Here is a 56099-nt window from a genome sequence, read left to right on the forward strand (position 1 = left end):
TGTGCAGTCATGCGTAAATACCTGACTGGCGTCTGGGCTTGCCTGAAGCTCGGTGTGCCTTTCGATTCATCCGAGCTATTCAGCAATGAACACCTGAAAAACGCTTGACCACTAACAGAGTATCTACAGGCGCCTGATTCCGAACGGGCTCCTGCAGGCCAGGGATCAAGACGGTATCCACGGGAGTCCGACGGTTCATGATTGACACGACACTAGTGTCGCGTCAACGATCAAATGTCGCTGATGACGATCTATTTTGTGTACAGATCGGCGATCATTGGCAGATGGACAAATACACGATCACCCTGACCTCTGAAGAACGAAAGCAACTGGAAGCGATGCTGCGCAAGGGCACTCACGCTTCGCACAAGTTGCTCAATGCCCTGATCCTGCTCAACTGCGACCAAGGCACTGGTGCTGATGGGCAGCGGCGCAGCAGCCAGCAGATCGCCGATGTCCTGCACATCAGTGCGCGCAAGATCGATCGCATCAAACGTCGCTTCGTCGAGGACGGTTTCGAACTTACACTGGGTGGTGGCCGCTACCGGAGCAACTACGAACGTGTGGTCGATGGCAATGTCGAGGCGCACCTGGTGGCCTTGAGCTGCAGCGAACCGCCCACTGGGCACGCGCGCTGGACACTCAAGTTATTGGCCGACAAGGCTGTGGAGCTGAACTACGTGCAGGCCATCTCGCGTGAGACAGTCAGGCGTACACTCAAAAAAACGAACTCAAGCCATGGAAGAAGGTCGGCTGGGTGATTCCCCCGAACGCCAATGCCGAGTTCGTAGCGGCCATGGAAAATGTGCTCGACGTCTACCACCGTCCCTACGACCCGCAGCGCCCGGTGGTTTGCATGGACGAGACGCCGCGCCAACTCATTGGGCAGGTTCGTCCAACCCAGCCAGCCCGGCCGGGGCAACCCGAGCGCGAGGACTATGAATACCAGCGCTTGGGCGTGTGCAACGTCTTCATGGCCTGCGAGCCGCTGGCAGGACGGCGCATGACCAAGGTGACCGAACGCAAGACCAAGGTGGACTGGGCGCACTTCCTACAGGATATTGCCGCGGCCTACAGCGAGGCCGAACGCATCACTCTGGTGATGGACAACCTCAACACCCACACGGCCGCGTCACTGTACGAGGCCTTCGCCCCCTGCGAGGCCAAGGCGCTGTGGGATCGCTTCGAGTTCGTCTACACACCCAAGCATGGCAGTTGGCTGAACATGGCCGAGATCGAGCTCAATGTGATGATTGGCCAATGCTTGGATCGTCGGCTGGACTGCATCGACAAGGTGCGCGAGGAGGTTGCCGCCTGGCAGCAGCAGCGCGATCAGCTCAAAGCCAAGGTCAATTGGCAGTTCACCTGTGCCGATGCGCGCATCAAGCTGAAACGGCTATATCCGACATTTGATGTGTGACGAGACACTAGTTGGCCTCGTCGTGGTCTTCCCAGTCGCGGGTACGGCCGACGGCTTTCTTCCAACCGGCGTACAGCTGTTCTTTTTCCGTTTCCGCCAGTTGCGGTTCGAATTCGCGCTCGATCACCGCCTTGCCGCGCAGCTCGTCCAGGCTGCTCCAGAAACCGCAGGCCAGGCCCGCCAGGTAGGCGGCGCCGAGGGCCGTGGTTTCACGCATCTGCGGGCGCTCCACCTGGGTGCCGAGGATGTCGGCCTGGAACTGCATGAGGAAGTTGTTGGCCACGGCGCCGCCATCTACCCGCAGGGCTTTCAGGCGCTCGCCGGAATCCTGTTGCATGGCGTCGAGCACATCGCGGGTCTGGTAGGCGATGGATTCCAGGGCGGCGCGGATGATGTGGTCGATGCGTACACCACGGCTGAGGCCGAACAGCGCGCCACGGGCATAGGGATCCCAGTAGGGCGCGCCCAGGCCGGTGAAGGCCGGCACCAGGTACACGCCATTGCTGTCCTTGACCTTGCCGGCGAAGTATTCCGTGTCGTAGGCGTCGTTGACGACTTTCAGTTCATCGCGCAGCCACTGGATGGTGGAGCCGCCGTTGAAGATCGCGCCCTCCAGGGCGTAGGTCACTTCGCCGCGAGGGCCGCAGGCGATGGTGGTGAGCATGCCGTGCCGGGATTTCACCGCCTTGTCGCCGGTGTTCATCAGCAGGAAGCAGCCGGTACCGTAGGTGTTCTTTGCCTGCCCCGGTTCGACGCACATCTGGCCGAACAGCGCCGACTGCTGGTCGCCGGCGATACCGGCGATGGCGATGCCGCTCTTGGTGTGGCCGTAGATTTCCGAGGAGGACTTCACCTGCGGGAGCATTTCCCGCGGGATGTCCAGCACCTCCAGCATCTTCGCATCCCACTCCAGGGTGTGGATGTTGAAGAGCAGGGTGCGCGCGGCGTTTGTGTAGTCGGTGACGTGGGTCTTGCCGCCGGTGAATTTCCAGATCAGCCAACTGTCGATGGTGCCGAACAGCAGCTCGCCGTTACGGGCCCGTTCGCGGCTGCCTTCGACATGGTCGAGGATCCACTTGAGCTTGGTGCCGGAGAAGTAGGGATCGGTGACCAGGCCGGTGGTGTCGCGGATGTAGTCTTCCAGGCCGTCACGCTTGAGCTGCTGGCAGATCTCGGTGCTGCGGCGGCACTGCCAGACGACGGCGTTGTAGATCGGCCGGCCGCTGTTCTTGTCCCACACCACCGTGGTTTCACGCTGGTTGGTGATGCCGATGGCGGCCACCTGGTCGTGATGCAGGCCGGCCTGTGCGAGGGCCTCGACCATCACCGCGCTCTGGGTGGCGAAGATTTCCATCGGGTCGTGTTCGACCCAGCCGGCTTGCGGGTAATGCTGGGCGAACTCGCGTTGAGCGATGCACACCACGTTGGCGTCGCGGTCGAAAATGATCGCGCGCGAGCTGGTCGTACCCTGATCGAGGGCAATGATGTAGTTCTTGTTCTGAATGTCGGTCATGTCGATTGCCTTGGACGAAGAGAAGGGCGGGGGGCGCGGCGCGGGATCTGTCGGGCAGGATCACGCACCGCGGGATTCAGGACACTTTGACTTTGCCATCGGCGGCCCGTTCGGCCTCGGTGGCGACGATGGCACTGGGCAGGTGCCGGGCGATCATCGTGCGGTAGCTCGCCGCACCGAGGCAGGCACCCAGGATAGGGGCGAAGATCGGCACCAGGAAGTACGGAATATCACGGCCGCCCGTGAGCGAAATCTCCCCCCAGCCAGTAAGGAACGTCATCAGCCTGGGGCCGAAGTCCCGGGCCGGGTTCATCGCGAAACCGGTCAGCGGGCCCATCGAGCTGCCGATCACGGCAATCAGCAGGCCGATCAGCAGCGGTGCCATCGGACCCCGGGGCAGGCCGTTGTTGTCATCGGTCAGGGACATGATCACCCCCATCAGGATCGCGGTGATCACCACTTCCACCAGGAACGCCTGGCCGGTGGACAGCGCCGGATTGGGGAAGGTGGAGAACACCGCGGCCAGTTCCAGGCTGGCCTGGGAGCCACGGAGCATCTGCTGGGTTTTTTCGAACTCGAAGAACAGACTGCTGTATAGCGTATAAACCAACAGGGCGGCGCAGAAGGCGCCGGCGATCTGGGCGAGGATGTAGAACGGCAGTTTGCGCTTTTCGAAATCGGCGAACAGGCACAGGGCGATGCTCACCGCCGGGTTCAGGTGCGCGCCGGAGACCCCGGCGGTCAGGTAGATCGCCATGCTGACGCCGATCCCCCAGATGATGCTGATTTCCCACAGGCCGAAGCTGGCGCCCGCGACCTTGAGCGCGGCGACACAGCCGGTGCCGAAGAAGATCAGCAGTGCCGTGCCCAGGAACTCGGCCATGCATTGGCCCGATAGCGACGGTTGTTGCAGAGCGGTTGTCATGAAGAACCTCGATTCTTGTTGTTGTATGGCGCGGTTGCAAAGGGCCCGGACCGCGACGCCCGGGAATGCTGGCGTCGCCATTCCTGCCTTGTCCTGCTACAGGATGCAACCCTGTATCAGTCGCGAAATGTTCATAAACGAAAAAATATATACAAGAAACGCCCGTTGTCAAAGGTTGAAATCGAACGGTCGGTCATTTTCTAGCGGTCGATCAGGTGAATGCTGTCCCTGGCAATCCCGGGGCTGCCAGGGACAGTCGAAGGTGCGAGGCTCAGGGGCCGGTGTCCTGGGCAATCGCGCTACGGCGTCAGGGCATCGTCCGCACTCGATGAAAAGCGCTGGAGGCTGGAAAGCTGGACGAGAAACCGCTGTTTCGCGTCGTGCTCGAGCCGCTTTTCGTTCAGCCTCCAGCTGTCCAGCGCTGTTTTCGGCTCGGGCTCCTGCTTCGCTCTACCTCCTGCATCCATGCAGTCGCCGGCTCTTCGAGCGCATAGCGCGACTGCCCTGGCCGGTGTCCTGGAATAGAGCCTTTTACCAATGAATGGCCTAAAATTCGCGCGCGTCGTTTTGCCTTTTCATTCCGCGCCTGGAGCTGCCATGACCCCTGCACTGGATCTGCTGAAAAAAGTTCGTGCCGAACATCGCATCCACAGTTACGAACACGATCCCAAGGCGGCGTCTTACGGCCTGGAGGCGGCGGAGAAGCTCAACCTCGCCCCGGCGCAGGTCTTCAAGACGCTGCTGGCCAGCAGCGAAAAGGGCGAGCTGCTGGTGGCCGTGGTGCCGGTAACCGGCTCGCTCGACCTCAAGGCGCTGGCCCAGGCCGCCGGGGTCAAGAAGGCCGACATGGCCGCCGTGGAGGTGGCGCAGCGGGCCACCGGCTACCTGGTCGGCGGCATCAGCCCGCTGGGGCAGAAGAAGCGTTTGCGCACCTTCATCGATCGCAGCGCGCTGGATTTTCCCAGCATCCATGTCAGTGCCGGGCGCCGTGGGCTGGAGGTCGAGCTGAGTGCCGAGACCCTGGCCCAGCATACCCAGGCGCAGTTCGCCGCCATCGGCCGAGGCGCTTGAGCATGACCTCATGCCGCCTGGCCAGCGACCAGGGCGCCAGTATGTTCGAGGCTCCGGCGCGGCAGCGTCCTGCGTGTCGATAATGCTATGGTGAAGAGCAATGGAGTGCTGCCGTTTCCGGCCGACTGCCCCGGTGGCGCGTGCCGAGGTGATCGAAACCACGGCGCTGTCGCCTATCCGGCCGGTTTACGATTCGGCTCCATACTGCTGAGGGAGCCGGCGACTGGCATGACCGAGCCCGCTTGTTTGCAGGCACTTTCTTACAGAAGAGGCAGGAGGCTTGTCTGTGTTGGAACCCTGTCGTTGGTGGGCGTGCGGCCTGTTGCTGGTCGCGGCGCTGGGCAATACCCCCGCCAGGGCCGAGACCCTGGTCATGGAGGCGGATCTCTGGTGCCCGATCAATTGTGCCGAGGACGCCGAGCGGCCCGGTATCTTCGTCGAGCTGGCCAGGCAGATCTTCGCCGACGCCGGGATCGAGGTGGAGTACCGCGTGACCAACTGGGCGCGTGCGCTGCAGGACGTGCGACATGGCCGGGTCAACGCCCTGGTCGGCGCCGGCATTCGCGATGCGCCCGACTTCATCTTCGGTAAAGTCCCCGCGGGCATCTCGCGCACCTGTTTCTACGCGCGTCCCGACAGCACCTGGCGCTACACCGGCCTGGCCTCGCTGGAAACCATCCGCCTGGGCGCGATCAATGGCTACAGCTATGGTGAAGAACTCGACAACTACATCCGCCGGTACCAGAAGGATCTCGACCGGCTGCAACTGGCCGCCGGCGAACAGGCGCTGGCGCTGAACGTGCGCAAGGTGGAGCTGGGGCGGGTCGACGCCACCCTGGAAAACACCTGGGTCATGGCCATGTACCTGGATCGCCATGACGCCAGCGGAGCGTTGCAGAAGGTGGGCTGTCGCGTGCCGGACGTGCCTATCTACATCGCCTTCTCCCCCGTGCTCGCCTCCAGCGCCCGCTACCGCGACATCTTCGACGCCGGCGTGCAACGCTACCGCCGGGATGGACGCCTGGCCGCGCTGCTGCAGCGCTACGGCATTCGTCGCGAGCGCTGATTGCGAAATGACGCCGTTGCACTGGTCTCGACCAGCGCTTGCGTTCGCCCTGACCGCTGTCCCTCGAGCGTAGAGAACGGCCAGAAGCGAACGTTTAGACTAGGAAAAATCCCCTTTGGCCAACGAAAGCCAAGACTGAATACAATAGGCGTCCGATTACCCAAGGCCCTGAATATGGCCGCATCGAACAAGGAGCTCTCCTCCATGGCCTCCCCAGATAAACAGAAAAAACGCGCCCAGCGAGCCAAAGCCAAGGCCAGGCAGAACCGCTTGGGCAAGTCCAAAACCAATTTCGTACATCCGGTACTGGCCAATCCGCTGATTGACGAGCCGTTCGATGATGTCGAAATCGACCTGAGCACCTTCGACTTCAAAGACATCGAAGAGAACGGTTTCGACCCGGCGGACTTCGCCGATCTGTTCCAGGCGATGAAAGTTGGCGAAAGCATCAGCCTGCTCGCGATGTGCCTGGTGTTCCTGCAATACCCGGTGTTGCAGCTGGTGGTTGTTGAGGAAGAGGAAGAACCGGCCACCGACTTCATGATGGGCCTGCTGATCACCTATCGCGGGATCTTCCACGATGAAGACGAAGACACGGCAGTGGAGTGGCTTGGCAGCGACGCCTTCCAGAAGGCCTACAACGAAGCGTCGCTGGTCCTGCAGAAGAAGAACGCTCGCGGTACCACCGGCGGCGGTGTCTAGCCGTACGCAGAGCCGCGACTGTTGGCAAGTCCATTCGACCGGTATCCGGATCTGACGGAAGCGGTTATCGCGCTGAATCCGCCCGATGATTGCTCGTGGCCGCTTCGGGGCATTCGCAAGAGGCCGCCATGAGGTGGCTGTTTCCGTTAGTTGATAGCTATTGCTCGTTTTAAACCTGACTACTCCTGCGGCGAACCCTCTTCTCTGCACAGGCCAGGATTCTCGCTGAACACCATACGCCGAACATGTCCACTGTCGAAGAACGGCACCTCGGGACAGTAGCGTTGGCCTGCTGGGGTCTGCGTTGGTTTCCAGGCTATCTCTTCAGTTCGCAATAGGGTCGGTTTCTGTCCGCGCGGATCGGGCTTCCAGATGTCGATATACATACGCTCCAGGAGTGCCCCGTCATCGATGTCGCAGGTTTTCGGATCGATCTGACGCAATCTCAACCGCCCATCTGCGGTCTGTTCGACCCGGCTGGCGAACTCGATGAAACCGTCGCCGTAACTGGGTGCGATGTAGCAAAGGCGTCGTGTGGCGCCATCCAGCAGTGGCAGGAAGTAACTGCTCCGGGTCTCGACTTCTTCGACCTCGCTCCCCTTCCAGCGATAGGTTGATACGCCGTGCTCGCAGCAACTGGCTCGCCAGTAGGAATAGACGGTCCGGTGAACCGGGTCGAACTCGGCCGAGCTAATGGCCTGCAAAGATGCTGGTGCATCGGCGAAGCGACCCGTGGTTGCGTCGTACAGCCAGGTCTGCTGGGGAATGTTGGGGCCGGCGGGGAGGAACAGGGCGAGGCTCAGGTCCGGCCAGCCGTCGAAGTTCGCGTCGACCAGGGCGGGCGTGAAAATGCTACAGGTTCCCTCGGACTCCGTTTCCAGGGTCTGGAACAGTGTGCCGTCCTTGTACAGGCGGATAGCCGACACCAGCGGCGGCGTGTTGCAATCATCGTCCTCTTCCCCGGGTAGTGAGTCCGCGAGCAGGCGTATCTCATAGGGGAAGCGCGCCGTCAGATCGTCCTGGGTGTGGATCTGGCGCAAGGCCAGTGGAAGCGTCCGCTTGCCGTTGGGCGAAGTCCAGGTGCCAGTGATGCCGTCCTGCAGGGACTCTATATGCCAGATGCCCGTCGTGTCGGCTCCATGGCCGCTGTCTCGCTCGGTCAGCTCAGCCCCCTCGCCCCGCATCCGCCCCGTCAACACAAGCTGGCTGCGCGTTTGGGCCTTGCAGGGCTGATAGCAGTAGCTGCCCGACAGACCATCAGCAATGCGGTTCAGCATGATTTTCACCTGCCTGCTCCCCAAGGTTCCGTCCCAGGAGCGACTCCAGACGGGAAACTCCACGGAACTGGCAGGCACTTGCGCTGCGTTGACCGGCATCGCCGGCAGCCAGACCAAGGCCAGGATGAACGGAAAGCAGGAAAGAAAACCACGGGTTGCGCGCATGCAACCTCCTTGTTCCTGGGCGAGCCGAACGACGCCCAGTATGATCTCATCCTTACGAAACGGGCGGTTTTCCGACTCAGAGCTGTCTGTGGGAAATGGCCGGAGTCGGCCTGACGCTCAGCGCAGCCCGCAGGTCTGGCGCGAGCGCTCGGCGTGAGTCACTGCTCCAGCATCGAGGCCAGGACGGGGTCAGTGGGAGAAGCATACCGATGGCATCTGCCGAAAACCCCAGGCCCCCGTAGCAAGTGCTTCGCTTCTTGCGATCCTTTTGGATGACTAAAGCAATCGCTGCCCGATGAGCTTCCTTCTGCCCATTGAAAAGCGGGAGTCGTAACTCCCACCCTTTCGCTCGGCACCCAGCCTGGTTCTGCAATCGTTAGAAATCGACCGACGCGCTGACCGAGAGCGTACGCGGGGCGCCGAGCACGAGGTAGTTGGAGCCCGGATAGCCACCGGTGGATGCCCAGTAGTCACGACCGGTGACGTTATCCAGACGCGCCCGCAAGGTCACCTCGTGCTCGTCTACTTTGAAGCCATAGCGGGCACCGAGATCCAGACGAGTCCATGAAGGAATCTCAAGGTTGTTGGCGTTATTGGCGTACTGACTGCTTGTGTAGATGACACGGCTGGTGAGTGTCAGGCCATTGAGCCCCGGTACATCCCATTCACCGCCAATGTTGGCCTGAGTCTTGGGCACGCCGATCGGCTCGTTGCCATCGTTTTCACCATACTGGGTCTTGGTCAACTCCGCATCCAGCAGCGTCAAACCACCCAACAGACGAACGCCCTGTGCGGGCTCACCGAAGACCGAGAGTTCGATACCGCGGTTGCGCTGCTCGCCACCGTCCTTGAATACCTGGTTTTCGACGATACCGACGGGCTTTTCAGTCTGGAATACCGCAAGGCTTCCGCCCACGAAGCCGCCATCGTATTTCAGGCCGATCTCGGTCTGTTTGGCGACATAAGGCGCCAGCGACTCGCCGGCGTTGAGAATCGGCGCAGTTGAACCATCGGGGAGTGTGGTAGTGGCTCCTGCGGTATCACCTGCGGTCAAGCCCTCGATGTAGTTCCCGTAAACCGATAGCTGCTCGTTCAACTGGTACACGATGCCTGCGACGGGTGTGGTCTCGTACTGCTTGTAGTTCGAGGTGCGGTTGCCGGTGTTGTAGTCGTATCCAGTCACGTCCAATCCCTGGCGACGAGCCCCCAGGGTGACCAGCAACCGATCCTCGAAGAAACCGAGTGTGTCAGCGATTGCCAGGCTTTGCGTATGTGTGCGTGCCGTGATGTGGGGATCTGACATCGAGCCGCTGAAGGAATTGTTCTCCGGCTGTACACCGTCATAGGGGTTGTAAAGATTACCGGCAATGGGATTGCTGAAGTTGCCCTGCCATGCGTTTCGATCCTTGGTGTCGTACATGGCCCCAGAAACGACCCATTCATGGGATACCGGCCCGGTCTGCAGGTTGAAACGCAAACCTACCTCGCCGGTCGTGACGGTTTCTTCCCGGTAATTGTCGAAGCGACTAGCAGAGGTCACACCAGAAGCGTCTGACGAGGGGTTGGCCAGTACATTCTTTTCTTCGCCCTTGCGCATGCCGGCGGCGGCCCACGTGGTGATGGCGTCAGACAGGTCGTATTCCGCGCGAAACGTCCCGAAGGTCTGCTTCTCTTTCGAGTATGTCCAAGACTGTGCGTAGTTGTCTTTCGCATCCGGCGCACTGGGAATACCCCCGACAGGGGTGACGCTGGGCTGCGGGTTATCGATGAAGTGATACTGATGACCCACATCGGCGGACAGACGCAGACGATCGCCCTGGTAATCGAGCCCCAGGGCGAACATTTCCAGGGTGCGATCCTGGTCTTCCACTGAGGTTTCACCATCACGCTTGGCGACGTTCAGACGAACACCGAAGCGGTCTTGCTCACCAAAGCGGCGCGCCACGTCGGCAGCGACGGTACCAAAGCCGTTGTTTTCCGCGCCCACGGTGAGCCGGGTGAGGGATTCGTTCGGCGCACGCTTGGGCAGGATATTGATGGCGCCGCCGATCCCTGTTCCGCCCGGTGCCGCGCCATTGAGGAATGCGTTGGCGCCTCGAAACACCTCCACGCGCTCGATGAACTCGGATGCCACGTACTGCCGCGGCAACAGTCCATAAAGTCCGTTGTAGGCGATGTCATCGGAATAAAGCGGGAATCCCCGCATCATGTAGAGCTCCTGGAAGTTGCCAAATCCACGAGCGATCCGAACGGAAGGATCGTTCTGCAAGATGTCCGCTACGCTATGCGCCTGCTGATCCTGAATGAGCTGATTGGTGTAGGACGTGGAAGTGAACGGCGTTTCCATGTAGTCCTTGTTCCCGAGAATGCCGACCCGGCCGCCACGAGCCACTTGCCCGCCCTCGAACTCGGGCACCAAGCCTTCTCGCGAAGCGTCGGCACTTGCGGAGATCGCGGTTTCTCCCAACTCCAGTGCGGCACCCCGACTTTCGTCTTTTTCAGCCGGCTGCGTCTCTTGCGCCGGAAACTCCAGCGTTGTTTGTGCATGGACGGCTGCCGAGGAAAAGCTGGCCATGAGGCAGATCGGCAACCATACGGAGTTCACTGCTGCCTTGCGTGGGAAAAAAGGAATGGGCATGAGTAATCCTGCTGACCGAGAAGGGGGTAAGTGCTTGAGCGAAAGGGAACGAGCCAAATAATAGCATTCTAGCGAATGGGAATCTTTTCCATTAATGAATTTCAACAACGAACCGTCGGAAAGGTCGTGTTCGAAAAGGGGGGGATTGATTTGCCGATATAAAACGCCCGCTCCTGGCAGACTTCTGTCAGTCACATCGCTGCCGTCCGCCGGCCAAGCCGGACGCAATCGGTGATCGGCACCGATGCAACTGGCTGGTCAGGTGGGCGCGATTGCGCGTGCTGATCGCGCAGGCCTCCAGCAGTACCTGAGGGCGATGGCCGGTCACGCTGTTTTCCGACCTGCCGCGTTGCCTGCAGGTGGACTGTTACGCTGCAATAACCCGGCGCTGTACCGCAGCGGACGCAGCCACTGCGGGCATGCTGGGTGACGTTCAGGTCACGTTCAGGAGTTGCCCGTCATGTCTCTCGAGTTTCACCAGGTCGATGCCTTCAGCGACCGGCCTTTCGCCGGTAATCCGGCCATGGTCTATCGCCTGCGGCAATGGCTCGACGATGCGCTGATGCAGCGGATCGCCGCCGAGCACAACCTGGCCGAAACCGCGTTCGTGGTGAAGGAGGGCGATGCCTGGCGCATACGCTGGTTCACGCCCAGGGCCGAGGTGCCGCTGTGCGGACACGCGACCCTGGCCAGCGCCCATGTGTTGTTCACCTGTTATGACGAGCCGGGCGAGCGTATCGATTTCCTCTATGGCGGCGGAGCCTTGGCGGTGACCCGTGAACAGGACCGGCTGGTACTGGACTTTCCCGTGCAGCGCCCGCAGCCCATCGACACGCCGGCCGAGCTGGCGCAGATCCTCGGGCAGACGCCGGTGGCCGTGCTCGATGCGCCGCAGTTGCTGGTGCTGCTGGAGTCCGAGGCGGCGGTGCGTGACTGCGCGCCGGATCTCAAGGCGCTGGCCCGCCTGCCGTGGAACGCGGTAGTCGTCACCGCGGCGAGCCAGCAGTTCGATTTCGTCTCGCGCAACTTCGCGCCGGCCATCGGCATCGACGAAGACCCGGTGACCGGTTCGGCCCATTGCATTCTCATTCCCTATTGGGCGCAGAGGCTCGGCCGCAGCGAACTCCAGGCCTACCAGGGCGGTGCGCGTGGCGGGCGCCTGTGGTGCCGCCTGGAGGGGGAGCGGGTGAAGATCGCCGGTCATGCCCATTTGCTGAGCAGTGGCAGGTTGCACCTGGACGCCTGAGAACAACGACGACGTATCGCGAATGTAGGCGCGCCGACCCCGGCGCGATGCGAGAGTGGCCATACCGCAGAAATCGTGGTACGGCCACGATTCGCCGCGAGGTCGCGGCTCCTACAGTATGTCCCGTCCAGCTACGGGCCATGCAACCAGACGTTGACCGGCTGACGCGATCTAGCGGGTGCCGCTGTAACGGCGCACGCCGCTGAGCGTCGCCTGGGCCGCGACGCTGCCGGGGGCGGCGAAGGCCACCAGGTGATCGGCCGCGACGCGAATGCCCACCTGCTCGCCGGGCTGATGGTCGGCATGGCTGGGGAACAGGGCTTCGAGCTGGCTGCCGGTGGGCAGTTGCAGGCGATACAGGGTGGCCGCGCCGAGGAAGGTCTTGCCGACGATCAGCGCCTGGCGCGGGCTGTCCGGGTCGTGGACGATATCGTCCGGGCGTAGCAGCACGTCCACGGCGCTGCCGGTCGGCCAGGTGTAGGCACGGTTGCCGCGGATCGGCCCCAGTTCGGTCTGTACCTCATCGGCGGCCGACAACTGCCCGCGGATGAAGTAGCCCTGGCCGATGAAGCTGGCGACGAAGGGCGTCTGCGGTTCGTGGTAGAGGTTGAATGGCGTATCCCACTGTTCCAGGTGGCCGGCCTTGAACACGCCGACATGATCGCTCACGGCGAAGGCTTCTTCCTGGTCATGGGTCACCAGGATGGCACTGGTGCCACGGCTCTTGAGGATGTCGCGCACCTCGTGACTGAGGCGCCGGCGCAGCTCGCCATCGAGGTTGGAAAACGGTTCGTCGAGCAGCAGCAGGCGGGGCTCGGTGGCCAGTGCGCGGGCCAGCGCCACCCGCTGTTGCTGGCCGCCGGACAGTTCGTGCGGGTAGCGTTGGCCCAGTTGATCGAGCTTGACCAGTTCCAGCAGTTCGTCGGTGACGCGTGCGCAGTCGGCCTGCTTGCGGATACCGAAGGCGACGTTCTGCGCCACGCTCAGGTGCGGAAACAGGGCGTAGTCCTGAAACACCATGCCGATGCGCCGCTTCTCCGGCGCCAGGGTGAAGCCGGGGCTGGAAATCACCTCGCCGGCGAGACGGATTTCCCCTTCCAGCACCGGTTCGAACCCGGCGATGGCGCGCAGCGTGGTGGTCTTGCCGCAGCCGGAGGGGCCGAGCAGGCAGCCGATGTCGCCGGCGTTGAGGTGCAGGTCGAGGTGCTGCACGACCCGCTGTTCGCCGTAGCCGCAGCCCAGGTCGCGCAGACTCAACAGCAGTGGCTGGCTCATGCGTGGTGGTAGGCCGGTTCGACGAGGAATTCGAGCAGGGCCTTCTGCACGTGCAGGCGGTTTTCCGCCTGATCCCAGGCCGCCGAGCGCGGATCGTCGAGCAGGTCGACGCTGATTTCCTCGCCACGGTGGGCGGGCAGGCAGTGCAGGAACAGCACGTTGTCGTCGGCCGCGTCGAGCAAGGCGCGGTTGACCTGGTAAGGGGTGAACAGCTCGAGACGTTCGGCGATCTCTTCTTCCTGGCCCATGGAGGCCCAGACATCGGTGCTCACCAGGTGCGCGCCGATCACCGCCTCGCGCGGGTCGCGGAAGATCTTCACCCGCTCGCCGGCTTCGCCGACCAGGCCGGCATCGGGCTCGTAGCCCGGCGGGCAGGCGACATGCAGCTGGAAGTCGAATTGCTGCGCCGCTTCTATATAGGAGTTGCACATGTTGTTGCCGTCGCCGATCCAGGCCACGGTCTTGCCGACGATGCTGCCGCGGTGCTCGTGGTAGGTCTGCATGTCGGCCAGCAGCTGGCAGGGGTGCAGGTCGTCCGACAGACCGTTGATCACCGGTACGCGGGAGTTGGCGGCGAACTCGGTCAGGGTGCTGTGGGCGAAGGTGCGGATCATCACCGCGTCGAGCATGCGCGACATGACGATGGCCGCATCGCCGATCGGCTCGCCACGGCCGAGCTGGGTATCGCGCGGCGACAGGAAGATGGCCTGGCCGCCGAGCTGGATCATGCCGGCCTCGAAGGACAGTCGGGTGCGGGTGGAGGCTTTCTCGAAGATCATCCCCAGCACGCGGTTCTTCAGGGGCTCGAACAGGACGCCACGGTTGCGCAAGTCCTTCAGCTCCATGCCGCGTCGGATCAGGCCCACCAGCTCTTCCGGTGTGCAGTCCTTCAGCGAGAGAAAGTGTCTTGCGCTCATCGTTAACTACCTTTTGACAAACAGGGCGCAGGCTCTTTTTCACGGGAAAACGGGAGAGCCTGCGGCTGGGGGCCGCACAGTGCGACGAAACGGGGAAGGCGCGATCTTATAAGCAAATGACGATCAGGCGCAAATCGTCCCGATAACGCCGGACTGGCACGTTGCCGGCGGCCTGATGCGCGCGCCTGATGGCCCCCGATTCACGCGACGAACGCTGCTGGTGCCGTGTCACCCACGGGGCCATAGTGGATCGATCGACAAGAAGACGAGGCTGGCCATGACCAAGACCCTCCATCACCGTGCCTGTCACCTGTGCGAAGCCATCTGCGGCCTCAGCCTGGAGGTCGAAAGCGGCGATGACACGCCGCCGCGTATCCTGTCGATCAAGGGCGACGCCGAGGATGCCTTCAGCCGCGGCCATATCTGTCCCAAGGCGGTTGCCCTGCAGGATATCCAGAACGATCCGGATCGGTTGCGCCAGCCGGTGCGCCGCGTCGATGGTCACTGGCAGGTCATTGGCTGGGACGAGGCCTTCGCTCTGGCCGCCGAGCGCCTGGGCGAGATCCAGGCGCGGCACGGGCAGAACGCCGTGGCGGTGTACCAGGGTAATCCCAGTGTGCACAACTACGGGCTGATGACCCACAGCAACTATTTTCTCGGCCTGCTGAAAACCCGCAACCGCTATTCGGCGACCTCGGTGGATCAGTTGCCCCATCACTTGGTCAGCCACCTGATGTACGGCCATGGTCTGCTGATTCCCGTCCCCGATATCGATCACACCGGCTTCATGCTGATCCTGGGCGGCAACCCCCTGGCCTCCAATGGCAGCATCATGACCGTACCGGATGTGGAAAAGCGCCTGCGTGCGATCCAGGCGCGCGGCGGCAAGCTGGTGGTGGTCGATCCGCGGCGCAGCGAAACCGCGGCCATGGCCGATCAGCACCTGTTCATCCGCCCCGGCCAGGACGCCGCGCTGCTGCTGGGCCTGCTCAATACCCTGTTCGAAGAGAACCTCACGCGTACCAGCCATCTGCCGGTCGCCGGGCTCGACGAGCTGCACCAGGCGATCGGGCCATTCGGCGCCGAGGCGATGGCCGCGCGCTGTGGCGTGCCGGCCGCGTCGATCCGCCAGCTGGCGCGTGACTTCGCCGCGGCAAAGCAGGCGGTGTGCTACGGGCGCATGGGCGTTTCCACCCAGGCCTTCGGCACCTTGTGCCAGTGGCTGGTGCAGGTGATCAACCTGGTCAGCGGCAACCTCGACCGCGAGGGTGGCGTGTTGTGCACCGAGCCGGCGGTGGATCTGGTCGCGGCGACCTCGGGCGGGCACTTCAATCGCTGGCAGAGCCGGGTTTCCGGGTTGCCCGAATATGGCGGCGAGTTGCCGGTCAGCGCCCTGGCCGAAGAGATGCTCAACGAGGGGCCGGGACAGGTGCGGGCGCTGATCAGCGTGGCGGGCAACCCGGTACTGTCCACGCCCAACGGGCGCCAGCTGGAGCAGGCCCTGGCGGGACTGGATTTCATGCTCAGCGTGGATTTCTACATCAATGAGACCACCCGGCATGCCGACCTGATCCTGCCGCCGACCGCGCCGCTGGAGCACGACCACTACGACACCACCTTCAACCTGTTCGCCGTGCGTAACGTCACCCGTTTCAACGAAGCGGTACTGCCCAGGCCCGAGGGCGCGCTGCACGACTGGGAGATTTTCATCGGCCTGGCCAGGGCCTTCGCCGCGCATACCGGCGTGCCGCTGAAAGCCACCCAGGCGCCGCAACAGATGATCGACATGGGGCTGCGCCTGGGGGCCTACGGTGATGGTTCGCCCCACAAGCTGTCACTGGCGACGCTGCGCGAGCACCCCCACGGGCTCGATCTCGGCGCGCTCAAGGCCAACCTGCGGCCACGCCTGAAAACCGCCGATGGCCGGGTGCAGGCCGCGCCGGCGCTGCTGCTGGCCGACCTGCGGCGTTTCGCCGAGCAGGCTGCCGCCGACCCCGGGCAGTTGTTGCTGATCGGTCGCCGCCATGTGCGCAGCAACAACTCCTGGATGCACAACTACCACCGCCTGGTCAAAGGCAAGCCGCGCCATCAGTTGTTGATGAATCCCGCCGATCTGCTGCGACGGGGCCTGAGCGACGGCCAGCGGGTGCGGGTCAGCTCGCGGGTGGGGATGATCGAGGTCGAGGTGCTGGGCAGCGACGACATGATGCCCGGCGTGGTCAGCCTGCCTCATGGCTGGGGCCATGCCCGGCCTGGGGTGCAGATGAGCATCGCCAGCGGCCAGCCCGGCGCCAGCGCCAACGACCTTACCGATGAACGCCATCTGGATCGGCTGTCCGGCAATGCCGCGCTCAATGGCGTGCCGGTCGAGGTGGTGGCGGCCTGAGGGGAGGTGGCCAGAGCCGTCGGGGGCCGCTGATCGGTCGCTAAGGCCGAGCATTGCGCTCGGCTTTTCGTTACAATGTCGCCACCGTGTCGACCCGTGAGTCGGATAGTCAAGTTCTGAGGTGCCCCATGGATATCATCGAAACCATCAAAGAGCAGATCGCCAACAACACCGTTCTGCTGTACATGAAAGGCTCGCCGAATGCCCCGCAGTGCGGCTTTTCCTCCCGCGCCGCGCAGGTGGTGATGGGCTGCGGCGAGAAATTCGCCTACGTCGACATCCTGCAGAATCCGGAAATCCGCGCCAACCTGCCCAAGTACGCCAACTGGCCGACCTTCCCGCAACTGTGGGTCGGTGGCGAACTGGTCGGTGGCAGCGACATCCTGGCGGAAATGTTCGAAAAGGGTGAGCTGCAGACCCTGATCAAGAACGCCGTGCAGAAAGCCGACGCCTGATCGCCCGATGATCCCGGAATCCGCAGCCAGCGATGGTTGCGGATTTTTTTCGCCTGCCAATAGGTGACGTTGGCCGTTGATGGTTCCTGGGTATCGCTGTGCTCAACCCAGGCTACGGGGCGATTCGGTAGCCCGGGTCGAGCGCAGCGATACCCGGGGAATACCGGTCTATCCCGCCTGCACATCCAGCACCCGGATGCAGCCCGTAGGATGGGTGAAACCCATCAATTGCCGATGGGTTTCACCTACGCGGCCCGACCCATCCTACGACCGGCGGCCGCTTTCGCCTTGCAGCTGCCCGCTCGTGTCTATGCAGAAATGGCTGAGATCAAAGCGCCAACCTATCAGCCTATGGCGGTGTTACATCCAGCACCCGGATGCAGTCGGGCCGCGGGTAGTGCCAGTGCACGTCCACGTCCCACAGGCGTACGCCGTAGCGACGTTCGGGGGGAGGCTGCTGGTAGGCCGGACGTGGATCCTGGGCCAGGCACTGTTCGATCAGTTCGGCCAGGGGTTCGCCCAGGCGCAGGCTATGCTCGCGGGCCTGGATCAGCGCCGCGTCCTGCCACTGCACCTCGATCAAGCTCGGCGCCTCCGCGGCGATGGGGTTGCGGGCGTCCGTCAGGCTGTCGGCATAAGGCACATAGGGCTTGATATCCAGTACCGGGGTGCCGTCGAGCAGGTCGATGCCGGATAGCCACAGGCGTCCAGCCTCGACCCGATCCAGCCTGACCACCGACTGGCCGATGCCGTTGGGGCGGTGCGTGGCGCGCGTGGCGAACACGCCGATGGCGCGATTGCCGCCCAGCCGCGGCGGGCGAACCTTGAGGCGCGGTGTGTCTTCCAGCGCCTGGTGGAAGAGAAACAGCAGCCAGACATGGCTGACCTGCTCCAGCCCCTGCACCGCCTGGCCCTGGTCGAACGGCGGGCAGAGCTCCAGCACACCGCGGGCCGCGGGCGCCAGTCGCGGCTGGCGCGGAATGGCGAACTTCTCCTTGAAGCAGGAACGCAGGAAGCCGACAGGCGATACCGAGTAGGCCATGCCGTCCTGCTCAGCCACGCAGGCGCAGGGTCAGGCCCTTGAGGAAGTTGCGCAGGAACTGGTCGCCGCAGGGGCGGTAGTTGCTGTGCCCGAACTTGCGGAACAGGGCGCTCATTTCCGGCTTGGATACCGCGCAGTCGACGCTGCGCATGATGGCGTGCATGTCCTCTTCCTTCAGTTCGAAGGCCACCCGCAGTTTCTTCAGCACCATGTTGTTGGTGACCGGCAGCTCGAATGGCTGGGCGGGGCGGCTGTCATCCTTGCCGCGCTTGAAATACACCAGCCCGTCGAGGGCGTGGGCCATCAGTTCGTCGTCGCAGTCCAGATAACCCTCTTCGTCATCCTTCTTCAGTACCGCGGCGATTTCATCGGTGGCGACAGCCTTGCCGCTCAGGCGGACGATTTCGGCCAGTTGCGCGTCGCTGACGTCGAGCATGTAGCGCAGGCTGCGCAGTACATCGTTGTTGAGCATGGGAGTTCCTGAGGGGGTGAGGCCCGCGCCCAGTGGCGGGGCCGGAAGAATTTAGAAGCGTTCCTTGGCGCCCAGATAGCGCCATTGGCCGGGCTGTACCTTGGACATGGGCACGCCGCCGATACGGATGCGCTTCATGCCCAGCACCTTGAGGCCGACGCTGTTGCACATGAACACCAATTGCCCTGGCAGCGGGTTCTTCAGGGCGAAGCGCAGGCGGGTTTCGTTCTGCCAGCTGACCTTGCAGGGCGCCAGCGGCGTGCCGTCGAAGACCAGGCCATGGTTCAGCCGCTTGAGATCGCGTGCCGACAGTTCGCCGCTGACTTCGACCACGTACTCCTGCTCCAGCTTGCCCAGGTCTTCCTTGAGCTTGCGTTCGATACGCCAGTCCTGGGTCAGTACATGCAGGCCATCGGCGCCGGCCTGCAAGGGCATGCAGGGCGTCAGGCGGGTAAAGTGGCTGTTCAGCGTGCGCAGCCCGGAGCGATCGTCGGGCCAGCGGCTGTCGGGGCCAAGCGCCTCGACCACGCGCTCCGGAAAGCGACCGCTGGGCACGTGCAGCAACAGGGTGACCGGCTCCTGCGGGCTGGCCACGGCATCGGGATGCAGGATGACCTGCTCGTCCTGCACCTTGCGTTGCGGTTCCTCGACCACCTCGCCATCGACCGTGACCCAGCCGCCCTCGATATACAGTTCGGCTTCACGGCGTGAACAGCCAACCAGTTCGATCAGGCGTTTGGACAGGCGTATGGGGTCGGTCATGGCAGGCATCATCGGCAAAGTGGCGGGTATTGTAACCGCCTCGCCGCTGGCCGTGGGCAGTCACGGCTAAAAGCCGGGCAGGGCGCCTGATGCCAGTCGGTCAAGCGTTGCCCGCAAGATGGCGGTTTGCCCCGGCCCTGTGGGAGCTGCGACCTCGCAGCGAAGGGTGGCCGTGATGCGGATTTCGCAGGACGGCCGCTATCGCATCGCGCCGAGGTCGACGCTCCTGCACGGGCGGCGGTTTGCCAGTATGCGTCCCTGCACCTACAGAAACCTTATCTGATCATCAATAAGGCGTTAGCGGACGTAGGGTGGATGACGCTCTTTTCATCCACCATTGCGATCGCAGAGCGGTGGACGGGTGAAGCGTCGTCCACCCTACGAATGGCCGCTTGCGCCTTTGAGCGACCACTCAGCACGTTCGGATACGACATTCGATCTGTGATGTGGCACTAAAACTAGTAGGAGCTGCGACCCCGCAGCGATTGGTGGCTGTGACCAGTTTTACGGGATGGCCACGATCGAATCGCCCCGGGAACGCAGCGCCTGCAAGGTGGAAGCCGTCAGAAAATCAGCGAGAAGATGCCGATCACGACCAGCAGACCGATGATGAAGATGATGCCGATGGTGCTGCCGAGGAATTTCAGCATGGGAGCGTCTCCTTTAAGTCCGTTCAGTATTGGGACTGGAGCGCTTCGGCCATCGTTCAGGATAAATCTGCCCCTGCGGCCGTTGCGACCGCAGGGGAGAGGGCTTAGCAGGCCGTTGAAAAACGTAGGCGAGGCAGCCGATGCGAGGCAAAAACAGGCGAGAAAGCGGAGTTTACGTGCTGTAAATGAGCATTTTGAGCCTGTTTTTAACGAAGCAGCGGCAACGCAGGTAGTTTTTCAACAGCCTGCTAGCCGCCCAGGTAGGCGTCGCGCACCTTGGGATCGTTGAGCAGGTCGTGACCGCTGCCCTGCATCACGATCCGGCCATTCTCCAGCACGTAGCCACGGTCGGCCAGCTTCAGCGCCTGGTTGGCGTTCTGCTCGACCAGGAACACGGTCACACCGTCCCGGCGCAGCTGTTCGATGATGTCGAAGATCTGCTGGATGATGATCGGCGCCAGGCCCAGGGACGGCTCGTCGAGCAGCAGCAGCTTGGGCTTGCTCATCAGCGCCCGGCCGATGGCGAGCATCTGCTGTTCGCCGCCGGACATGGTGCCGGCGCGCTGGACCAGGCGTTCCTTCAGGCGTGGGAACAGGTGCAGCACCTTGTCCAGTTGCGCCTGGTTGTCCGTCTTGCTGCCGAAGAAGCCGCCCATGGCCAGGTTTTCCTCGACGGTCAGGCGGGCGAACACGCGGCGGCCTTCCGGCACCACGGCGATGCTCTTGCGCATGATCAGCGGGGTTTCCATGCCGACCAGTTCTTCGCCCTGGTAACGGATGCTGCCACTGGCCGCCTGCGGGTTGCCACAGAGGGTCATCAACAGGGTGGACTTGCCGGCGCCGTTGGCACCGATCAGGGTGACGATCTCGCCCTGGCGCACTTCCACGCTGACGCCGTGCAGCGCCTGGATCTTGCCGTAGAAGGTGGAAACGTTGTCGAAATACAGCATTACGCTTCCCCCAGGTAGGCTTTGATCACGTCCGGATTGTCGCGGATCTGCTGCGGTGTGCCGTTCGCCAGGGGCGTGCCCTGGTTGATCACGAAGATATGGTCGGAAATGCTCATGACCAGTTTCATGTCGTGTTCGATCAACAGCACGGTGACGTTGTGTTCGTCGCGTAGCATGCCGATCAGCGCTTTCAGGTCGTCGGTCTCGCGCGGGTTGAGGCCGGCTGCCGGCTCGTCGAGCATGAGAATGCTCGGGCGGGTCATCATGCAGCGGGCGATTTCCAGGCGGCGTTGCTGGCCGTAGGCCAGAGTGCCGGCGGTGCGGTTGGCGAATTCGGTCAGGTTGACCTGCTCCAGCCAGTGCGCCGCGTAGTCCATGGCCTCGCGTTCGCTGCGGCGGAACGCCGGGGTCTTGAACAGGCCGGAGAGGAAGTTGGTGTTGATGTGGCGGTGCTGGGCGACCAGCAGGTTTTCCACGGCGGTCATTTCCTTGAACAGGCGAACGTTCTGGAAGGTACGCACCACGCCCTTGCGGGCGATCTTGTGGCCCGGCAGGCCTTCGATCTGCTCGCCATCGAGGCGGATACTGCCCGAGGTCGGCTTGTAGAAGCCGGTCAGGCAGTTGAACACCGTGGTCTTGCCGGCGCCGTTCGGGCCGATCATCGACACAACCTGTTTTTCATTGACCGTGAGGCTGACCCCGTTGACGGCCAGCAGGCCGCCAAAACGCATGGACAGGCCGCTCACTTCGAGAATCGGGCGGCTCATCGTTGTTTCAACTCCAGGTGGGGGCGCTGCATGGGCATCAGTCCCTGCGGACGCCAGATCATCATCACGATCATGGTCAGACCGAATATCAGCATGCGGTACTCGTTGAAGTCGCGCATTTCCTGCAGCAGCGTCATCACCACCGCGGCGAAGATGATGCCCAACTGCGAACCCATGCCGCCGAGCACGACGATGGCGAGGATCATCGCCGACTCGATGAAGGTGAACGACTCCGGCGTCACCAGCCCCTGGCGGGCGGCGAAGAAGCTGCCGGCGAAACCGGCGAAGCTGGCGCCGATGGTGAAGGCCGAGAGCTTGACCGTGGTCGGGTTGAGGCCCAGGGCACGGCAGGCGATCTCGTCTTCGCGCAAGGCTTCCCAGGCGCGACCGATGGGCATGCGCATCAGCCGGTTGATCACGAAGATGGCCAGCAGCACCAGCAGCAGGGCGATCAGGTAGAGGAAGATCACCTTGTAGGTGGAGTTGTAGGCGATGCCGAGGAAGTCGTGCAGGGTCTGCCCGCCATCCGGGGCGCGGCGATCCAGCGACAGGCCGAACAGCTCCGGTTTGGGAATCGAGCTGATGCCGTTCGGGCCGCCGGTGATGCTGGTGAGGTTGCGCAGCATGATGCGGATGATCTCGCCGAAGCCCAGGGTCACGATGGCCAGGTAGTCACCGCGTAGCCGGAGTACCGGGAAACCCAGCAGGCAGCCGAAGGTGGCGGCCATCAGGCCGGCGATCGGCAGTGCCGTCCAGAAGCCGAAGCCGGCGTACTCGGCGAGCAGGGCGTAGGTGTAGGCGCCCACGGCGTAGAAGCCGACATAGCCCAGGTCGAGCAGGCCGGCGAGGCCGACCACGATGTTCAAGCCGATGCCGAGCATCACGTAGATCAGGATCAGGGTGGCGATGTCCACCGCCGCGCGGGAGCCGAAGAACGGCCAGGCCAGCGCCACGACGAACAGCGCCAGCATGAACCAGCGCTGTACGCTGGGCAGGGTCAGGGTGTCCTTGACGCTTGCCGGCATGCTCGGCAGCGCGCCCTTGAGCTTGCCGCTGCCGAGCAGGCGGTCACGCAGCGCCAGGTGCCAGACGAACAGCAGCGCGGCGGCGATGCCGATGGTCCACAGGGTCTGGGCGCTGGCGCCCCGCACCTGCAGGCTGATGCCGACGACGCTGAGCTTGAGGCCGAGGATCGGGTAGGAGATCAGCAGCAGGAGGATGCTGCTGAACAGGGCGGTCTTGAGGTTCCGGCTCATACCTTTTCCACCTCCGGACGGCCGAGGATACCGGTCGGGCGGAACAGCAGCACCAGCACCAGCAGGCTGAAGGCCACCACGTCCTTGTACTGGTCACCGAAGATATCGGCGCCGAAGGCTTCGGCCACGCCCAGTACCAGGCCGCCCAGTACCGCGCCAGGGATGCTGCCGATACCACCGAGTACCGCGGCGGTGAATGCCTTGATGCCGGCAAGGAAGCCCAGGTGCGGGTTGATCACGCCGTATTGCATGCCCAGCAGCACCGCGGCCACGGCGGCCAGTGCGGCGCCGATGACGAAGGTCAGGGCGATGATGTTGTTGGTGTTGATACCGAGCAGGTTGGCCATCTTCAGGTCCTCGGCGCAGGCGCGGCAGGCGCGGCCCAGGCGGGAACGGGAGATGAACAGGGTGAGGCCGATCATGGTCAGGAAGGTGACCACGAAGATCAGCACCTGCATGTAGGAGATCACCACGCCGTTCATGGCGCTTTCGCCGAATACGAAGTTGCCGGGCAAGGGGTTGGTGATGGCCTTGTCCTTGGAGTCCTGGGAGAGCATCACGGCGTTCTGCAGGAAGATCGACATGCCGATCGCGGAGATCAGCGGGATCAGCCGATTGCCGCCGCGCAGCGGCCGGTAGGCGACCCGTTCGATGCTATAGCCGAAGGCACTGGTGACGATGATGCTCGCGGCGAAGGCGCAGACCATGATCAGCGGCAGGCTGTCGAGGCCCATCATGGCCAGCAGGGTGATGGCGATGAAGGCGACGTAGGAACCGATCATGTACACCTCGCCGTGGGCGAAGTTGATCATGCCGATGATGCCGTAGACCATCGTGTAGCCGATGGCGATCAAGGCATAGGTGCTGCCAACGGTCAGGCCGTTGATCAGCTGTTGCAGGTAGTGGTAAAGATCAGGCATTGCCTAACTCCTGGGTCGTCGCGCACGGCAGCGCTTGTGGCGCAGCGCGAAACCGGAATTCTTTCGATAGACAAAGCCCACTGCGCGGCAGTGGGCTTGGGTTCAGGCGGGGGGGCTTACTTGGCTTCGGACTTGCTGCCGTCCTGGTGCCATTCGTAGACCACGAAGCTGAAGTCCTTCAGGTCGCCCTTCTCGTCGAAGCCGAGGGTGCCGGTCGGGGTGTCGAAGGTGTTGGCGCGCAGGGCGGCCGCTACTTCGGCGGTGTCGGTGCTACCCGCTTTTTCGATACCTTCGGCGATGACCTGAACGGCGGCATAGGCCGGGAACACGAACGGGCCGCTCGGGTCTTCGTTCTTGGCCTTGAAGGCTTCCACCAGGGCCTGGTTCTTCGGATCCTGGTCGAAGGATTGCGGCAGGGTCACCAGCATGCCTTCGGAAGCCGGGCCGGCGATGGCCGAGATTTCCTTGTTGCCGACGCCTTCCGGGCCCATGAAGCGAACGTCCAGGCCTTTTTCCTTGGACTGACGCAGCAGCAGGCCCAGTTCCGGGTGGTAGCCGCCGTAGTAGACGAAATCCACGCCCTGCTGCTTGAGTTTGGCGATCAGCGAGGAGAAGTCCTTGTCGCCGGCGTTGATGCCTTCGAACAGGCCGACTTTCACGCCCTTGGCTTCCAGGGTCTGCTTGACCGCGGTGGCGATGCCTTCACCGTACTGCTGCTTGTCGTGGATGACGGCGACGTTCTTCGGCTTGACGTGATCCGCGATGAAGTTGCCGGCGGTCGGGCCCTGCAGGCTGTCCAGACCGATGGTGCGGAAGATCAGCTCGTAGCCACGGGCGGTGATTTCCGGGCTGGTGGCGGCCGCGGTGATCATCAGGATGCCTTCGTCTTCGTAGATGTCCGAAGCCGGCTGAGTGGAGCTGGAGCACAGGTGACCGACCACGAACTTGATGTTGTCGTTGACGATCTTGTTGGCGACGGCGACGGCCTGTTTCGGGTCGCAGGCATCGTCGTAGACCACGCCTTCGAGTTGCGCGCCATTGACGCCGCCGGCCTTGTTGATCTGCTCGATGGCCATCTTGGCGCCCACGAACTGCATTTCGCCGTACTGGGCGACGGCGCCGGTGACGGGGCCGGCCAGACCGATCCTGATGGTGTCGGCGGCGACCGAATAGCTGGCTGCGCCGGCCAGGGCCATGGCGGCGAACAGTTTGGAAATCTGCTTAGTAGCCTTGTTCATAGTGCTCCACTCTGTTGTGTTCATATTTTTGTAGTTCTGGCGGCCAAAGCTGCAGAACCGGAAACGACTCTCCGGCCCTGTCCCCAACGCTAGCCCGGCAACTGTACCGATACAGTGTAGAGCGCTGCTTCGCGCCTTGGAAAGTCGGCTGTCGGGGGCGAAAGGCGGGAGTGTCGCTTAATTGCAATAAACGTATAGAAAAACGGCGCGTTCTGTCCGATAACTCGAAGATCGCGGACTTGCTCGCCTGGCCCTCGACGTTATCATGGCCGCCGATCGAAAAAACCGGCCAGCGCACGGAACTCACCATGAATGAACAACCTAGCACCCTCTATGCCAAACTGCTTGGCGAGACGGCCCCGATACGCTGGCAGGAATTGCAGCCGTTCTTCGCCCGGGGCGTGCTGCTCTGGGTCGACAGCGCGCAGGATCTGGTCGCCGTGGCCGAAGCCCTGGCCGAGAACCAGCGCCAGACGGTCGCGCAGTGGCTGGATGGCGGCATCGTCGCGGCCCTGGACGATAGCCGGGCGGACGATCTGCTGAACCGCGATCCACAACTGTGGGCGGTGGTGGTCGCGCCGTGGGTTCTGGTGCAGGAGCGCGCTGAAAAGTAGCACGGCCTGGCTTGACCACTCTGCAACAGGCATCTCCAGCCGCGTTTGGCTGAATGGCATGACTGTTTTTGGTGCGTCACGTGATCCCTTTTCGTGCGTTAGTGGGTTGGGATCATCGCCGGGCATCGCTGTCTATGCTGAGGAGCCGGAACGCGATTGGCGTCCCGGGCAACCCTTCAGCACAGGAGTCTGCACATGTTCGAGCCCGGCCATTTATTTCGCGGCAACAGCGTGGCGACGGGTGACATCCCCACCTATGCCATCGACCTGCATTACGACGTGCGCCAGGATGCGGCCGAAGGGCCGATGTTGCACATGAACCTCAAGGGCGAGATCGCGGGTGCCGCGTTCGACGAGTCGTTCGAACTGCACCGCGACACCGCCTTCAACTTCGCCAGCGTGGTCAGCCGGCTGGCCCACAAGCACGGCCTGCCCACCAGCGTGGTACTGATCAGCCACGAACACGAAGAATTCGACCTGATGTTCGAGGACATCCGTCAGCGCCTGGGCGCCCACAGTGGCGACCCGGTCAATCTCGATCATCTGCAGCGCGACGGCCTCTGACCGGCGTGCAGGCACGGGAGTGACGGGGTAACCTGCGCTTTTGACCGGCCGGGAGGTACCCCATGAAGCTGTCCGCCAACCTGTCGCTGCTGTTCGACGACCAGCCGCTGCTCGATAGAATCGTGGCTGCCGCTGCCGCGGGCTTCGATGGCGTGGAGATCCAGTTTCCCTATGAAGTGCCGGCCATTCGCCTGAAAGAGGCGCTGGAGCGGGCCGGCATGCCGCTGGTGCTGATCAATTTCCCGGGTGGCGACTTCGTCCAGGGCGGGCCCGGCCTGGCCGCGGTGCCGGAGCGCCAGGCCGACTTCGACGCGGCGCTGCAGCAAGCGCTGACCTACGCCGCCATGGTGCGCCCGCTGTTCGTCAATGTGCTGCCCGGCAGGCTGGCCGACGGTGTCGAACGGCAACAGGCGCTGGCGACCCTGGTCGACAACCTGCGCCGGGCCGCGCAGGCCTTTCAGACGCTGGGTATCGGCGTGCTCAGCGAGGCGATCAACCCGCTGGACATGCCCGGATTCCTGATCAACACCCCGGCGCAGTTGCAGGCGTTGCTGCAGGCTGTCGATCATCCCAATTTCCAGGCCCAGTACGACCTCTACCACATGGCGCGCCAGGGGCTGGAGCTGCGCGAGGGCATCGAGCGGCTGCGTGGGCGCATCGGCCATGTGCAGTTCGCCGACCATCCGGGACGTGGCGCGCCCGGCACTGGCGAGGTCGACTTCGGGGCGGTGCTGGCGGCGCTGCGCGACAGCGGCTATGGCGGCTGGCTTGGCGCCGAGTACCGCCCCGTAGGGGGCGATACCCGCGCCAGCCTGGGCTGGATGCCCGCCTGGCGGGATTTCAGCTAGTGCCACATCACAGATCAAATGTCGTATCCGAGCGAACGGGCTGAATGGTTGCTCAAAGGCGGAAGCGGACGGCCGATAAGAGCGCTAGAGGCTGGAGGCTGAACGACAAGCAAACCGCATAGGCTCTCTCGTCCAGCTTTCCAGCCTCAAGCGCTTTTGATCGAAGGCCGAAGGCCGCTTTCGCCTTATGGCTGCCATCCCCCATTCGCGGCCTCGGGCGCATGACCGTTGTCGCGATACTAGCCCCCCTGATTCACCAGCGGCGGGGTGATGCCGACGTTGGGCAGCCTGAGCTCGAGTCCGGCCTGATCCGTCGGCCTGGACGACGCCTGGTTATAGGCGTGGCGCCAGAGCGGGTGCTGCTCGGCCTGCTGCCACAGGTGGGCGTGCAGGCGCGCCAGCAGCACCGGGTCGCTGAGCAGCGCCAGCTTGCTCTTGCCATCCAGTTTCTTCGGCCCCAGTTGCAGGGCTTGTTGCAGCGAGCGCTGGCGCGCCTGTTCGAGCAGCGGGGCGTCGCCGTGGCGGGCCGTGGCCATGGCGCAGGCCAGGGCGTTGGGGAACGGACGCAGCACGGCTTCGATGAAGCCATTCTCCAGCGCATGCTCGCGGTTGTGGCGGGTGTAGGCGTAGGTGGACAGCAGCTCCTGGGGCGGATTCGACTCCTCGGGAATCAGGAACAGCTTGCCGCGCTTGCTGCTCAGGCCGAGGCTCAGGCGGCTGGAGAACACCGACACCGGGATCGACAGCATCAGCGACACCACGATCGGCGCCAGCCACCACAGGAAGTTCGGGTCGAGCCAGGCCACGCCGGCCGTCCAGAGCATGCCCAGCAAGGTCTGCCAGCCGTGCCGGCGCACGGCATCGCCCCAGGTGGTGACGCCGTTGTCGCGCTGTGGCGAGTTCCAGGTGGCCGACCAGCCGAGAAAGGCGGCGGTGACGAACATGGTATGAAAGAGCATGCGCACCGGCGCCAGCAGCACCGAGAAGAGCATCTCCAGCAGCATGCTCAGGGTCACCTTGAAGGCGCCGCCGAACTCGCGGGCGCCCTTGATCCAGATCAGCATCACGCTGAGCAGTTTGGGCAGGAACAGCAGGGTCAGGGTGGTGGAGAACAGGGCGATGGCCTTTTCCGGATTCCAGCGCGGCCACACCGGGAACAACTGGCCGGGCACCAGGAAGTACTGCGGCTCCATCAGCGTGTGGGTGGCCAGCAGGGCGGTGGACAGCAGCAGGAAGAGGAACCACAGCGGCGCCGACAGGTAGGACATCACCCCGGTGAGGAACACCGCGCGGTGCACCGGGTGCATACCCTTGACCAGGAACAGGCGGAAGTTCATCAGGTTGCCGTGGCACCAGCGGCGGTCACGCTGCAGTTCGTCGATCAGGTTGGGCGGCAGCTCCTCGTAGCTGCCGGGCAGGTCGTAGGCGATCCATACGCCCCAGCCGGCGCGGCGCATCAGCGAGGCTTCGACGAAGTCGTGGGAGAGGATGGCGCCGGCGAACGAGCCCGTGCCCGGCAGCGGTGCCAGGGCGCAGTGGTCGATGAAGGGCTGCATGCGGATGATCGCGTTGTGGCCCCAGTAGTGCGATTCGCCCAGTTGCCAGAAGTGCAGGCCGGCGGTGAACAGCGGGCCGTAGGCGCGGGTGGCGAACTGCTGCAGGCGCGCATAGAGGGTGTTCATGCCGGCGGCCTTGGGCGAGGTCTGGATGATGCCGGCCTGGGGGTTGGCCTCCATCAGGCGCACCAGCTTGGTCAGGCATTCGCCGCTCATCACGCTGTCGGCGTCGAGCACCACCATGTAGCGGTAGTCGCTGCCCCAGCGGCGGCAGAAGTCGTCGATGTTGCCGCTCTTGCGCTTCACCCGGCGCCGGCGGCGGCGGTAGAAGATGCGGCCGAAACCCTTGGTCTCCTGGCACAGCTCCAGCCAGGCGCGCTGTTCGGCGACGGCGATGTCGGCATCGCCGGTGTCGCTGAGGACGAAGAAATCGAATCGATCCAGCTCGCCGGAAGCCGCCACCGATTCGTAGGTGGCGCGCAGGCCGGCGAACACCCGGGGCACGTCCTCGTTGCAGATCGGCATGATGATCGCGGTGCGGGCCTGGGCATCGATCGGTTCGTCGCCGGCGCTGCTGCCGGAAATGCCATAGCGATCGTAGCCGCGCAGCAGCTCCCAGAAGCCCATCAGGGCCGTCCAGAAGCCGGCCGACACCCAGCAGAACAGCAGGGAGAACAGCGCCAGGATGCTGCCCTGGACGACATAGGGCAGTACCTGGATCAGGCTTTCCTGCCAGCCCTGCTCGATGACTTCCTGCAGGTTGATCAGCGCCCAGCCCTGGTAGGGCAGGATGCTGTTCATGTACCAGGTGGCCACGGCGGTCTGGCCGAGCATCAGCAGTAGCAGGACGAAGCGCCGCAGCGACCCGACCCGGCGCCAGCGCGCCGGCTCCAGCTGGCGGGTGGGCGGACGCGGCGGGTTGCGCTTGCCGGTCAGGCTGCGCCAGGCCCGCACCAGGACATTGGTGCGCCACGGCTCGGGGATCACCTTGGTGCGGCGCAGCGGCGGCGTGGCCTTGAGCAGGGTACGGCCGGCCGCATCCAGCGACAGCAGTCCGGTGTCTTCCAGGGATTCGCCGGCGCCGAGGTTGATGCGCCGCGTGACCGAGCCGTGCACGGCCTGTTCGACATCGACGGATCGCTCCACCGGCTGGCCGCCCAGGCGCTGGTGCAGCTCCGTGAAGTCGCCGCTGCTGGCCAGTTCCTCGCGCTCACTGGCCGTCAGGGGAAGGCTGTGGACATACTCGCTCAGGGCGGACGGCTCGGTGCTTTTCATTGGGCGGTAACCGTGTTGGGCGGGAGTTGATAGCTCCAGGTCTCGCTCAGGGTCTTGTCACCCTCGACCAGAGCCGCACGCATTTCGACCGGTTGTTTGGGATCCTTGACGTTCAGACGCAGCGTCAGGCGCCAGCCCTTGGTCTGTGGGTTGTATTGCAGCACGTTGTCCAGCAGTTCGGCATTGTCGCTGACGCTGACCTGGGAGGTCACCGCGGCGTCAGCCGGCAGTTCGGCCAGCACCGGGCCCTGGAAATCCACCAGCAGGGCGGTGCTGCCGTCGAGCTTGCGGATCAGGTTGGCCTGCTTGACTTCACCGGGGCTGCGCATGGTCTGCTTGACCCAGGCGGTGTGCTCGTCGAGCAGGGCGGGTTCGTCCAGTGTCCAGCGCATGCGGTAGTCGAACTGCATCGGCTCGCCGGGCTTGGGCTGCTCGTCCGGGCTCCAGAAGGCGACGATGTTGTCGTTGGTCTCATCCGGCGTGGGGATTTCCACCAGCTCGATCTTGCCCTTGCCCCATTCTCCCTTGGGTTCGATCCAGGCGCTGGGCCGCTGCTCGTAGCGATCCTCGAGGTCTTCGTACTGCGAGAAATCGCGACCCCGCTGGAGCAGGCCGAAGCCTTTCGGGTTATCCACCTGGAAGGTGCTCACCGCGAGGTTCTGCGGGTTGTTCAGCGGGCGCCAGATGCGCTCGTCGCTGCCGGTATGGATGGCCAGGCCGTTGGAGTCGTGCAGGGCCGGGCGGTAGTTGGGCTTGCTCGGGTACTGGTTGGGGCCATAGAGGTACATGCTGGTGAGGGGGGCGATGCCCAGCTTGTTGACGTTGTCGCGCAGGAACACCCGCGACTGCACGTCGACCACTGCATCCTTGCCGGGGCGCAGGATGAAGCGGTAGGCGCCGGTGGCGCGTGGCGAGTCGAGCAGGGCGAAGATCACCAGGTGCTTGTCTTCCGGCTTCGGCCGTTCGATCCAGAACTCGCGGAAATAGGGGAATTCCTCGCCGCTGGGCAGGGCGGTGTCCATGGCCAGGCCGCGCGCCGACAGGCCGTAGACCTGGTCCTTGCCGATCACCCGGAAATAGCTGGCGCCGAGCAGGCTCATGATCTCGTCCGACTGGCCCTTGACGTTGATCGGGTACATCACCCGAAAGCCGGCGTAACCCAGCTTGCTGTCGGCATCCTCGCTGATCTTGAGGTCGCCGAAGTCGAAGCGCTCGGGGTCGTACTCGATCTCGCGAACACTGGTGGCGGTCACTTCATTGAGTTTGACCGGTGTGTCGAAGTGCATGCCCTGGTGATAGAAGCTCAGCTTGAAGGGGGTCTTGCGGTCGTGCCATTCGTACTTGTCTTCCCGGGAGGTGATCTTCTGGTAGTCGGCGAACTGTAACTCGCGGAATTCGGTGGGCAGGTTGCTGGTCGGCGCCACGAAGGGTTTTTCCCAGAGTTCCTTGGCCCGGGCAGCCACGTCATCGAGCGAAAATGCCTGCGCCTGAGCGGCACCGAACAGCGAGGCCATGCAAACCAGGCACAGCGCGGCTGGAAGCATGCTGTGGCGAACAGATGCCTTGACGGTAGTGAGGATCACGGATCCCTCCAGAAAAACGATAAGAATAAAGCGGCCTGCTCGGCCGAACATTTCTTTCCGACCGTTGCTCGCCCAGATGATTCCGGTGAATTTTCCTGGCTCGCCGTCCTTGGCGCAAGCGACGTTAGAGCCGTTGCCGGTTATTTTTTATGGGCTTATCGCACTTTTGGCCCTCACCCCCGACCCCTCTCCCGGAGGGCGAGGGGTGAAGAGCGATGGCGTTTGTTTTGGCCTGCCACCCTTGGCGCAAGCGGCATTAAAGCCGTTGCCGGTTATTTTTTATGGGTTTATCGCACTTTGGCCCTCACCCCCCCCCGGCCCCTCTCCCGGAGGGCGAGGGGTGAACAGCGACGGCGTTTGTTTCGCCTGTCGCCTGTGGCGCAAGCGGCATCAGGAAACGCTCCCGGCGACTTTTCATTGCCAGCTCATGCCGTGGCCTTGCTCACGGGCAGCCACCTGAGGAGGCGTTTGCGCATGGGTACCACGGCGTTTTCCTGGGCCCAGACGCAGAGGATCACGGTGAGCAGCAGGAACAACGGGTAGAAGGCGATCGACAAGGTCTGTTCGCCGGCCTGGATGGCGCATTGCGACCAGTTGGCGAAACACTCCGCGGAAGCCACGTTGAGCAGTTTTTCCGAGCGCGAGAACAGGGTGAAGGCCGGTACGTGCAACACGAACAAGGGCAGCGATGCCGCGCCCAGGCGCTGCGACCAGTGGCGCAGCGGTTCACTGGTCGGCGAGGGCGCCAGTGCGCACAGGTAGATCAGCATCATTTGCGATGGCAGCAGCAGGCCGTTGTGCAGCAGGTAGTACCAGTATTGTTCGCCCTCGACCAACCAGGCGGCGCCAAGGAAACAGGTCAGCACGGTAAGGATCATCAGCCCGATACCGGCAGCGCCCGGCGTGCGCCCGGCGTCCTGCATGTCGCGGAACAGCCCGTAGGCGAGAATGCCGGCAAGGAACTCCGGCAGGCGCACCAGCGGGTTGCGGTGCAGGATGCCGGTGAACGGCATGCCGTAATCACCATTGAGGATCACCAGGGCTGGCGGAATCATGTAGATCAGCGTGAGTACGCCCAGCCACAGCACCTTGTGCTTCAGGCGCGCCAGGCGTGGGGCCACGAAGGGAAAGGTGAGGTAGAAGAAGAACAGCGTGGAGATCGACCATAGCGGCGGATTGAAGGTCAGGTAGAACGGGTTCCAGGCCTGCAGCATGAACAGCTGCAGCACGGTATTGAGGGCCAGTTCGCCGTTGCCCATGAAATGTTCGAGGGTGGTGCGCGAGATACCGGTCATGTCTTCGTTGGTGTCGTACACCACGAAGCGCACGCTGGCCTTGGTCTCGTCCGGCGGAATGCCGAGGTTGCTGATGATGAAGATCACCGCGATGGTCAGCAGCAGGGAAAAGATGTGCAACGGATACAGGTTGGCGAAGCGTTTGCTCCAGAAGCTCACCGCCGGTTCGCGCAGTTCGCCGCGCTTGCAGTAGACATGGGCGAGGAGAAAGCCGGAGAGCACGAAGAAGGTGCTGGTGGCGAAGAAGCCGACGCCGCTCAGTTGCTTGATGATGGGCAGCTTCTGTTCCGCATAGTTGTGCAGGGTGTGGAAGACCACGATGTACAGGCCGAGCACGAAGCGCAGCCATTCGAGCCCGATGAAATGTTCCTTGCCGGTTCGGGTCATCCCGTTCTCCTAATGCCTTATCGACCGTCCTTCCGGGCGCGGCGCGCTGTGCGCAGGGGGGAGTGCGCAGCCTTGTCGGCGTCCGGGTGGTGTTTCGACCGCGCCGGTCGCGTTTCGATCGATCTGATTTGCCGGGGCTGCACCGTGGAGTATGCAGATACCCCTTGGGAGCCGGCTGGCTCGCGACGGCGATGGGGAATCCATACCGGCGTCGCGAGTGAAAGCGCATCGCCAGCAAGCCGGCTCCTACGGTCTTTCAGGCGGCCGAGCATCGGATGTGGGCATCCAAAGCCTCCGTAGGAGCAAGCTTGCTCGCGACCGCGATGGCGAATCGACACCGGCGTTGCGGGTGCCAGCCATCCGTTGTCAGTCGAACAGCACCTTGACCACATCGCTGAAGCGTTTGGCGAAGTGTACGGTGATGCCTGCCTTGAGGTAATCCGGCAGTTCCTGGTAGGAACCGCGGTTGGCCTCGGGCAGGATCAGCTCGAAGAGCTTCTGCCGGCGGGCGGCGATGACCTTCTCGCGCACGCCGCCGATGGGCAGCACCTGGCCGGTCAGGGTCAGTTCGCCGGTCATGGCCACGCCCTTCTTCGGCGCCTGGTTGCGCGCCAGCGACAGCAGGGCGCTGGCCATGGTGATGCCGGCGCTGGGGCCGTCCTTGGGCGTGGCGCCCTCGGGCACGTGCAGGTGGACGAAGGCCTCGTCGAAGTAGTTGGCCTGGCCACCGAACTGCTTGAGGTGCGAGCTGACGTAGCTGTGGGCGATTTCCGCCGACTCCTTCATCACATCGCCCAACTGGCCGGTGAGCTTGAAGCCACGGTTCAGCGTATGGGTGCGGCTGGCTTCGATCGGCAGCGTGGCGCCGCCCATGCTGGTCCAGGCCAGGCCGGTGATCACGCCGACGCCGGAAAGCACCTGCTCGCTGCGGAACACCGGCATGCCCAGGTACTGTTCCAGGTCCTTGGCGCCGATCCTGACCTTGGTGTCCGGGTCATCGAGCAGCTTGACCACCGCCTTGCGCACCAGCTTGCCGAGCTGCTTCTCCAACTGGCGTACGCCGGCCTCGCGGGCGTAACCCTCGATCAGGGCGCGCAGGGCGCTGTCGCTGATCGACAGCTGCTTGCTCGACACCCCGGCCTTTTCCAGTTGCTTGGGCCACAGGTGGCGCTTGGCGATGGCCAGTTTTTCCTCGGTGATATAGCCCGACAGGCGAATCACTTCCATGCGGTCGAGCAGCGGGCCGGGGATCGGATCCAGGGTGTTGGCGGTGCAGACGAACAGCACCTTGGACAGATCCAGGCGCATATCCAGGTAGTGGTCGAGGAATTCGACGTTCTGCTCCGGGTCGAGGGTTTCCAGCAGCGCCGAGGCCGGGTCGCCCTGGAAACTGCTGCCCATCTTGTCGATCTCGTCGAGCATGATCACCGGGTTCATCACCTCGACATCCTTGAGCGCCTGCACCAGCTTGCCGGGCAGGGCGCCGATGTAGGTGCGGCGGTGGCCCTTGATCTCGGCCTCGTCACGCATGCCGCCGACGGAGAACCGGTAGAACGGCCGGCCGAGGGACTCGGCGATGGATTTGCCGATGCTGGTCTTGCCCACGCCGGGCGGGCCGACCAGCAGCACGATGGAGCCGGAGATCTCGCCCTTGAAGGCGCCGACGGCGAGGAACTCGGTGATGCGTTCCTTGATGTCGTCCATGCCGGCATGGTGGTCGTCCAGCACCTTGCGCGCGTGGTGCAGGTCGAGCTTGTCCTTGCCGAACACGCCCCAGGGCACGCTGGTGGCCCAGTCCAGGTAATTGCGCGTCACCGCGTATTCCGGCGAGCCGGTTTCCAGGATCGACAGCTTGTTCAGTTCCTCGTCGATGCGCTTGCGCGCCTGCTCGGGCAGGGTCTTGCCCTCCAGGCGCTGGCTGAACTGTTCGACGTCGGCGCTGCGGTCATCCTTGGTGATGCCCAGCTCGCGCTGGATGATCTTCAGCTGTTCCTTGAGGAAGAACTCGCGCTGGTGCTCGCCGACGGTACGGTTGACCTCGGCGGAGAGCTCGTTCTGCAGGCGCGCCACTTCCACTTCCTTGCGCAGCAGCGGCAGCACCTTCTCCATGCGCTTGAGGATCGGCACGGTGTCGAGCACTTCCTGCAGGGTCTTGGCCGGGGCGGTGGTCAGGGCGGCGGCGAAATCGCTCAGTGGCGATGGATCGTTGGGGCTGAAGCGGTTGAGGTAGTTCTTCAGCTCTTCGTTGTACAGCGGATTGAGCGGCAGCAGCTCCTTGATCACGTTGATCAGGGCCATGCCATAGGCCTTGACCTCGTCACGCGAGTCGTTGGCGTTGCGCGGGTAGTCGACCTCGGCCAGGTAGGGCGGGCGATGGTGCTTGAGCCAGCCACGGATGCGCACGCGGTTGAGGCCCTGGGCGACGAACTGTAGCTTGCCGTCGTCGCGGCTGATGTGGTGGATGCGCACCACGGTACCGTGCTCCGGCAGGCTCGAGGTATCGAAATGGCGCGGGTCGGTGACCGGCTGGTCGACATAGAACAGCGCCAGGGTGCGGTGCTCGGTCTTGCTCACCAGCTCCAGGGTTTCCGCCCAGTGCTCCTCGTTGACGATGATCGGCAGCACCTGCGCCGGAAAGAACGGCCGGTTGTGGATCGGAATCACATACAGCTTGTCCGGCAGATGCTGGCCAGGAAGCATCAGGCCGTGGCTGTTCTGCTCGGAAACGATTTCGATATCTTGCGCTTCGTTCATGCGGCACCTGTGATTTCACGTTAAGCCTTAGATGGGGGGCTGCCGGCTTTTTTCAAACATTTTTTCCTTGTCCTCTCGTCTTCGCCGGTAACGGGCCGTGTCGCTGCAGCCATGGTGCCGCGGCGCTGGCAGGGCAGCCCGGCCCAGGCCCGCGCCGCGGGAGCCGGGCGCGAGCGGCGCTTCCGCCTGTCGTCGGGCATACAGTTTTGCCGGGCAAAGCGGTAGAGTGCGGGCTTCGCCTCTTCGAGTTGCGGATCCATGCTCAACGCCCGTCTTATGCGCCTGGACGATCAGGCCCACGAACATACCCACGACCACCATCAACTGGTGATGTCGGTGTCGGGGCGCGCCGAGTTCGAGGTCGTGGGCCGTGGCGGAGAAGTGTGCCGCATGCGTGCGTGCCTGGTGCCGGGCGACGCCGACCACCAGTTCGCCGGGATCGGCGATAACCGCATGTTGATCGTCGACCTCGACGAACAGGACATGTCCAGCGAGGACCTGCAACTGCTCGGCCACCTGTTCGACACACCGCGCTACCCGCAACTGGATGTCGACTTCCAGCACCTGCTCTGCTATGCCGGCGCCGAGCTGGAGCGCTATGGCAGCGACCCGCTGCTGGCCCGTTCCCTGGGCGGCGTATTGCTGCGTGCCTTGCACCTGCGCCTGTTCGGCGAGCAGTCCGGACGTGCCCATGGCTCGCTGGATATCTCCGGGCTGGACAGCTATATCGCCGAGCACCTGGCGCGGCGCATCAGTGTCGCCGAGCTGGCCCATGTGGCCTGCCTGAGCCCCAGCCATTTCCATGCGCAGTTCAAGGACAGCGTCGGCCTCACGCCCCACCAGTACCTGCTCAAGGCCCGCCTCGACCGTGCTGCGCGCTTGCTGCGCGAGAGCAACCTGCCGCTGATTCGCATTGCCGAAGAATGTGGTTTCTCCAGCCAGAGCGCGCTCACCACGGCCATGCGCCGCTATCTGGGGCTTACGCCAAAGCGATTGCGCGGCTAGTGTCGCGACGCAGATCAAATGTCGGTCGCACGGTATCTACACGGGCTTCAGCAATAAGCGTGCAGCATGGCCACATTCGTGTAGGAGCCGCGCCCTCGCGGCGAATCGTGGCCATCGCGCGTTTTTGCAGCATGGCCGCCAGCGCATCGCGCCGGGGTCGACGCTCCAACCCTGATTGCGAACGGCGGGGATCAAGATGGTATCCACGGAGTCCGACATTTCATGGTCGACACGACACTAGGCTCTGCTGCCGTTTCAGCGCAAGCCGCGTTGCCGCGAGACATCTCGCCAGGCTTGGCGCTGGACGCAGCGCCCCTGGGACTACCCGATCACGGTCGGCTCCTCTAAAGTCTGCGGCCTGCTGCTCAGCCTCAGTCAAATCCCGCGAGCCGATCATGTCCATTACCTGGCACCTCAAACCCCACGCCGACCTGAGCAAGGCGCAGCTGTACGCTGCACTGATGCTGCGCACCCGCGTTTTCGTCGTCGAGCAGAACTGTCCCTATCAGGAGGTCGACGGCCTCGACCTGCTGGGCGATACCTGCCACCTGTTGGGCTGGCGGGGCGATGAACTGGTGGCCTATCTGCGCCTGCTCGATCCGGCATTGAACCAGGGCGAGGTGATCATCGGTCGCGTCGTGACCGCCGGCAGCGTCCGCGGCACCGGCCTTGGCCACGAGATGATGAGCCAGGCCCTGGAAGCCTGCGCCCAGCGCTGGCCAAGCCGGCCGATCTACCTCTCCGCCCAGGCCCATCTGCAGGGCTACTACGGCCGTTACGGCTTCGTGGCGGAGACCGGCGAGTATCTCGAAGACGGCATTCCCCACATCGGCATGCGCCGCCCGGCCTGACCACAACCGCCCCTGCGACACAGCGAAAAGCCCAAGCAATTGAAAGCAGGCGAAAAAAATCGCCAGGCGGGCTTCGCCAAAGCGATTTCAGCTGGTATCATGCGCGCCGCCTGGGAAGATGCCGGAGTGGCCGAACGGGACGGATTCGAAATCCGTTGTATCAGCGATGGTACCTAGGGTTCAAATCCCTATCTTCCCGCCATATCTCAAGCCTAAGCCCCTGAAATTCATAGAGTTTCGGGGGCTTTTGCTTTTCAGGGCCTACCATCTGTCGAAAGCCAGCTTGGCTTGTCGCCTAACCCTGGAGCGGGGGCCACATTCTGGCGACATGCACCAGTGCCAGAATCCATACCGCGTCATTCTCAGTCTGGTAGACAAGCCGATAATTTTCGTGAGGGATCAGTTCGCGGGTCCCTACGATCTGCCCTAATTTCCCCTTATCGGGAAAGGCTTTCAGGGATGCTGCAGCGGCGCTGAATAACTCATCCATACGCACGGCTGCGTGAGGGTTATCTGTCGCAATGTAGTCCCATATATCCAAACGATCCTGCTCAGCTTCGGGCGTCCAGATGACCTTCATTCGTGGCCCAAAGCCTTGGCACGGCGTTCAGCGAATGCGGCTTCTACCTCTTCATTGGATCGGCCACGGCCAGCATCGACCGAGGCTCTAGCAACAGCCACTTTGCGCTGAACGAATTCATCATGCGCCTTGGCTTGCTGCTGCTGGCGAATGTAATCGCGCATAAGGTCACGCATTACCTGGGAGGCCGGGAGGTGAGCAGCTTGGGCTGCGGCCATGAATCCGTCGCGTAGCTCAGGCTCCAATTTCAGGTTGAATACCGCTTCTTTAGCCATGACAGTTACCTTTGGTCGTGTGTACGACGTATATACGTTTTCAGGCATTTTAAGCCAAGACTCAGAGACTGTCAGCAATAGAGGGGAGCTGGTGTGATCAGGTCGATAAAGCGGCGATAGTCACCAACAGGCCCGAATCTAACGGCGTCCTGCAGGTGATCAGGAGCGAGGTGGGCATAGCGCATGGTCATAGCCAGCGATTGATGGCCTAGGATTTTCTGCAGGGTCAGGATGTTTCCACCGTTCATCACGAAGCGACTGGCGAACGTGTGTCGCAGGACGTGGGAAGCCTGACCCGCAGGCAAGACTAGGGTTTGTCTGAAAAGTCGTATTTGCTAGCCTGGCTCCGCAATGGCAAGCGGAGGTAGGCATGACGGGGCGGTACGCGCTTTCTAATGCACGTTGGACAGTGATCGAAGACATCGTTTCTCCGCCCCAGAAGATGGGGCGCCCACGCCGTGATGATCGGCAAATGCTCGATGGCATCTTCTGGATTCTCTGCTCGGGCGCCAAATGGCGTGACCTACCCGAGCGCTATGGCCCTTGGAAGACGGTTTACCAGCGCTTTCGGCAATGGCGCGACGACGGTACCTTCGAGCGCGTTCTGGCTCGTCTGCATCTGAAGCTTCGCCAGGATGGCTATTTGGATCTGGACACCTGGATGATCGATTCCACCACGATTCGCGCCACACGCGCCGCCTCGGGAGGCGGAAAAAAGGGGGGCCGGACGAACCGTTAGACCATGCGTTGGGCCGCAGTCGTGGCGGGTTGGGCACCAAGCTTCATCTGCTCTGCGATGCGCAAGGATTTCCGCTGAGCTTTACGCTGTCGCCAGGGCAGCAGGCCGACTCGCAGCACTTCATCGCGTTGCTCGAACAGGTGCGGCTGCCGGGGGGCAAGGGGCGACCACGCAAGCGTTGCCGTCGTATCTTGGCCGACAAGGGGTACGACAGCGAAGCGCTGCGGCGTCACTGCGGCCGTGTCGGTATCCAGCCTGTCATTGCTCGACGCAAGATGCATCGCAAGCCACGTCCTGGACTGCCTCGACTCTTTGATCGATCTCAGTACCGGCAGCGCAATGCGATCGAACGCCTGTTCAGTTGGCTCAAGGAAAAGCGCAGGCTCTGCACCCGTTTCGACAAGCTAGCCAGCAGCTTCAAAGCCATGGTGACCCTGGCCTGTATCGATCGATGCTGGCGCGTCGACTTTTCAGACAAACCCTAGGAACGTTGTGCCGTCTACACCGGTTCCGAGAGAGCCAGCTAAGGCGCCGCCGAAGAAACAGCAGATCGTTGTCGTGGGTAAGGCAGATCCCAAGCTAAGTGACTATTGCCCTTATGCGAAAGGAAGCGTCGAGCATAGGAACTGCAAGGCGCAGATCAACCTGAATACGAGAAATCGATAGCGGCACTGGTCTTCTGTAGCTACAATTGTAGCTACATTACGCAGGAGGGCCATTCCATGGCAACCACCGCCGATACCGTTGTCCGTGCGCGGATCGATACCGCCACCAAAGAAGCCGCAGCCCGGCGCTTGTCAGAATCCGGCCTGAGCATTTCCGAAGCCATCCGGTTGATGATGACGCAGATCGCGGCTGGCCAGGATCTGCCCTACGACCGCACCCCGAACAAAGCCACCGCCAACGCCATGGCCGAGTTGATCGCGGGCAAGGGCAAGAAGAAGGTCAGATCGGTGGGTGCGCTATTCGATGAGCTGAGCGACTGATGCTGACGCTTGTACCGTCCAGCGCCTTCAGGAAAGATTTCAAACTGGCGCAGAAACGCGGCAAGGACATGGACAAGCTAAAAACGCTACTGAACCTGCTGGTGAACCAGCAGCCCGTTGCCAAGCAGCTACCTTGACCACCCGCTGAAGAGCAACTGGAAGGGGTTTCGCGATGCCCACATCGAGCCGGACTGGTTACTGATTTACCGAGTGGAAGGCGACGAACTGCAGCTGGCCAGGACAGGGACGCACGCCGACATTTTCAACAAGTAGTGTCGAAAACACTGTGCCGCATAGCCATGAACCAACACGCTGAGGCCCAGTAAATCACACACATTGGCACGCACTGTGACGCATCGAAACCGACTAAAAACGGGCATCAAACCCTATGCTTCCCGCCATATGAAAAACACGAAGCCCCGATTTCAGCTAGAAATCGGGGCTTCGTGTTTGTGGGGTCAGCGTTTACAGCGTGACAAACACAGCGGATGTCCACACCCGGGACTGATCGCGCTGTCGAGCGCAGATGAACAGGGGGTGTTCACGGCCCTGTTCCAGTGCCAGGTCGGCCAGTTCGATACGGCCTTGCACGTCACGGGGCAGCGGCTGGTCGGTTACTTGTTCCAGGGAGACTTGCAGCTCTGCGCCGGCCAATTGCTCCACTGCCTCGCTGCGTTCCAGCAACTGGGCGCCGGTGACTTCCAGGTTGACGGTCGGGGCGTGCACGTGGGGCTGTGGCGTCAGCGGGTCGCCGACCTTGATGTAGCTGTCGACGCGGCTGGTCAGGCTGATACGGGCACTGGCCAGTTCCGACAGTTCGATTTCCAGGCTGTCGATATCGCCGTTGGTGTCGGTGCGGAAGGTCAGGGTGGTGGCGTTCTTGCGCCACACGGTCTGCTCCGGGTGGTCGGCACCGAGGAAGTGGAAGCCGTTGATCACCGCGCCGGTGATGCTGATCTCGCCGCTCCAGTAGGCGCCGCGATAACGATCCTTGATGCGCGCGCCGCCCAGGCGCAAGCGGATATGCCGCGAAGACAGCCCTGCTTCCCGATGCAGGTTGCGCGACCAGATGCGTTGTTCGCCCCTGAACAGGTCGATCTGCTCCCAGCCGCTGTCGCCCAGCAGGCGGTAGTCGAGCGAGTCGCTGGGCTGGGCCGTGAGCACATCCCCCATCAGGTGCTCGCCAAGGCGGAGCAGGGCGTAGCTGCGTTCGCCGGTGGTGGCGAAGGTGTGCCGGGCGCGTAGAGCCTTGCCGACGCCGGCACGGTCGAAGGACTCGGCGATCACCCCGGTCAGGCCGCCGCGCGAACCGAATACGGCGGTCGCCGGTACGCCGCCGCCGCAACGGCCCTGGTGTTCGTCGCTGTTGGCGGCGGCGCCGACCCGGTAGCCGCGTTGCAGGGCTTCGGCGTAGACCCAGTGGAACTGGCCCCAGGCCGAGCCGACTTCAACTAATCGTTCCAGCTCCGGGTGGTGCCAGTCGAGGTTGCAGCGCCGGCCGCCGACATGGGGCATCATCAGGTGGCCTTCGGGGTTGTTGGCGTAGGCGGCGTAGAGTTCGTCGACGGGCCAGGCGCCGGGCCTAATGGTGCCGGCGGTGAATTCGTTCCATTCGAAGGAGCGCACCAGGCGGCCCTGGTTGTCGAAGGGGAATTCCGGTTTGCCGTCGTGCAGGAACACCACGTTGCGATCGCCGCCGGCGCAGGAGTTGCCGCACCATTCGGTGCCGGGGTAGCAGACGAAGCGCCCCGGCTCGTTGAGTTCGTGGATCAGCGCCACGGCGGCGTCCCAGCGTTGTTCGGTGATGTTGAAATCGTTGGCGGTATAGCCCAGCACGTCGAGGCCGGCGACGTCGCGGCCATAGCTGAGGTTGTAGAGGGTGTCGTTGGTGCCGACGGTGTCATCCGAATGCACGTGCAGGTCGGCATACAGCGGGCGCAGGCCGGTCAGTGCGGCATCGACGTTGACGTAGGCTTGTGCCGGCTGGATGCCGGCGTCGTTCGCCAAGGCGCGGATCGACCATTCGCCACGCTCGGCCAGGGCGATGGCCGGCAGGCGCACCACTGCCCAGCCCTCGTTGGCCAGCTCGAAGGGCAGTCGCAGGCTGTTGCCATCGGGGCCGTCGAGCAGCAGCTCGCCTTGCAGGGCGAGGCCACGGCAGGTATTGCCCCAGGCGTCGTCGGCACGCACCAGCATATCGAACGGCTGATCCTGGCCGACCAAGCGCGGGGCGATCACCTGCAGGCGCTCGGGTGTTCCGGGCACGATATCGAGCAGCAGGTCGCCCGGCACCTCGGCGAATTTCGAACTGCCCAGCGGGTCGACGAACAGGCGCAGGCGGAAGTCCTTCTCGACGAAGCTTTGTACCCGGGTGCCCGGGCCGCCCTGGCGGCGATCGCCGAGGCGGATGATGATGCGGTCGCCGGGGTTGATGTAGCCGTCGACGATGTCGATCAGGATGGCTTTCTGGAACGGGCGCTCGTGTCCTTTCTGGTCGAAGCGCGCCTTGAGGTGCTGGACGGTGGCCGGGCTCTGGCCGGGCACCAGCTCGCCCGCCTGGTACTCGACGCTGACATAGTTGGCGGCGCTCGGGTCGCTGGTCTGGAACAGCGCCCAGTCCGAGTAGAACTTGAACGCCAGCTTGAGCCAGGCGCCGTCGGCCAGGCCGCTGGCGCCCACCTCGTAGACGAAGGTGATCTCGTCCCACTGTCCGGCGGTCAGGGTCTGCCGGTCGCAGCGGATGCTGCCCAGGAACGGGCGCGCCTTGTTGCGTTGGTACAGACCGGTGGGGGCGATGTAGTGGCCGGCATCCTTGGGATCGAAGGTCTGGGTCACGGTGCTACCTCATGCGTGGCAATGTGAAAACGTTAGGGGCGCGCGCCGCTCAGGCCGCGCGCCAGGATTGGTAGTGACGCTCGATGCGGCGGAACACCAGGCTCTCCATCAGCCAGGCGAGCAGGCCGATGATGGCGATGCCGAGCAGCACCTGGCTGGCGTTGCCGATCTGCCCGCCCATGGACACCATCCAGCCGATGCCCTGGGACGCGCCGATCATTTCCGCGGCGACCAGGGCCCGCCAGCCTTGGCTGAAGCCGATGCGCAGGGCGGCGGTGAGAAACGGCAGCGACGCCGGCAGGTAGACGTAGCAGAGCAGTTGCCGGCGGTTGGCGCCCAGGGTGCGGGCGGCGCGCACTTCGCCGTCACGAATGCCCAGCACGCCCTCCTGGATGGTCACCGCCATGGGGAACACCGCGGCGATGAAGATCACCAGCACGATCGAGAAGAAGCCGAAGCCGAACACGATCAGGATCAACGGCGCCCAGGCGATCGGCGGGATGGCCATGAACAGGCTGTTGAGCGGCGCGATGAAGTCGCGAAAGTGCCGCGACATCCCCGCCGCGGTGCCGAGCAGCACGGCCACCAGCACGGCGCAGGTGAAACCGGCCAGCTCTTCCAGGGCGCTGGCCTTGAACTGCTGCCACAGCGAGCCGTCTTCGATCCAGCGCAGGGCTTCGGCCGCGACCAGCCACGGCTGCGGCAGCACATAGCTGGGGAAGCGGCTGGCCAGGGCGATCCAGACCAGCAGCAGGAAGGGCAGCGAGGCCCAGCCCCAGTGGGGTGTCGGCAACTTCATATCAGGCTCAGTGCGCGGCTTTCTGCAGGTAGGAGGTGTCCACCAGGTCGTCGAGGGCGACCTGGGCGTCGAGGAATTTCAATGCGCTGGAGTAATCCATCAGGCGCTGGATGAACTGCAGATCCTGCTCCTTGAGTTCGGCCGACCAGCCCAGGCGCTGGCGCGCTTCGGCGACGATCTGTTCACCGCTGGCCTGGCTGCCGTCGGGGCGCTGGATGGTTTCCAGCTTGAAGGCCTCGGCGATGATCCTGTTGGCCTGCTCCGGCTGCTGGTTGAGGAAGTCGATGGCGCGGCGGTGGGCACGCAGCAGCTTGACCACGTCGTCGGGACGCTCGTGCAGGGTTCGCGGCAGGCCGATCACCACGTACCAGGGGTATTCGGGCAGCGCCTGGTTGACATCCAGCAGCAGCCGGGCCGAGCCGCGCAGCAGCGCCTGGCTGACGAAGGGTTCCCAGGAGAAGGCGGCGTCGACGATGCCCCGCTCCAGCGCCGCGTTCATGTTGCCGGGCGGCAGGTCGATGATGTCCAGGTCCTTGTCCGGGTCGAGGCCGGCGTGCTCCTTGAGCACGTAGCCGCGCAGCAGCACGTCCATGCCGCTGCCTTTCTTCACCCCGGCGAGCTTGCGGCCCTTGAGCTCATCCAGTGTGTGGATGTCGCTCTGGCTGCCGGCCAGTACCGCGGCCTGGCCGTAGTTGACCTTGGCCAGGATCACGCTCTTCAGGCCGCGTGCGTACCACTGGTACACCGGCGGGGTGCCGACATAGGCCACGTCCAGCTCGCCAGCCGCCAGGGCCTGCTGGATCACCGGGCCATCGCCGAGGGCCTTGACGTCCACCTCCAGGCCTTCGTCCCGGTAGTAGCCCTGTTTCTCGGCGATCAGCACGGGCGCGTTGGCCATGGCGAACACGTAACCGATGCGCAGCGGTTCCGCCGCGTTGGCTGCAGCCAGCCAGGAGGTTGCCGCCAGGGCGACAGGCACAAGCAGTTTCTTGATCATGTCAGGCTCGTTGTCAGGTGGAGGGGTCAAGCAGGAAGGGCGACTGCGCCATGACCTCGGCGATGCGGCCCATCAGTTCGTTGCGGTAATCGAGGAAGGCCGGCAGGCGGCGGGTCTGCAGGTTGTTGCGCGGGCGCGGCAGGTCGATGGCCAGCTCGCTGTGGATGCCGCCAGGGGCGATGTTCAGCAGCACCACGCGGTCGGCGAGGAACACCGCTTCGTCGATGTCGTGGGTGATGAACAGCACGCTCTGGCCCAGTTCGGCCCACAGCCGCAGGGTTTCTTCATTCATGCTGGCGCGGCTGATCGCATCGAGGGCGGCGAAGGGCTCGTCCATCAGCAGCACGTTGGGCTCCAGGGCCAGCGCGCGGGCCAGGGACACCCGCTGCTGCATGCCACCGGAAAGCTGGCGCGGCAGGTGGTTGGCGGCATTCTCCAGGCCGACCAGGCGCAGGTAGCGCAGGGCCTGTTCACGCTGCTGGCGTTCGTCGTGCTGGCCGGCGATGCGCAGGCCGAAGCGGACGTTTTCCAGGGCGCTCAACCAGGGGAACAGCTGCGGGCTCTGGAACACGTAGCCCAGCTCCGGCAACTCGGGCCGGGTGGGTGCACCGTTGACCAGCACCTGCCCGGCCTGGGGCTGCTGGAAGCCCGAGAGCAGGTTGAGCAGGGTGGTCTTGCCGCACCCGGATGGCCCGAGAATGGCCACGAACTCGCCCTGGCGCGCACTCAGGCTGAAGTTGCGGAACACGCTGTGGCCGTTGGCGTAGGCGAAGTCCACGGCCTGTACGCTGAGGGCATCGCTGGCAGAGGCGGTTGTGGCGGCGGTAGAGGACATGGCAAGTCACGTCAGGTCATTTACAATAGGTGTGGTTGGCATAATACGTATTAATACAAGTTGTCCCAAGATTGAATATTCATAACCTTAGAAGCAAAGGGCCATCTCCCATGCTTCGCTCACAGGGATGCGCGATTCGTGACTCTTCAGCGTGAAAGCTCCACCTCCCTCTACGAACAGATCGCCCAGCAGTTGCTGCAGGAGATCCGGCAGGGCGCCTTCGGCCCCACGGGCAAGCTGCCCTCGGAGGCGGAGCTGGTGGCGCGCTTCGCGGTCAGCCGGGTGACCATCCGCCTGGCGCTGGGCAAGCTCGGCGAGGATGGCGTGGTCGAGCGCAAGCAGGGCAAGGGCACCTACGTGGCGGCCCAGCAGGTGCGCCATGACCTGGATGCGCTGCGCAGTTTCCACGAGTCGTTGCTGCTGCAGGGCCTCAAGCCGGGCATGCGCCTGCTCGGCCACCGCCTGCAGGCCGTGCCGGCGGAGCTGGAAGGGTTGTTCGACGGGCAGTGCGTCAGGGTGGAACGGCTGCACTGGGTCGACGACGAGCCCATCGCCTTCGCGGTCAGCCATCTGATCGGCGACCTGGCCGAGGTGGACTGGCAGGTGATGGAGTCGGTACCGCTCTACTCGGTACTCGAGCGCGTGACCGGGCGCCCGGTGGCGCGGGCGGACATGGCCATTCGCGCGCGCGAGGCCGATGCCTCGCTGGCCGGCCATCTGGGCGTCAAGCGCGGTGCGGCGCTGCTGGTCATGGAGCGCACGTCGTGGTTCGAGGACGGCACCTGCTGCGATCGAAGCACTTTCTTCATCCGCCCCGAGCGTTACGCGTTCGTGCTCAGCGGCGTGTTCAAGAGCAGGTGAGAGGTGCGTGTTCCCCGGTCTTGCAGGGCGCGGCACGATCGATTTCAGCGGGCCGGTGCAGCGATGGCCAGGGCATCGAGCGCCCGGTCATGGTGGAAAACAGCGATACCGTGACATCGGCTGTTTTTCGTAAGCCGCCATTCGGCTGTTCAAACCGGTTGCGGATCAAAGGTGCCGGGCTTGCGTAGCGAATAGAGCACCACCGGAAAGAGGGCCAGCACCGCCGTGATGGCGACGATCGCTGTCGCGGTGGTCACGCCCAGGTGATCGCCGGCATACCCATAGAGGATGGGCGCCAACGCACCGGAGCCGATCGTGCCCGTGTAGAAGATCGAAAAAGCCTTCTCCAGTTTTCTCGAGTCGACAACGTCGGTCACGGAGCCATACAACACGGACGAAGTGCCGTTGAGCACCGCGCCGAGCAGGGGCAGCGCCAGCAGGCCGATGCCGAGCGACGCCGACAGCACGACCCCTATCAGCAGCGCCGTCGCCAGCTCGGTGACGATGATGGTCCTGATGGCGCCGAACGAGTCCGCCATCCAGCCACAGAAGAATTTACCCAGGGCTCCACCGATGAACACCAGGGTCAGGCCCATGCCTATCTGGACCAGCGACCCGCCGTTTTCCTTGATGATGAACGGCAGGAAGATCAGCAGGCCCATGCGCACGGCGCTGTCCAAAATCGCCGTGCACAACAGGGCATGGAAGGCCCCCGGGTTGTCCTCGACCCGCAACTCGCCGGGCGCGAGGCCGGCGCTGTCCTGGCGCGCAGGGGCCTTGGCCGAGGCCTGCCTGAGCAGTGCGCCGATGCACAGCGCGGCGAGTACCGCGATACCGGCATACAGCGTGACCGTGTTGCCATAGGAGGTCCAGGTCAATAGCAGCGCGGCGGAGGCCGGTAACAGCGATTTCCCGAGATCGCCGGAAAAGTTGTAGAGGCTCAGTGGCCTTTTCGCACTGCGCCCGTAGGCCCTGGATACCAGTGCCGAGGCGACGGGGTGTTGGGCGCTGGCCCCGATACCGGCCAGCACCAGGGCCAGGCCGAGCGCCGTGGCGCTGCCTGCCCAGCCCGCCGTCAGCCAGCCGAGACCCGTCACCAGGGTGGTGATCACCAGCAGGTACTCCGGCCTGATCCGCGTCGCCAGTGTCGAGGCGGGAATCTGCAAGGACGCCAGGGTAAGGGCGTAGGCGCTCCTGAGGATGCTCAGCCAGACGTAGCTGAGCATGAACATGTCCTGCCAGATGGGGAGGAAGACATACACGAGGTCGCTCAGGCCGTCATGGGTGGCATGGGCCACGCAGGCCGCGACAAGCGTTTTCTTCTTCGCCGCTTTATCGTCACCTGGGGCATCGTCGGGAGTCGGGGTGGGGGTCATGTGGTTTGCCGGTAGTTGCGTCGATCGGTGTTTCGAAAAAGCCGCTGGCGCATGAAGGCGAGGCGCCGGTGTTCGCCATGGCTGGCGGCGGGTTCGTTCCCTGTCGGCTCGGGGCCTGGGCGATGCCGCGCCGATGGACGATTGCCCATGCGCCGACCATGACGTACAAGGGGCAAATGATGGACACGGCCATTCTGTCGTGGCGTTCGGCTGGGGTGGTAATGAAAGGAATTTATGCCCCATGAGGTTATTGCGGAGACCAGCACATGCCGTTGAGACGATTTCCTTCGATGGCCTCGCTGAGAGGATTCGAAGCCTGCGCGAGGCATTTGAACTTCTCGCAGGCGGCTGCCGAGCTGCACATCACCCAAAGCGCAATCAGTCACCAGATAAAACAACTGGAAGACCTGTTGGGCGTCGAGCTGTTCGAAAGGCATGCGGGGGCCATGAAGCTCAGCCGCAACGGCGCCGAACTGCTGCCCGTTGTGCGAGGGTTCTTCAAGGAGATGAGCCGCGTTGTCGATGGCTTTGAAAGAGGCCGGCGAAGAGCCCCTGTGCTGGAAGTCTTCGTGCATGACTCGTTCGCCACTACCTGGCTGATCCCCCGACTGCCGAGGTTTCAGGCGTTATGGCCCGGTATCGGTATCAGGCTCAACACCGAGGAATTCGCCCGGTTCGACAATGCCAGCGCGCAGGTCGCCATAAGGCTCGAGACCCGTGCTGCTCGCTGGCCGGGCCTGTACTCGGACTTCATCTTCGCCGAGCGCATCTTTCCGGTTTGCAGCGCCGCGCTGATCGAGGCGCTGGGCCTTCCCGCCGCAGCGGACGATATCCTCAGGTACCCGCTCATCCTGCGCTCGCGCAGCAAATTGAACGGGCAACGGGTGTCCTCACCGTCCTGGGAATTCTGGCTCGATCACCACGGCGTTGCGTGCGAGTCGCTGAATTGTGCGTTGAGCGTGCCACACACCAGCATGGCGGTACTGGCGGCGCTCCGAGGTCTGGGCGTGGCGATGGCGCGCACCTCCCATATCAGCGATGAGCTGAAGACCGGCGAATTGCAGAAGCTGTTCCCCGATGAGCTGGACACCGACAGCGGCTACTACTTCTTGTGCGCGCAGGGGAAGGAGAAGACCCCTGAAATCCGGGCCTTCATGCGCTGGCTGAAAGCGGAGGCGACGGGCTCGGGTAGCACCCCGATCGAGTAGTCGCCATGCGTTGCTGGTGTGCCGCAACCAGCCGGTGCAACCCGGCGACCTGCGCCAGGCATGGCCATTCGCAGCGAACCTCTTGAGATCCGGATGGCCGTTACCGTCGAGCGATTGACAGTCTCCAGGGGGAGCACTCGACGGGCCGCCTCTCGGCCTGCGCCTGCCGCCCGCAATATTGCTGTAACAAAGAATTCATAAAATCGTAGCTCCTTCGTTCTTTCCGAGTTCCGCCATGAGCCTCCATCGTTCCTTGCGTGCCCAATTGCTGGTGCTTATCGGTGCTGGCCTTGGGCTGATGTTGTTGATCGCGCTGGCCGGTTTCACCTTGTTGTCGCGCCAACTGGATGGCTATCAGGGCCTGCTGGACGGGCCGCTGGAGGAGGCGCGGCAGGTGGACGCCACCAACCTGGCCTTCAAGATCCAGGTGCAGGAATGGAAGAACGTGCTGTTGCGCGGCCAGGATGCCGATCAGCGCGAGCGTTACTGGCAGCAGTTCCAGAAGGAGGAGGCGCTGGTGCAGACGCTGATCGGCCAGTTGACGGAGACGACGGGCAACGCCGAACTGCGTCAGCGCCTCGGCCAGTTGCGCCAGGCGCATCTGGACATGGGCCAGGCCTATCGCCGCGGTTATGCGGCATTCGAGGCCGCCGGCTTTTCGGCGCAGAGCGGCGATGCCGCGGTGAAGGGCATCGACCGTGCCACCAGCGATCAACTGTCGGATCTGGTCGGCTCGCTGCATGAGCGTAGCCGGGCCAGCGCCGCGCACTTGAAGGACACGGCACGCCGCAGCGTGCTGTTCGGCAGCCTGGCGATGCTGGCCCTCGGCATGCTGCTGGCGTTGTTGAGTGCCTGGCTGGTCAACCGACGCATCAGCACGCCGTTGCTGCAGGTTACCGCGCAACTCGACCTGCTGAGCCGGGGCCAGTTCGGCGAGCGGCTGACCGAGGGCCGTGAGGACGAAGTCGGCCGTCTGGCCCTGGCCGCCAATCGGCTGCGCGATTTCCTGCAGGCCCTGTCGCAGCAGCTGCGCCGCGGTACCGGCGAGCTGGACGCCGCGACCACCGGCCTGAGCGGCGTGGCCGAGCATATCGGCCACGGTATTCGCGAACAGTTTTCCCGTACCGATCAGGTGGCCACGGCCATGCATGAGATGAGCGCCACGGCGGAGGAGGTGGCGCGCCACTCGGCCACGGCGGCGCGGGCGGCCGACGACGCCGATCATGCGGCCCAGGAGGGCGAGGCGACCATGGCGCAGACCATCGCCATCATCGAGCGCATGCATGCCGAGATCAACCGCACCTCGGCGGTCATCGACCGCCTGGAAAGCGACAGCGAGCGCATCGGCAGCGTGCTGGAGGTCATCCGCGGCATCGCCGACCAGACCAACCTGCTGGCCCTCAACGCCGCCATCGAAGCGGCGCGAGCGGGTGAGGCCGGGCGCGGTTTCGCGGTGGTCGCCGATGAGGTGCGCAACCTCTCGTCCCGTACCGCCAGTTCGATCAGTGAAATCCACCAGTTGATCGCCGCGGTGCAGAGTGCCTCGCGGGAGGCCGCGCAAGCCATCGCCGCCGGCACCCAGCAAAGCGCTGCGGGTCTGGCACAGGTCGGCGTGGCCGGCGAACGGCTGCACCTGATCACCACCGCAGTGGAAGCCATCCGCGACATGAACCGGCAGATCGCCACTGCGGCCGAGGAGCAGACGTCCGTGGCCGAAGACATTGCGCGCAACCTCTCCGAGCTCGTCGCCATCGCCCAGAGCAACGAAACGGATCTGCAGCGAATCCAGGCGGCAAGCCAGGCCATGCAGGGGCTGTCCGGCGACCTGTCGGGCCTGGCGGCACGCCTGCGCGATTGAGCCGAAAGAGCCCTCAGCCAGGCAGCAGGGCCGCGATCACGGCCAGGGCCAGGAGGATCAGCATGGCGCCAGAGACGCGCTCCAGCCATGGCAGGGCTCGGGAGAAGCGTTGCCGCACGCTCTGGTTGCCGATTGCCAGGGCGACCAGCAGATCCCACAGCAGCACCACGGCGAACATCCAGGCGCCGTAGACGAGCTTCCAGCCGGCACTGGCCTGGGGACCGCTGAGCATGGCCGCCAGGCTGGCATAGAACAGGGCGTTCTTCGGGTTGAGCAGGCCAGAGGCAAAGCCCATGGCGCCGGCGCGCAGCCAGGACGCGGCCTGGGGCTGGCGCTGGGCGGACGGGGTTTGCAGGGCGCTGCCGCCGGCATGGCGGATGAACAGCCAGCCCAGGTACAGCAGGTACAGGCAGCCGGCGAGCTGCAGGCCGATGAACAGCGGGCTGTCCGGGCGCAATGCCGAGAAACCGGCGAAGGCCGTGACGATGAACACGCCATTGGCCAGGGCGATGCCCAGGCAGGCGCCGCTGGCGACTGTCCAGCCGGCGGCCAGGGAGGTGCGGGCAACCAGAAAGAAATCGGGGCCGGGGGACAGCAACGCCAGGAAATGGGCGGCGGCGATGAGCAGAAACTGTTGCATGGACGAAGCGCTTCTCGGGGAGGGAGGCGCGCAGTCTGTCGATCCGCCATGGGCCTGTATTGAAGGAAATTGCCAGTGCCATCGCGGGGACGATGATCGGCAGTGGCGTTCCCGGCGCGCGAAAGGCTGTACGGCACGGGTCGGTGATGAGGCTGCTGTCCGTCAGCGCCTGGGACGGCCAGGGAGCGAGGTCATGCCGTTGCGCAAGATCTGCGGCAGATCCGGCGCGCCGGTTTCAGCGGACGATCAGAGGGCAGGGAGCCGCTGTCGGCCGGGCGTCGGGTCGTTGCATGCGCGGCCTTGCAATGTTCCCGCTGCCCTGGGGCAGCGGGAACGTCAGCGTCACTTGCGCCGCCACTGGCCCTGTTGCTGGATGTACTGGCCGGCGGGGGTCTTGTCGATGGCCTTCTGGCCGGCGATGGCCTCCACGTCGCTGAGCTGGATGCCGTTCTGCTGGGCCAGCTTCTGGTACTCGGCACGGCGCGCCTGGTTGATCAGGCGGGCGATCTCGTCGGCCTGGCCGCCGGCCTTGACCACGCCGAGGTAGCCGCTGGGCATTTCGCCGAGCTGGCCGCTGGCCTTGGCGTCGCCCAGGGCGGACATCGCCTCGTTGAGGGTGAGGGCGTAGGCCGGCAGGCTCAGGCTGAGCAGCAGCAACAGGCCGGCGAAGGGTTTGGTCAGGCTCATGATCGGTTTCCTCAGAACAGTCCGCTGGATTCACTGAACATGTTGTCCAGCGCCTTATCCACCTTGATATAGATTTCGTGCTCGATCTTCACATTCAGGTTGATGTTGATCGGCTCGTTGGGCATCGCCAGTTGTACCGTGGGGGTACAGGCTACGCTCAGTAGCCCCAGCAGCAGGGCGGTGATGCAACTACGCAAGCGCATGGCGCTTCTCCTCGTCAAGGCTCCTTGGGTGCGGTGTTGCGTTGCAACATTCGCTGTTGCACGCGCCGCGTGATGATCTCGTTGACCCGGTCGGTCAACTGCAGACTGGCCAGCAGGTTGGGGATGTCCTCCTCCAGGTTGATGTTGAAGTGGATCGGCCGGCCATTCTCGATCGCCGGATTCTGGCCCTCGAGGCGCATGCCCAAGCGTAATTTACCGTGCTCATCATAGTCGACCGAGCTGTTCAGGGTGGTGAAGTTGAAATCTTCCAGGGACTGGGTCACCAACTGCATGGCCGGATTGCTGCGGCCCAGCGCCTTGATCTTCTCCGAGCTGAACTGCAGCCGTCCACCGGGTTCGCGCGCGGCGATATGACCCTGCTCGACCTCGATACCGGCCTTGCCCAGGCGCAACGGCAACTGGCCGTCCAGGGTGCCGCTGCCGGCCAGTCCCTCTGCCGGATAGAGGGTGAAAAGCTGCTGCAGTTCCAGGCCCTGCAACTGCACCGCGAAGCGCAGGTCGTCGCCGCCCAGTTGCCATTGCCCGGGCGTCAGGGTGACCCGGCCGCCCATCAGCGCCGCCTGCGCCTGGCCGAGCTGCACCTGGCCCTGGTCCGGCGCGGCCAGCGTGGCGCTGTAGCTGCCATGTGCCTGGATCGGGCCGATCGGCAGGCCTGGGTTGGCCTGTTCCAGGCGCAGTTCGGCGATATTCAGGGCGAAGCGCTGGCCGGCCAGCTTGACGTGCAGGCGGGTATCCAGGCCGGACAGCTCCGAGCGGTCGTAGATACCGCCCAGGCCCTTGCCGGTGACGTTCAGCTCCAGGTCTGGGGTCGCGCTCCCGGGCGCCAGGCCGAGCTGAGCCGTGGCGTTCAGGCGGCCATTGTTCAGCTCCAGCAACTCGGGCCATTGCGCCAGGGTGTTCGCCAGCGGGTTGCCGGAACGCAGGAACAGTTCGGCCAGGGTCGCCTTGAGCCGTACCCTCTGTTGCGCATCGAGACTGGCGTCGAGGTCGAGTTGCAGGGCGCTGTCGTTGGACAGCTTGCCGCGCAGCATACTGCTTTGCGACGAGGCCTCGACCTGGCCTTGCCAGCGCCAGCCCTGGGGCTTCAGGTTGGCCTGTTCCAGGCGCTTGCTGGTCAGGTTCAGCGGGCCCTTGAATTGCCAGTCTTGCAGGCCGCCATCCTGCAGCCGGGCGCGCAGGATGCCGCCGCCGATGCTGGCCTGCAGCTGTTGCAGGCGCAGCGCGTCGCCGCTCAGGGCGGCGGCGCTGATCTGCGCGCCTTGGGCGAGGTCGAGCTCCAGGCGCTGGGCATCGAGGTAGCCGCCGAGCCTGAGCGTGGTTTTCAGGCCGCTGGCCTGCCAGCCGCCTTGCGTCAGGTGCTTGCTGGTGCCGGTCAGGCGGGTATCGGCGAATTGCAAGGCCCAGGGCGCCGCATTGGCCACGGCCAGGGTGCCTTGCAGGTCCAGGGCGGTGGCGCCCTGGACCTCGAGGGCGATATCCAGCGGCAGGGCGCGCCCGGCCAACTCGCTGCGCAGTTGGGGCAGGGCGTTGCCGGGACGCACCCGCAGGTGCAGCGCTTCGCTGCGCAGGGCCGGCGGCAGCTGCGCCTGCCAGTCGGCGCCCAGTGGCCGCAGCTGCAGGTCCGCCTCGAGTCGCTGGGCGATCCACTGCGCGTCTTCGCTGTGGGCGGCCAGGGCCAGTTGCCCCTGTACCTGGCCAATGCCGGGAACCGGCCAGGGTTGCGGCAGGTTGGCCTCGGCGGCGAATGCCCCGCTGCCGGCCAGCAGACCGGCGAGGGAAAGATCGTCGCGGGGCAACTGCAATTGCCAGCTGGCGGTGAGGCTGGCCGCGCCCGGTGCGGCCGGCCACTGCGTGCCGGGGGGCAGGAGCCAGGCCGCCAGCCATTGCTGCAGGGCGCCGGCCTGGCTCAGTTGCGGCGCATTCAGCTCGCCGCTCCAGGCCAGGGTCTCGGGGCGTTGGCTCAGCTGGCTGTGCAGTTCGATCTGCGCTTGGCCATCGACGCCCAGGCCCAGTTGCAGGTTCAGCGCGTCGTCCTGCTGGTGCAGGCTGGCCGTCCAGTTCAGGCGCTGCTCGCCCTGCAGCAGATCGAGTTGCAGGGCGAGCCTGTCGTCTTCGCTGCGTTGCAGGCGCAGATCGCCACGGGCCGTGCAGCGACCGGCGGCGCAAGGCAGCTCGACGCTCAGCTCGGTGATGTGCAACTGGCGGGGGACGATGGCCAGCGGGGCGGCTAACCGTTGCAGGTCGAGCGGGGCGCTTTGCGCTTGTTCGGCGTTATCGCTCGGGGCCTGCGCGTGCCAGTCGAGAGCCAGGCGCCGCACCTCGATCTGCTGCCAGAAGGGCAGGCTCAGGCCGAACTGGCGCCAGCCCAGGAGCAGGCCTTCGGCCCGCACGTCGAGGCTGCCGGCGCTGCTGTGCTGGCGCAGGGCGAGGCGCTCGAGGTGCAACCCCGCTGTCGACAGACCGAGGCCGCTCCAGTCGAGTTGCTGGATGCCATTGCGTTGCAGCAGATAGCGCCCACCCGTGTACAGGGCGCCGATCAGCAGCAACGACAGGAGCAGTGGAACGAGCAGTCGCAGCCAGGTGCGCCGGCTGAGCATAGGCATCCATCCCTAGGAGGCAATCGAGGTGACGTTAACCGATGCGCCCGATACTGCCAATCGATTGTCTGTATCGATTGTTCATATGCGGCTTTTTGCATTAGTATTGATGCAAATACACGGGAGAAAGCCATGCGTGCGCTCGTCGAGACCACCGCCAGTCCCGAAGATGTCCTGGCCAAAGCCCTGCTCAATACCCGCGAGCAACTGGCGCTGACCCAGCAGGAGCTGGCCGATATCGTCGGCGTGCACCGCACCGCCATCGCCCGCTGGGCGGAGGGAGGCCTGCGCCCGCAGAGCAAGACGGGGGAACTGGCGTTGCTGCTGATCCGTGCCTACCGTGCCCTGTACGCGCTGTTCGGTGGCGATCTCGAGGACATGCGCCATTTCCTGCGTACCGACAACCACCACCTGGGCGGCGTGCCACTGACCCTGATGCGTCAGGTGCAGGGGCTGGTGCATGTGGTGGAGTACCTGGACGCGATCCGCGGCAAGGTTTAACGATCTCAGCGCTACTGGCCACCATCGCATCGGCGGCGGCCAGGCCGTACCAGGCGAACACAAGGGGGAGTCGTCCGATGACGATCTGGCAGCAGTGTGACGGTGAACAGCACGTCCAGCCCTTGCGTGGGCGTCTGCTGCGTATGGTGGAGAGCCAGCAGCAGGTGGCGACCCTGCAACTGGTGGACAACCTTGGCGAGCAGGCCGTGCTCGAAGAGTTGCTGGAAACCAGCAAGCCGCCGTTGCCGCGCGGTAC

51 protein-coding genes, 1 tRNA gene and 1 pseudogene (1 of these 53 running past the window's edge) are annotated in these 56099 nt (G+C 64.0%); 22 read left to right on the plus strand and 31 right to left on the minus strand.

What is annotated here, in order from left to right; all coding sequences use genetic code 11:
- Positions 1-284: 284 nt before the first annotated feature.
- Positions 285-1420, plus strand: a protein-coding gene (locus DNK34_RS06420; protein ID WP_131174073.1) for an IS630 family transposase whose coding sequence is annotated in 2 segments (ribosomal slippage) — positions 285-729 and positions 729-1420 — 1137 coding nt in all. Because the reading frame shifts where the segments join, the coding sequence is not laid out codon by codon here.
- Positions 1421-1427: 7 nt separating this feature from the next.
- Here the strand turns inward: DNK34_RS06420 and glpK are convergent.
- Positions 1428-2933, minus strand: a complete 1506-nt coding sequence (gene glpK, locus DNK34_RS06425) for a glycerol kinase GlpK (RefSeq protein ID WP_131173891.1) — start codon at positions 2931-2933, stop codon at positions 1428-1430.
- A 76-nt stretch (positions 2934-3009) separates the two neighbouring features.
- Positions 3010-3858 carry an MIP/aquaporin family protein gene (locus tag DNK34_RS06430; protein ID WP_131173892.1) on the minus strand — a complete coding sequence of 283 codons (849 nt, stop codon included), beginning with the start codon at positions 3856-3858 and terminating at the stop codon, positions 3010-3012.
- A 597-nt stretch (positions 3859-4455) separates the two neighbouring features.
- On the opposite strand from DNK34_RS06430, the gene ybaK reads away from it, so the two are divergent.
- The 3 genes from ybaK to DNK34_RS06445 all read left to right on the plus strand — a co-directional run bounded on the left by ybaK (position 4456) and on the right by DNK34_RS06445 (position 6697).
- Positions 4456-4929 (plus strand): Cys-tRNA(Pro) deacylase, encoded by a 474-nt coding sequence (gene ybaK, locus DNK34_RS06435; RefSeq protein WP_131173893.1) that lies wholly within the window; start codon positions 4456-4458, stop codon positions 4927-4929.
- A gap of 286 nt (positions 4930-5215) precedes the next feature.
- Positions 5216-5995 carry a substrate-binding periplasmic protein gene (locus tag DNK34_RS06440; protein WP_242675303.1) on the plus strand — a complete coding sequence of 260 codons (780 nt, stop codon included), beginning with the start codon at positions 5216-5218 and terminating at the stop codon, positions 5993-5995.
- A 204-nt stretch (positions 5996-6199) separates the two neighbouring features.
- Positions 6200-6697, plus strand: coding sequence for a hypothetical protein (locus tag DNK34_RS06445; RefSeq protein WP_131174075.1), 498 nt, complete (start codon positions 6200-6202; stop codon positions 6695-6697).
- 179 nt (positions 6698-6876) lie between these two features.
- Here DNK34_RS06445 and DNK34_RS06450 read toward each other — a convergent pair whose 3' ends face one another.
- Positions 6877-8139, minus strand: a complete 1263-nt coding sequence (locus DNK34_RS06450) for an XAC2610-related protein (RefSeq protein ID WP_131173894.1) — start codon at positions 8137-8139, stop codon at positions 6877-6879.
- Between the two features lie 376 nt (positions 8140-8515).
- On the minus strand, positions 8516-10777 hold the full coding sequence (locus DNK34_RS06455) for a TonB-dependent receptor (protein ID WP_131173895.1): 2262 nt from the start codon (positions 10775-10777) through the stop codon (positions 8516-8518).
- 460 nt (positions 10778-11237) lie between these two features.
- Between DNK34_RS06455 and DNK34_RS06460 the strand changes: the two genes are divergently transcribed.
- A complete protein-coding gene (locus DNK34_RS06460; protein WP_131173896.1) occupies positions 11238-12023 on the plus strand; it encodes a PhzF family phenazine biosynthesis protein in 786 nt (261 codons plus the stop codon).
- A gap of 171 nt (positions 12024-12194) precedes the next feature.
- Here DNK34_RS06460 and DNK34_RS06465 read toward each other — a convergent pair whose 3' ends face one another.
- Together DNK34_RS06465 and argF are read right to left on the minus strand one after the other, a co-directional pair.
- Positions 12195-13298 carry an ABC transporter ATP-binding protein gene (locus DNK34_RS06465; RefSeq protein ID WP_131173897.1) on the minus strand — a complete coding sequence of 368 codons (1104 nt, stop codon included), beginning with the start codon at positions 13296-13298 and terminating at the stop codon, positions 12195-12197.
- On the minus strand, positions 13295-14215 hold the full coding sequence (gene argF / locus DNK34_RS06470; RefSeq protein WP_131173898.1) for an ornithine carbamoyltransferase: 921 nt from the start codon (positions 14213-14215) through the stop codon (positions 13295-13297). The genes DNK34_RS06465 and argF overlap by 4 nt, the downstream gene beginning before the upstream one ends.
- Positions 14216-14492: 277 nt before the next feature.
- Between argF and DNK34_RS06475 the strand changes: the two genes are divergently transcribed.
- Both DNK34_RS06475 and grxD read left to right on the plus strand, forming a co-directional pair.
- Positions 14493-16601 carry a molybdopterin oxidoreductase family protein gene (locus tag DNK34_RS06475; protein ID WP_131173899.1) on the plus strand — a complete coding sequence of 703 codons (2109 nt, stop codon included), beginning with the start codon at positions 14493-14495 and terminating at the stop codon, positions 16599-16601.
- Positions 16602-16729: 128 nt separating this feature from the next.
- On the plus strand, positions 16730-17056 hold the full coding sequence (gene grxD, locus DNK34_RS06480; protein ID WP_131173900.1) for a Grx4 family monothiol glutaredoxin: 327 nt from the start codon (positions 16730-16732) through the stop codon (positions 17054-17056).
- Between the two features lie 349 nt (positions 17057-17405).
- Here grxD and tsaA read toward each other — a convergent pair whose 3' ends face one another.
- The 9 genes from tsaA to DNK34_RS06520 all read right to left on the minus strand — a co-directional run bounded on the left by tsaA (position 17406) and on the right by DNK34_RS06520 (position 25113).
- Complete coding sequence (gene tsaA, locus DNK34_RS06485; RefSeq protein ID WP_131173901.1) at positions 17406-18098, minus strand: tRNA (N6-threonylcarbamoyladenosine(37)-N6)-methyltransferase TrmO; 693 nt, start codon at positions 18096-18098, stop codon at positions 17406-17408.
- 10 nt (positions 18099-18108) lie between these two features.
- Complete coding sequence (locus DNK34_RS06490) at positions 18109-18570, minus strand: YehS family protein (protein WP_131173902.1); 462 nt, start codon at positions 18568-18570, stop codon at positions 18109-18111.
- Positions 18571-18621: 51 nt separating this feature from the next.
- Positions 18622-19332 (minus strand): rRNA pseudouridine synthase, encoded by a 711-nt coding sequence (locus DNK34_RS06495; RefSeq protein ID WP_131173903.1) that lies wholly within the window; start codon positions 19330-19332, stop codon positions 18622-18624.
- Positions 19333-19895: 563 nt separating this feature from the next.
- Positions 19896-19982, minus strand: coding sequence for a small membrane protein YohP (locus DNK34_RS26045; protein WP_458860368.1), 87 nt, complete (start codon positions 19980-19982; stop codon positions 19896-19898).
- A gap of 248 nt (positions 19983-20230) precedes the next feature.
- Positions 20231-20932 (minus strand): ABC transporter ATP-binding protein, encoded by a 702-nt coding sequence (locus tag DNK34_RS06500; RefSeq protein ID WP_131173904.1) that lies wholly within the window; start codon positions 20930-20932, stop codon positions 20231-20233.
- The gene (gene livG / locus DNK34_RS06505) at positions 20932-21699 is read right to left on the minus strand and encodes a high-affinity branched-chain amino acid ABC transporter ATP-binding protein LivG (protein ID WP_131173905.1); all 768 of its coding nucleotides are present in this window, start codon (positions 21697-21699) and stop codon (positions 20932-20934) included. The genes DNK34_RS06500 and livG overlap by 1 nt, the downstream gene beginning before the upstream one ends.
- Positions 21696-22955 (minus strand): high-affinity branched-chain amino acid ABC transporter permease LivM, encoded by a 1260-nt coding sequence (locus DNK34_RS06510; RefSeq protein ID WP_131173906.1) that lies wholly within the window; start codon positions 22953-22955, stop codon positions 21696-21698. The genes livG and DNK34_RS06510 overlap by 4 nt, the downstream gene beginning before the upstream one ends.
- Complete coding sequence (gene livH, locus DNK34_RS06515) at positions 22952-23875, minus strand: high-affinity branched-chain amino acid ABC transporter permease LivH (protein WP_131173907.1); 924 nt, start codon at positions 23873-23875, stop codon at positions 22952-22954. The genes DNK34_RS06510 and livH overlap by 4 nt, the downstream gene beginning before the upstream one ends.
- A gap of 116 nt (positions 23876-23991) precedes the next feature.
- Positions 23992-25113, minus strand: a complete 1122-nt coding sequence (locus tag DNK34_RS06520) for a branched-chain amino acid ABC transporter substrate-binding protein (protein ID WP_131173908.1) — start codon at positions 25111-25113, stop codon at positions 23992-23994.
- Between the two features lie 308 nt (positions 25114-25421).
- Between DNK34_RS06520 and DNK34_RS06525 the strand changes: the two genes are divergently transcribed.
- From DNK34_RS06525 to DNK34_RS06535, 3 genes are all read left to right on the plus strand, one after another.
- Positions 25422-25727, plus strand: coding sequence for a DUF2288 domain-containing protein (locus DNK34_RS06525; RefSeq protein WP_131173909.1), 306 nt, complete (start codon positions 25422-25424; stop codon positions 25725-25727).
- 195 nt (positions 25728-25922) lie between these two features.
- On the plus strand, positions 25923-26291 hold the full coding sequence (locus tag DNK34_RS06530; RefSeq protein ID WP_131173910.1) for a DUF5064 family protein: 369 nt from the start codon (positions 25923-25925) through the stop codon (positions 26289-26291).
- Positions 26292-26353: 62 nt separating this feature from the next.
- Positions 26354-27139 (plus strand): hydroxypyruvate isomerase family protein, encoded by a 786-nt coding sequence (locus DNK34_RS06535; RefSeq protein ID WP_131173911.1) that lies wholly within the window; start codon positions 26354-26356, stop codon positions 27137-27139.
- Between the two features lie 239 nt (positions 27140-27378).
- On the opposite strand, the gene mdoH is transcribed toward DNK34_RS06535, so the two are convergent.
- The 4 genes from mdoH to lon form a co-directional block, all read right to left on the minus strand.
- Positions 27379-29970 carry a glucans biosynthesis glucosyltransferase MdoH gene (mdoH, locus tag DNK34_RS06540; RefSeq protein ID WP_131173912.1) on the minus strand — a complete coding sequence of 864 codons (2592 nt, stop codon included), beginning with the start codon at positions 29968-29970 and terminating at the stop codon, positions 27379-27381.
- A complete protein-coding gene (locus tag DNK34_RS06545) occupies positions 29967-31514 on the minus strand; it encodes a glucan biosynthesis protein G (protein WP_131174076.1) in 1548 nt (515 codons plus the stop codon). The genes mdoH and DNK34_RS06545 overlap by 4 nt, the downstream gene beginning before the upstream one ends.
- 464 nt (positions 31515-31978) lie before the next feature.
- Positions 31979-33235 (minus strand): acyltransferase family protein, encoded by a 1257-nt coding sequence (locus DNK34_RS06550; protein WP_131173913.1) that lies wholly within the window; start codon positions 33233-33235, stop codon positions 31979-31981.
- A gap of 366 nt (positions 33236-33601) precedes the next feature.
- Positions 33602-35989, minus strand: coding sequence for an endopeptidase La (gene lon, locus DNK34_RS06555; protein WP_131173914.1), 2388 nt, complete (start codon positions 35987-35989; stop codon positions 33602-33604).
- A 258-nt stretch (positions 35990-36247) separates the two neighbouring features.
- Between lon and DNK34_RS06560 the strand changes: the two genes are divergently transcribed.
- The 3 genes from DNK34_RS06560 to DNK34_RS06570 all read left to right on the plus strand — a co-directional run bounded on the left by DNK34_RS06560 (position 36248) and on the right by DNK34_RS06570 (position 38047).
- The gene (locus DNK34_RS06560) at positions 36248-36994 is read left to right on the plus strand and encodes a helix-turn-helix domain-containing protein (RefSeq protein ID WP_131173915.1); all 747 of its coding nucleotides are present in this window, start codon (positions 36248-36250) and stop codon (positions 36992-36994) included.
- Positions 36995-37389: 395 nt separating this feature from the next.
- On the plus strand, positions 37390-37845 hold the full coding sequence (locus tag DNK34_RS06565; RefSeq protein WP_131173916.1) for a GNAT family N-acetyltransferase: 456 nt from the start codon (positions 37390-37392) through the stop codon (positions 37843-37845).
- A 112-nt stretch (positions 37846-37957) separates the two neighbouring features.
- Positions 37958-38047: transfer RNA gene (locus tag DNK34_RS06570), tRNA-Ser, on the plus strand.
- Between the two features lie 93 nt (positions 38048-38140).
- Here DNK34_RS06570 and DNK34_RS06575 read toward each other — a convergent pair.
- The 3 genes and pseudogenes from DNK34_RS06575 to DNK34_RS06585 form a co-directional block, all read right to left on the minus strand.
- Positions 38141-38425 (minus strand): type II toxin-antitoxin system RelE/ParE family toxin, encoded by a 285-nt coding sequence (locus DNK34_RS06575; protein WP_131173917.1) that lies wholly within the window; start codon positions 38423-38425, stop codon positions 38141-38143.
- A complete protein-coding gene (locus DNK34_RS06580) occupies positions 38422-38700 on the minus strand; it encodes an antitoxin of toxin-antitoxin stability system (protein ID WP_131173918.1) in 279 nt (92 codons plus the stop codon). The genes DNK34_RS06575 and DNK34_RS06580 overlap by 4 nt, the downstream gene beginning before the upstream one ends.
- Before the next feature lie 71 nt (positions 38701-38771).
- Positions 38772-39011 (minus strand): annotated as a pseudogene (locus DNK34_RS06585) (tyrosine-type recombinase/integrase); the annotation flags it as partial.
- 59 nt (positions 39012-39070) lie between these two features.
- On the opposite strand from DNK34_RS06585, the gene DNK34_RS06590 reads away from it, so the two are divergent.
- The 4 genes from DNK34_RS06590 to DNK34_RS25975 all read left to right on the plus strand — a co-directional run bounded on the left by DNK34_RS06590 (position 39071) and on the right by DNK34_RS25975 (position 40698).
- Positions 39071-39924, plus strand: a protein-coding gene (locus tag DNK34_RS06590; RefSeq protein WP_131173919.1) for an IS5 family transposase whose coding sequence is annotated in 2 segments (ribosomal slippage) — positions 39071-39413 and positions 39413-39924 — 855 coding nt in all. Because the reading frame shifts where the segments join, the coding sequence is not laid out codon by codon here.
- A gap of 237 nt (positions 39925-40161) precedes the next feature.
- Positions 40162-40425, plus strand: a complete 264-nt coding sequence (locus tag DNK34_RS06595) for a type II toxin-antitoxin system RelB/DinJ family antitoxin (RefSeq protein ID WP_131173920.1) — start codon at positions 40162-40164, stop codon at positions 40423-40425.
- A complete protein-coding gene (locus tag DNK34_RS25970) occupies positions 40425-40562 on the plus strand; it encodes a type II toxin-antitoxin system YafQ family toxin (RefSeq protein ID WP_411269291.1) in 138 nt (45 codons plus the stop codon). The genes DNK34_RS06595 and DNK34_RS25970 overlap by 1 nt, the downstream gene beginning before the upstream one ends.
- Positions 40543-40698, plus strand: coding sequence for a type II toxin-antitoxin system YafQ family toxin (locus DNK34_RS25975; RefSeq protein ID WP_411269292.1), 156 nt, complete (start codon positions 40543-40545; stop codon positions 40696-40698). Before DNK34_RS25970 ends, DNK34_RS25975 begins: the two co-directional genes overlap by 20 nt.
- 192 nt (positions 40699-40890) lie before the next feature.
- Here DNK34_RS25975 and DNK34_RS06605 read toward each other — a convergent pair whose 3' ends face one another.
- From DNK34_RS06605 to DNK34_RS06620, 4 genes are read right to left on the minus strand one after another with little or no spacing between them, the layout of a single operon-like run.
- Positions 40891-43260 carry a PHP domain-containing protein gene (locus DNK34_RS06605; RefSeq protein ID WP_131173921.1) on the minus strand — a complete coding sequence of 790 codons (2370 nt, stop codon included), beginning with the start codon at positions 43258-43260 and terminating at the stop codon, positions 40891-40893.
- A gap of 49 nt (positions 43261-43309) precedes the next feature.
- Positions 43310-44059: an ABC transporter permease gene (locus tag DNK34_RS06610; protein ID WP_131173922.1), complete on the minus strand. Its 750-nt coding sequence runs from the start codon at positions 44057-44059 to the stop codon at positions 43310-43312.
- A gap of 7 nt (positions 44060-44066) precedes the next feature.
- Positions 44067-45056, minus strand: a complete 990-nt coding sequence (locus DNK34_RS06615) for an ABC transporter substrate-binding protein (RefSeq protein WP_131173923.1) — start codon at positions 45054-45056, stop codon at positions 44067-44069.
- Between the two features lie 13 nt (positions 45057-45069).
- Complete coding sequence (locus tag DNK34_RS06620; RefSeq protein ID WP_131173924.1) at positions 45070-45891, minus strand: ABC transporter ATP-binding protein; 822 nt, start codon at positions 45889-45891, stop codon at positions 45070-45072.
- A 138-nt stretch (positions 45892-46029) separates the two neighbouring features.
- Here DNK34_RS06620 and DNK34_RS06625 point away from each other — a divergent pair, with 138 nt between their 5' ends.
- The gene (locus tag DNK34_RS06625; protein ID WP_131173925.1) at positions 46030-46752 is read left to right on the plus strand and encodes a GntR family transcriptional regulator; all 723 of its coding nucleotides are present in this window, start codon (positions 46030-46032) and stop codon (positions 46750-46752) included.
- Positions 46753-46901: 149 nt separating this feature from the next.
- Here the strand turns inward: DNK34_RS06625 and DNK34_RS06630 are convergent, their stop codons facing one another.
- Entirely contained in the window at positions 46902-48128 is a 1227-nt protein-coding gene (locus DNK34_RS06630; RefSeq protein ID WP_131173926.1) for an MFS transporter, read from the minus strand.
- Between the two features lie 266 nt (positions 48129-48394).
- Between DNK34_RS06630 and DNK34_RS06635 the strand changes: the two genes are divergently transcribed.
- Positions 48395-49336, plus strand: a complete 942-nt coding sequence (locus DNK34_RS06635; protein WP_131173927.1) for a LysR substrate-binding domain-containing protein — start codon at positions 48395-48397, stop codon at positions 49334-49336.
- 235 nt (positions 49337-49571) lie between these two features.
- Positions 49572-51194, plus strand: a complete 1623-nt coding sequence (locus DNK34_RS06640) for a methyl-accepting chemotaxis protein (RefSeq protein ID WP_131173928.1) — start codon at positions 49572-49574, stop codon at positions 51192-51194.
- A 13-nt stretch (positions 51195-51207) separates the two neighbouring features.
- On the opposite strand, the gene DNK34_RS06645 is transcribed toward DNK34_RS06640, so the two are convergent.
- The 4 genes from DNK34_RS06645 to DNK34_RS06660 all read right to left on the minus strand — a co-directional run bounded on the left by DNK34_RS06645 (position 51208) and on the right by DNK34_RS06660 (position 55342).
- Positions 51208-51834 carry a LysE family translocator gene (locus tag DNK34_RS06645; RefSeq protein ID WP_131173929.1) on the minus strand — a complete coding sequence of 209 codons (627 nt, stop codon included), beginning with the start codon at positions 51832-51834 and terminating at the stop codon, positions 51208-51210.
- Between the two features lie 342 nt (positions 51835-52176).
- On the minus strand, positions 52177-52521 hold the full coding sequence (locus DNK34_RS06650; RefSeq protein WP_131173930.1) for a YdbL family probable chaperone protein: 345 nt from the start codon (positions 52519-52521) through the stop codon (positions 52177-52179).
- Positions 52522-52532: 11 nt separating this feature from the next.
- Positions 52533-52724, minus strand: coding sequence for a YnbE family lipoprotein (locus DNK34_RS06655; RefSeq protein WP_084305844.1), 192 nt, complete (start codon positions 52722-52724; stop codon positions 52533-52535).
- Positions 52725-52738: 14 nt separating this feature from the next.
- Positions 52739-55342 (minus strand): intermembrane phospholipid transport YdbH family protein, encoded by a 2604-nt coding sequence (locus DNK34_RS06660; protein ID WP_165497288.1) that lies wholly within the window; start codon positions 55340-55342, stop codon positions 52739-52741.
- Positions 55343-55474: 132 nt separating this feature from the next.
- On the opposite strand from DNK34_RS06660, the gene DNK34_RS06665 reads away from it, so the two are divergent.
- Both DNK34_RS06665 and DNK34_RS06670 read left to right on the plus strand, forming a co-directional pair.
- Positions 55475-55843 carry an antitoxin Xre/MbcA/ParS toxin-binding domain-containing protein gene (locus DNK34_RS06665; RefSeq protein ID WP_131173932.1) on the plus strand — a complete coding sequence of 123 codons (369 nt, stop codon included), beginning with the start codon at positions 55475-55477 and terminating at the stop codon, positions 55841-55843.
- A 77-nt stretch (positions 55844-55920) separates the two neighbouring features.
- Positions 55921-56099: the beginning of an RES family NAD+ phosphorylase gene (locus tag DNK34_RS06670; protein WP_131173933.1), read on the plus strand. The gene runs 574 nt beyond the window's last position; the window shows 179 of its 753 coding nt (coding positions 1-179); the start codon lies at positions 55921-55923; its stop codon lies beyond the right edge, outside the window.

The organism is Phytopseudomonas dryadis (genome assembly GCF_004327355.1).
Lineage (GTDB): Bacteria > Pseudomonadota > Gammaproteobacteria > Pseudomonadales > Pseudomonadaceae > Aquipseudomonas > Aquipseudomonas dryadis.

Bases quoted from the DNA above. Each gene is read 5' to 3' on its own strand.
- glpK (WP_131173891.1), bottom strand. From the start codon at position 2,933: ATGACCGACATTCAGAACAAGAACTACATCATTGCCCTCGATCAGGGT.
- DNK34_RS06430 (WP_131173892.1), bottom strand. From the start codon at position 3,858: ATGACAACCGCTCTGCAACAACCGTCGCTATCGGGCCAATGCATGGCC.
- ybaK (WP_131173893.1), top strand. From the start codon at position 4,456: ATGACCCCTGCACTGGATCTGCTGAAAAAAGTTCGTGCCGAACATCGC.
- DNK34_RS06445 (WP_131174075.1), top strand. From the start codon at position 6,200: ATGGCCTCCCCAGATAAACAGAAAAAACGCGCCCAGCGAGCCAAAGCC.
- DNK34_RS06450 (WP_131173894.1), bottom strand. From the start codon at position 8,139: ATGCGCGCAACCCGTGGTTTTCTTTCCTGCTTTCCGTTCATCCTGGCC.
- DNK34_RS06455 (WP_131173895.1), bottom strand. From the start codon at position 10,777: ATGCCCATTCCTTTTTTCCCACGCAAGGCAGCAGTGAACTCCGTATGG.
- DNK34_RS06460 (WP_131173896.1), top strand. From the start codon at position 11,238: ATGTCTCTCGAGTTTCACCAGGTCGATGCCTTCAGCGACCGGCCTTTC.
- DNK34_RS06465 (WP_131173897.1), bottom strand. From the start codon at position 13,298: ATGAGCCAGCCACTGCTGTTGAGTCTGCGCGACCTGGGCTGCGGCTAC.
- argF (WP_131173898.1), bottom strand. From the start codon at position 14,215: ATGAGCGCAAGACACTTTCTCTCGCTGAAGGACTGCACACCGGAAGAG.
- DNK34_RS06475 (WP_131173899.1), top strand. From the start codon at position 14,493: ATGACCAAGACCCTCCATCACCGTGCCTGTCACCTGTGCGAAGCCATC.
- grxD (WP_131173900.1), top strand. From the start codon at position 16,730: ATGGATATCATCGAAACCATCAAAGAGCAGATCGCCAACAACACCGTT.
- tsaA (WP_131173901.1), bottom strand. From the start codon at position 18,098: ATGGCCTACTCGGTATCGCCTGTCGGCTTCCTGCGTTCCTGCTTCAAG.
- DNK34_RS06490 (WP_131173902.1), bottom strand. From the start codon at position 18,570: ATGCTCAACAACGATGTACTGCGCAGCCTGCGCTACATGCTCGACGTC.
- DNK34_RS06495 (WP_131173903.1), bottom strand. From the start codon at position 19,332: ATGACCGACCCCATACGCCTGTCCAAACGCCTGATCGAACTGGTTGGC.
- DNK34_RS26045 (WP_458860368.1), bottom strand. From the start codon at position 19,982: ATGCTGAAATTCCTCGGCAGCACCATCGGCATCATCTTCATCATCGGT.
- DNK34_RS06500 (WP_131173904.1), bottom strand. From the start codon at position 20,932: ATGCTGTATTTCGACAACGTTTCCACCTTCTACGGCAAGATCCAGGCG.
- livG (WP_131173905.1), bottom strand. From the start codon at position 21,699: ATGAGCCGCCCGATTCTCGAAGTGAGCGGCCTGTCCATGCGTTTTGGC.
- DNK34_RS06510 (WP_131173906.1), bottom strand. From the start codon at position 22,955: ATGAGCCGGAACCTCAAGACCGCCCTGTTCAGCAGCATCCTCCTGCTG.
- livH (WP_131173907.1), bottom strand. From the start codon at position 23,875: ATGCCTGATCTTTACCACTACCTGCAACAGCTGATCAACGGCCTGACC.
- DNK34_RS06520 (WP_131173908.1), bottom strand. From the start codon at position 25,113: ATGAACAAGGCTACTAAGCAGATTTCCAAACTGTTCGCCGCCATGGCC.
- DNK34_RS06525 (WP_131173909.1), top strand. From the start codon at position 25,422: ATGAATGAACAACCTAGCACCCTCTATGCCAAACTGCTTGGCGAGACG.
- DNK34_RS06530 (WP_131173910.1), top strand. From the start codon at position 25,923: ATGTTCGAGCCCGGCCATTTATTTCGCGGCAACAGCGTGGCGACGGGT.
- DNK34_RS06535 (WP_131173911.1), top strand. From the start codon at position 26,354: ATGAAGCTGTCCGCCAACCTGTCGCTGCTGTTCGACGACCAGCCGCTG.
- mdoH (WP_131173912.1), bottom strand. From the start codon at position 29,970: ATGAAAAGCACCGAGCCGTCCGCCCTGAGCGAGTATGTCCACAGCCTT.
- DNK34_RS06545 (WP_131174076.1), bottom strand. From the start codon at position 31,514: ATGCTTCCAGCCGCGCTGTGCCTGGTTTGCATGGCCTCGCTGTTCGGT.
- DNK34_RS06550 (WP_131173913.1), bottom strand. From the start codon at position 33,235: ATGACCCGAACCGGCAAGGAACATTTCATCGGGCTCGAATGGCTGCGC.
- lon (WP_131173914.1), bottom strand. From the start codon at position 35,989: ATGAACGAAGCGCAAGATATCGAAATCGTTTCCGAGCAGAACAGCCAC.
- DNK34_RS06560 (WP_131173915.1), top strand. From the start codon at position 36,248: ATGCTCAACGCCCGTCTTATGCGCCTGGACGATCAGGCCCACGAACAT.
- DNK34_RS06565 (WP_131173916.1), top strand. From the start codon at position 37,390: ATGTCCATTACCTGGCACCTCAAACCCCACGCCGACCTGAGCAAGGCG.
- DNK34_RS06575 (WP_131173917.1), bottom strand. From the start codon at position 38,425: ATGAAGGTCATCTGGACGCCCGAAGCTGAGCAGGATCGTTTGGATATA.
- DNK34_RS06580 (WP_131173918.1), bottom strand. From the start codon at position 38,700: ATGGCTAAAGAAGCGGTATTCAACCTGAAATTGGAGCCTGAGCTACGC.
- DNK34_RS06595 (WP_131173920.1), top strand. From the start codon at position 40,162: ATGGCAACCACCGCCGATACCGTTGTCCGTGCGCGGATCGATACCGCC.
- DNK34_RS25970 (WP_411269291.1), top strand. From the start codon at position 40,425: ATGCTGACGCTTGTACCGTCCAGCGCCTTCAGGAAAGATTTCAAACTG.
- DNK34_RS06610 (WP_131173922.1), bottom strand. From the start codon at position 44,059: ATGAAGTTGCCGACACCCCACTGGGGCTGGGCCTCGCTGCCCTTCCTG.
- DNK34_RS06615 (WP_131173923.1), bottom strand. From the start codon at position 45,056: ATGATCAAGAAACTGCTTGTGCCTGTCGCCCTGGCGGCAACCTCCTGG.
- DNK34_RS06620 (WP_131173924.1), bottom strand. From the start codon at position 45,891: ATGTCCTCTACCGCCGCCACAACCGCCTCTGCCAGCGATGCCCTCAGC.
- DNK34_RS06630 (WP_131173926.1), bottom strand. From the start codon at position 48,128: ATGACCCCCACCCCGACTCCCGACGATGCCCCAGGTGACGATAAAGCG.
- DNK34_RS06635 (WP_131173927.1), top strand. From the start codon at position 48,395: ATGCCGTTGAGACGATTTCCTTCGATGGCCTCGCTGAGAGGATTCGAA.
- DNK34_RS06640 (WP_131173928.1), top strand. From the start codon at position 49,572: ATGAGCCTCCATCGTTCCTTGCGTGCCCAATTGCTGGTGCTTATCGGT.
- DNK34_RS06645 (WP_131173929.1), bottom strand. From the start codon at position 51,834: ATGCAACAGTTTCTGCTCATCGCCGCCGCCCATTTCCTGGCGTTGCTG.
- DNK34_RS06650 (WP_131173930.1), bottom strand. From the start codon at position 52,521: ATGAGCCTGACCAAACCCTTCGCCGGCCTGTTGCTGCTGCTCAGCCTG.
- DNK34_RS06655 (WP_084305844.1), bottom strand. From the start codon at position 52,724: ATGCGCTTGCGTAGTTGCATCACCGCCCTGCTGCTGGGGCTACTGAGC.
- DNK34_RS06660 (WP_165497288.1), bottom strand. From the start codon at position 55,342: ATGCTCAGCCGGCGCACCTGGCTGCGACTGCTCGTTCCACTGCTCCTG.
- DNK34_RS06665 (WP_131173932.1), top strand. From the start codon at position 55,475: ATGCGTGCGCTCGTCGAGACCACCGCCAGTCCCGAAGATGTCCTGGCC.